At 66.0% G+C, this 57,671-nt stretch carries 40 protein-coding genes (2 of these 40 only partly in view); 13 read left to right on the forward strand and 27 right to left on the reverse strand.

Annotation, left to right across the window (positions count from 1 at the left end; translation table 11 throughout):
• On the forward strand, positions 1-1,348 hold the 3' portion of the coding sequence (locus tag ACLMAJ_RS15310) for a molybdopterin-dependent oxidoreductase (protein WP_412014320.1). 842 nt of this gene lie to the left of the window's left edge; only the last 1,348 of its 2,190 coding nucleotides appear in the window; its start codon lies beyond the left edge, outside the window; its stop codon occupies positions 1,346-1,348.
• A 227-nt stretch (positions 1,349-1,575) separates the two neighbouring features.
• On the forward strand, positions 1,576-2,214 hold the full coding sequence (locus tag ACLMAJ_RS15315) for a pyridoxamine 5'-phosphate oxidase family protein (RefSeq protein ID WP_412014321.1): 639 nt from the start codon (positions 1,576-1,578) through the stop codon (positions 2,212-2,214).
• A 49-nt stretch (positions 2,215-2,263) separates the two neighbouring features.
• Here the strand turns inward: ACLMAJ_RS15315 and ACLMAJ_RS15320 are convergent, their stop codons facing one another.
• Complete coding sequence (locus ACLMAJ_RS15320; protein WP_412014323.1) at positions 2,264-2,719, reverse strand: GtrA family protein; 456 nt, start codon at positions 2,717-2,719, stop codon at positions 2,264-2,266.
• 132 nt (positions 2,720-2,851) lie between these two features.
• Between ACLMAJ_RS15320 and dprE1 the strand changes: the two genes are divergently transcribed.
• From dprE1 to ACLMAJ_RS15345, 5 genes are all read left to right on the forward strand, one after another.
• Positions 2,852-4,309: a decaprenylphosphoryl-beta-D-ribose oxidase gene (dprE1, locus tag ACLMAJ_RS15325; RefSeq protein WP_412014324.1), complete on the forward strand. Its 1,458-nt coding sequence runs from the start codon at positions 2,852-2,854 to the stop codon at positions 4,307-4,309.
• Positions 4,306-5,085 carry a decaprenylphospho-beta-D-erythro-pentofuranosid-2-ulose 2-reductase gene (gene dprE2 / locus ACLMAJ_RS15330; protein WP_412014325.1) on the forward strand — a complete coding sequence of 260 codons (780 nt, stop codon included), beginning with the start codon at positions 4,306-4,308 and terminating at the stop codon, positions 5,083-5,085. Before dprE1 ends, dprE2 begins: the two co-directional genes overlap by 4 nt.
• Positions 5,086-5,494: 409 nt before the next feature.
• Complete coding sequence (locus ACLMAJ_RS15335; protein WP_412014443.1) at positions 5,495-7,471, forward strand: galactan 5-O-arabinofuranosyltransferase; 1,977 nt, start codon at positions 5,495-5,497, stop codon at positions 7,469-7,471.
• Between the two features lie 446 nt (positions 7,472-7,917).
• A complete protein-coding gene (locus tag ACLMAJ_RS15340; RefSeq protein ID WP_412014326.1) occupies positions 7,918-9,693 on the forward strand; it encodes a glycosyl transferase in 1,776 nt (591 codons plus the stop codon).
• A 37-nt stretch (positions 9,694-9,730) separates the two neighbouring features.
• On the forward strand, positions 9,731-13,177 hold the full coding sequence (locus tag ACLMAJ_RS15345; protein WP_412014327.1) for an arabinosyltransferase domain-containing protein: 3,447 nt from the start codon (positions 9,731-9,733) through the stop codon (positions 13,175-13,177).
• 123 nt (positions 13,178-13,300) lie between these two features.
• Here ACLMAJ_RS15345 and ACLMAJ_RS15350 read toward each other — a convergent pair whose 3' ends face one another.
• Complete coding sequence (locus tag ACLMAJ_RS15350; RefSeq protein WP_412014328.1) at positions 13,301-14,233, reverse strand: NADP-dependent oxidoreductase; 933 nt, start codon at positions 14,231-14,233, stop codon at positions 13,301-13,303.
• 98 nt (positions 14,234-14,331) lie between these two features.
• Between ACLMAJ_RS15350 and ACLMAJ_RS15355 the strand changes: the two genes are divergently transcribed.
• Positions 14,332-14,733, forward strand: coding sequence for a winged helix-turn-helix transcriptional regulator (locus ACLMAJ_RS15355; protein ID WP_412014329.1), 402 nt, complete (start codon positions 14,332-14,334; stop codon positions 14,731-14,733).
• A gap of 82 nt (positions 14,734-14,815) precedes the next feature.
• On the forward strand, positions 14,816-14,977 hold the full coding sequence (locus ACLMAJ_RS15360; protein ID WP_412014330.1) for a hypothetical protein: 162 nt from the start codon (positions 14,816-14,818) through the stop codon (positions 14,975-14,977).
• A 61-nt stretch (positions 14,978-15,038) separates the two neighbouring features.
• Here the strand turns inward: ACLMAJ_RS15360 and ACLMAJ_RS15365 are convergent, their stop codons facing one another.
• A complete protein-coding gene (locus ACLMAJ_RS15365; RefSeq protein ID WP_412014331.1) occupies positions 15,039-18,371 on the reverse strand; it encodes an arabinosyltransferase domain-containing protein in 3,333 nt (1,110 codons plus the stop codon).
• A 265-nt stretch (positions 18,372-18,636) separates the two neighbouring features.
• Between ACLMAJ_RS15365 and ACLMAJ_RS15370 the strand changes: the two genes are divergently transcribed.
• Positions 18,637-19,134, forward strand: a complete 498-nt coding sequence (locus ACLMAJ_RS15370; RefSeq protein ID WP_412014332.1) for a peptidylprolyl isomerase — start codon at positions 18,637-18,639, stop codon at positions 19,132-19,134.
• A 63-nt stretch (positions 19,135-19,197) separates the two neighbouring features.
• Here ACLMAJ_RS15370 and ACLMAJ_RS15375 read toward each other — a convergent pair whose 3' ends face one another.
• The 17 genes from ACLMAJ_RS15375 to ACLMAJ_RS15455 form a co-directional block, all read right to left on the reverse strand.
• On the reverse strand, positions 19,198-20,742 hold the full coding sequence (locus ACLMAJ_RS15375; RefSeq protein ID WP_412014333.1) for an acyl-CoA carboxylase subunit beta: 1,545 nt from the start codon (positions 20,740-20,742) through the stop codon (positions 19,198-19,200).
• Positions 20,743-20,768: 26 nt separating this feature from the next.
• Positions 20,769-26,183, reverse strand: coding sequence for a polyketide synthase Pks13 (gene pks13, locus ACLMAJ_RS15380; RefSeq protein ID WP_412014334.1), 5,415 nt, complete (start codon positions 26,181-26,183; stop codon positions 20,769-20,771).
• 196 nt (positions 26,184-26,379) lie between these two features.
• Positions 26,380-28,296 carry a long-chain-fatty-acid--AMP ligase FadD32 gene (gene fadD32 / locus ACLMAJ_RS15385; RefSeq protein ID WP_412014335.1) on the reverse strand — a complete coding sequence of 639 codons (1,917 nt, stop codon included), beginning with the start codon at positions 28,294-28,296 and terminating at the stop codon, positions 26,380-26,382.
• Positions 28,297-28,485: 189 nt separating this feature from the next.
• The gene (locus ACLMAJ_RS15390; protein WP_412014336.1) at positions 28,486-29,505 is read right to left on the reverse strand and encodes an LLM class F420-dependent oxidoreductase; all 1,020 of its coding nucleotides are present in this window, start codon (positions 29,503-29,505) and stop codon (positions 28,486-28,488) included.
• Positions 29,506-29,699: 194 nt separating this feature from the next.
• On the reverse strand, positions 29,700-30,686 hold the full coding sequence (locus tag ACLMAJ_RS15395; protein ID WP_412014337.1) for a cutinase family protein: 987 nt from the start codon (positions 30,684-30,686) through the stop codon (positions 29,700-29,702).
• Positions 30,683-31,216, reverse strand: a complete 534-nt coding sequence (locus ACLMAJ_RS15400) for a DUF732 domain-containing protein (RefSeq protein ID WP_412014338.1) — start codon at positions 31,214-31,216, stop codon at positions 30,683-30,685. The genes ACLMAJ_RS15395 and ACLMAJ_RS15400 overlap by 4 nt, the downstream gene beginning before the upstream one ends.
• 277 nt (positions 31,217-31,493) lie before the next feature.
• Positions 31,494-33,380: an alpha/beta hydrolase-fold protein gene (locus ACLMAJ_RS15405; RefSeq protein WP_412014339.1), complete on the reverse strand. Its 1,887-nt coding sequence runs from the start codon at positions 33,378-33,380 to the stop codon at positions 31,494-31,496.
• Positions 33,381-33,603: 223 nt separating this feature from the next.
• Complete coding sequence (locus tag ACLMAJ_RS15410; RefSeq protein WP_412014340.1) at positions 33,604-34,638, reverse strand: alpha/beta hydrolase; 1,035 nt, start codon at positions 34,636-34,638, stop codon at positions 33,604-33,606.
• Positions 34,639-34,928: 290 nt separating this feature from the next.
• A complete protein-coding gene (locus ACLMAJ_RS15415) occupies positions 34,929-35,885 on the reverse strand; it encodes an alpha/beta hydrolase (protein WP_412014444.1) in 957 nt (318 codons plus the stop codon).
• A gap of 473 nt (positions 35,886-36,358) precedes the next feature.
• On the reverse strand, positions 36,359-37,408 hold the full coding sequence (locus tag ACLMAJ_RS15420; protein WP_412014341.1) for an alpha/beta hydrolase: 1,050 nt from the start codon (positions 37,406-37,408) through the stop codon (positions 36,359-36,361).
• A gap of 324 nt (positions 37,409-37,732) precedes the next feature.
• Complete coding sequence (locus ACLMAJ_RS15425; RefSeq protein ID WP_412014342.1) at positions 37,733-38,824, reverse strand: alpha/beta hydrolase; 1,092 nt, start codon at positions 38,822-38,824, stop codon at positions 37,733-37,735.
• 237 nt (positions 38,825-39,061) lie between these two features.
• Positions 39,062-41,005, reverse strand: a complete 1,944-nt coding sequence (locus tag ACLMAJ_RS15430) for an arabinofuranosyltransferase AftB family protein (protein ID WP_412014445.1) — start codon at positions 41,003-41,005, stop codon at positions 39,062-39,064.
• A gap of 4 nt (positions 41,006-41,009) precedes the next feature.
• The gene (locus ACLMAJ_RS15435) at positions 41,010-41,936 is read right to left on the reverse strand and encodes a decaprenyl-phosphate phosphoribosyltransferase (RefSeq protein ID WP_412014446.1); all 927 of its coding nucleotides are present in this window, start codon (positions 41,934-41,936) and stop codon (positions 41,010-41,012) included.
• A 58-nt stretch (positions 41,937-41,994) separates the two neighbouring features.
• Positions 41,995-42,507, reverse strand: coding sequence for a phosphatase PAP2 family protein (locus ACLMAJ_RS15440; protein ID WP_412014447.1), 513 nt, complete (start codon positions 42,505-42,507; stop codon positions 41,995-41,997).
• Positions 42,508-42,617: 110 nt separating this feature from the next.
• Positions 42,618-44,555 (reverse strand): glycosyltransferase, encoded by a 1,938-nt coding sequence (locus ACLMAJ_RS15445; RefSeq protein ID WP_412014343.1) that lies wholly within the window; start codon positions 44,553-44,555, stop codon positions 42,618-42,620.
• A complete protein-coding gene (gene glf / locus ACLMAJ_RS15450) occupies positions 44,552-45,781 on the reverse strand; it encodes a UDP-galactopyranose mutase (protein ID WP_412014344.1) in 1,230 nt (409 codons plus the stop codon). The genes ACLMAJ_RS15445 and glf overlap by 4 nt, the downstream gene beginning before the upstream one ends.
• Before the next feature lie 162 nt (positions 45,782-45,943).
• Positions 45,944-46,666 carry an SDR family NAD(P)-dependent oxidoreductase gene (locus ACLMAJ_RS15455; RefSeq protein ID WP_412014345.1) on the reverse strand — a complete coding sequence of 241 codons (723 nt, stop codon included), beginning with the start codon at positions 46,664-46,666 and terminating at the stop codon, positions 45,944-45,946.
• Between the two features lie 107 nt (positions 46,667-46,773).
• Here ACLMAJ_RS15455 and ACLMAJ_RS15460 point away from each other — a divergent pair, with 107 nt between their 5' ends.
• The gene (locus ACLMAJ_RS15460; RefSeq protein ID WP_412014346.1) at positions 46,774-47,400 is read left to right on the forward strand and encodes a TetR/AcrR family transcriptional regulator; all 627 of its coding nucleotides are present in this window, start codon (positions 46,774-46,776) and stop codon (positions 47,398-47,400) included.
• A 137-nt stretch (positions 47,401-47,537) separates the two neighbouring features.
• Here the strand turns inward: ACLMAJ_RS15460 and ACLMAJ_RS15465 are convergent, their stop codons facing one another.
• From ACLMAJ_RS15465 to ACLMAJ_RS15480, 4 genes are all read right to left on the reverse strand, one after another.
• The gene (locus tag ACLMAJ_RS15465; RefSeq protein ID WP_412014347.1) at positions 47,538-48,119 is read right to left on the reverse strand and encodes a hypothetical protein; all 582 of its coding nucleotides are present in this window, start codon (positions 48,117-48,119) and stop codon (positions 47,538-47,540) included.
• A gap of 170 nt (positions 48,120-48,289) precedes the next feature.
• On the reverse strand, positions 48,290-48,862 hold the full coding sequence (locus ACLMAJ_RS15470; RefSeq protein WP_412014348.1) for an arabinosyltransferase domain-containing protein: 573 nt from the start codon (positions 48,860-48,862) through the stop codon (positions 48,290-48,292).
• A gap of 344 nt (positions 48,863-49,206) precedes the next feature.
• Positions 49,207-49,980: a MerR family transcriptional regulator gene (locus ACLMAJ_RS15475; RefSeq protein WP_412014349.1), complete on the reverse strand. Its 774-nt coding sequence runs from the start codon at positions 49,978-49,980 to the stop codon at positions 49,207-49,209.
• Between the two features lie 83 nt (positions 49,981-50,063).
• Entirely contained in the window at positions 50,064-51,002 is a 939-nt protein-coding gene (locus tag ACLMAJ_RS15480; RefSeq protein ID WP_412014350.1) for an EamA family transporter, read from the reverse strand.
• Positions 51,003-51,109: 107 nt separating this feature from the next.
• On the opposite strand from ACLMAJ_RS15480, the gene ACLMAJ_RS15485 reads away from it, so the two are divergent.
• Positions 51,110-51,610 (forward strand): MarR family winged helix-turn-helix transcriptional regulator, encoded by a 501-nt coding sequence (locus ACLMAJ_RS15485; RefSeq protein ID WP_412014351.1) that lies wholly within the window; start codon positions 51,110-51,112, stop codon positions 51,608-51,610.
• 134 nt (positions 51,611-51,744) lie between these two features.
• On the opposite strand, the gene ACLMAJ_RS15490 is transcribed toward ACLMAJ_RS15485, so the two are convergent.
• The gene (locus ACLMAJ_RS15490; RefSeq protein ID WP_412014352.1) at positions 51,745-53,109 is read right to left on the reverse strand and encodes a SpoIID/LytB domain-containing protein; all 1,365 of its coding nucleotides are present in this window, start codon (positions 53,107-53,109) and stop codon (positions 51,745-51,747) included.
• A 349-nt stretch (positions 53,110-53,458) separates the two neighbouring features.
• On the opposite strand from ACLMAJ_RS15490, the gene ACLMAJ_RS15495 reads away from it, so the two are divergent.
• Positions 53,459-55,900, forward strand: coding sequence for an N-acetylmuramoyl-L-alanine amidase (locus ACLMAJ_RS15495; protein WP_412014448.1), 2,442 nt, complete (start codon positions 53,459-53,461; stop codon positions 55,898-55,900).
• A 52-nt stretch (positions 55,901-55,952) separates the two neighbouring features.
• On the opposite strand, the gene ACLMAJ_RS15500 is transcribed toward ACLMAJ_RS15495, so the two are convergent.
• Positions 55,953-56,753 carry an HAD family hydrolase gene (locus tag ACLMAJ_RS15500; RefSeq protein WP_412014449.1) on the reverse strand — a complete coding sequence of 267 codons (801 nt, stop codon included), beginning with the start codon at positions 56,751-56,753 and terminating at the stop codon, positions 55,953-55,955.
• A gap of 78 nt (positions 56,754-56,831) precedes the next feature.
• A protein-coding gene (locus ACLMAJ_RS15505; RefSeq protein WP_412014353.1) for a hypothetical protein crosses the window boundary here: on the reverse strand, positions 56,832-57,671 show its 3' portion. 447 nt of this gene lie beyond the right edge of the window; the window shows 840 of its 1,287 coding nt (coding positions 448-1,287); the start codon falls outside the window, past its right edge; its stop codon occupies positions 56,832-56,834.

The raw sequence follows: 57,671 nt of genomic DNA on the forward strand, positions 1-57,671 counted from the left end.
CGCCGAGACCGTTGTCCGGCTGGCCCAGGAGCTCGCGGCGGCGCCGACCGCCGCGGTGTACGCCCGAATAGGAACCTGCACGGCCGAATTCGGCACCCTGACGCAGTGGCTGGTCGAGGTGATCAACGTACTGACCGGCAACCTGGACTCCCCGGGCGGCGCCATGTTCGCCAACGCCGCTGCGGGCGGCATCGCCCGCACCAAGCCATTCCGCACCGGCCGCTGGGCCAGCCGGGTCCGTGAGCTGCCAGAGGCGATGGGTGAGCTGCCGGTGGCCACCCTTGCCGACGAGATCACGACCCAAGGCCAGGGGCAGGTCCGCGCGGTGGTCACGGTCGCGGGTAACCCGGTGCTGTCGGCGCCGAGCGGTGTCCGGCTGGACGCGGCCTTCGCGCAGCTGGACTTCTTGGTGAGCGTCGATAGGTATCTGAACGAAACCACCAGGCACGCCGACGTGATCCTGCCGCCGCCGCGTCCGGTGCAGTCGCCGCACTACGACTTCGCACTGTTGCAGTTCGCGGTCCGTAACTACGCACGCTATTCGCGACCGCTGGTGCCACTCGGCGAGCGTCCCTCGGAGGCGGGTGTCCTCGCACGGCTCGCCGCGGCGCTGACCGGAAGGCCGCACGACGGATCCGACGGACCGGATCCGCTCACCGCGGTGGACGAGCTGGTCATCGCGGGCACGCTGCATAAAGCCGGACTCCAGCAGCGGCGACCGGAGCTGGTCGGCGCGAACAGCACCGAGCAGCGGATCGACATGATGCTCCGCCTCGGACCCTACGGCGAGTGGAATGGTGGCACGCTCAATCTGCAAGCTCTGCTGGACAATCCGCACGGCATCGACCTCGGTCCGCTGGAGCCGAGGCTGCCAGGGGTATTGCGGACGGCATCCGGACGGGTGGAGCTGGCACCGCAGCAGCTGCTCGATGATGTGGCCAGGCTGCGGGGCAGACTCACCGACGCCGCACCGGACGTGGTGTTGATCGGGCGACGCCAGTTGCGGTCCAACAACAGCTGGATGCACAACATCGCGACCCTGGTGAGCGGGTCGAACAAGTGCACGTTGCATATCAATCCCGCCGATGTTGCACGGCTCGGCCTCGGTGAACACGCGATCGTGAAGTCCGCCGCCGGATCGTTGACGGTGCCGCTGGAGCCGACCGACGCGATCATGCCCGGGGTGGTGAGCCTGCCGCACGGGTGGGGCCACACCGACAGCACACAGGCGGTCGCCAGGGACCATGCCGGGGTCAACGCCAATGTGCTGACCGATGATTCGGTCGTCGATGTGCCCTCGGGCAATGCGGTGTTCAACGGTGTCCCCGTCACATTGACACCGGCCTGAACCGCCCGCCGTGGCCACCGATGCCGATCGTCCGGTTGACATTCCGGCCGGTCGGCTTGTGGCTAACATGTGGAAACCCTTGCGCTAACTGAGCATTCGAGACATTCTCGAAATGGATTTTGTAGAACTGGCCGGTGAAACCCATTAAGATGGACTGGATTTCGGTTTAATCGCGGTTCAGCGTCGAACCCCGAGTGGCCGGACTCCGGCTACCAGAGGGGGCGCAGATGCCCGGTACACAGAGTGGCAGTGACGGCGAGCGCGAACTACAAGACAGGTACAACACGCAGGACAGAGCCGGACGTTTCTACGACGACCAGGTGCTGGACCGGCTGACCCCGACAATGATCGAATTCGTCGCGCGAACGGATATGGCGTTCATAGCCACCGCGGATAAACATGGAGAATGCGACGCCAGCTTCCGCGCGGGCGCACCCGGCTTTCTGCACGTCATCGACGAACGCACGATTGTCTACCCCGAATACCGCGGCAACGGCGTTATGGCCAGCCTCGGCAACATCCTGGAGAACCCCCACGTAGGCATCCTGCTAATCGATTTCGTCCGCGATCTGATCGGTCTGCACATCAACGGCGCGGCCCGGATCGTCGACGACAGCACACTGCGCAGATCGGCCACCGATCTGCCGGAGCCCCGGAAAGGCCGGGTTGGCACCTGCTGGGTCGCCGTCGATATCGAAGAGGCCTACATCCACTGCCGCAAGCACATCCCGCACCTGGTGCCCGCCGCCCGAGAAGAACGCGAGTGGGGCACCGACAACGTCCGCGCCAAGGGCGGCGACTACTTCGGCGCCAAATCACAATCCCGCGCCGAGGCAGTCGCGGCGCAGGCTCTCGTCCACCGCTGATACGTACGCGCACGGCGACCTCATCCCGCTGCGCGTCCGGCCGCGACGCTCAGTGAATCTTGAAGATGACGACCCGCTGCACGACGAAATTGATGACCGTCGCGGTGCCCTGGGCGATGACAAACGCCAGCGGCTGGCGCCACCACTCGTCGGACAGAGTGGCGTAGAGCAACGCGTTGATGCCGACTTGGACGGCGAAGGTGACGGCGTAGAGAACAACCACCGCGATGAAGCGGGCGCGGCTCGGGGGCGCCTGGAAGGTCCATCGGCGGTTGATCAGGTATGCGGTGGTGGTGCCCGCGATGAAGCTGATCGACTTGGCGACGCTGACCGGGAGCCCGATCAGGTTCAGCAGCAGGCTGTAGATCCCGTAGTCGACGACGGCCGAGAGGCCGCCGGTGAGGCCGAAACGGATGATCTGGGTCTTCAGGTCGACTTCGGTGCCCCCCGGCTCGTCGACCAGCGGCAGCTCGGCCGGAAGCGGGAGGTGGGGTTCGGCATGCACGCGACGAGCGTAGCGGGAGCCGTCGGCGCGTCCGTAAGGAAGCGCTTTGGGCGGCCGCAGTCGCGGCCTCCCGCACCGGGGAGTTCGGCGAGGCCGACCGGATGTCCGGCCATGCATGTAGCCTCTATCCCGATGTCCACGAAAGCTCCGGCCGCCACCACCACCGGTATCAACCCCGGCACAACCCCCGATGATGCGTTCGCTCTGCCGACACGCACTCGGGCGCTGACCGGGTGGGGTCGCACCGCACCATCCTCTTCCGAAGTTCTCTCGACGAGCGATCCAGAACTGATCGCCAAGGCCGTAGCCATGGTCGCCGAGGACAACGACAGCAAGCCAGCCCACCTGCGCCGAGGTGTCATCGCGCGCGGGCTCGGCCGGTCCTACGGCGATCACGCGCAGAATGCCGGCGGCCTCGTCGTCGACATGACCGCGCTCAACCGCATCCATCGCATCGACGGCGACACCCATATCGTCGATGTGGACGGCGGGGTCAGCCTGGATCAGCTGATGAAGGCCGCGCTGCCGTTCGGGCTGTGGGTCCCGGTGCTACCCGGCACCCGCCAGGTGACGATCGGTGGCGCTATCGCCTCCGATATCCATGGCAAGAACCACCACAGCGAGGGCAGCTTCGGCAACCACGTGCGCTCGATCGATCTGCTCACCGCCGACGGGCAGGTGCAGCACCTCACACCCAAGCGCAACGCCAAGCTGTTCTGGGCGACCGTCGGCGGCAACGGCCTCACCGGCATCATCCTGCGCGCGACCATCGAGATGGTGGTCACCGAGAGCGCGTACTTCCTCAACGACGGCGTCAAGACCACGACCCTCGACGAGACGATCGCGGCGCACAGCGACGGCAGCGAAGCCGACTACACCTACTCGAGCGCGTGGTTCGACGTGATCAGCCCGATGCCGAAGCTGGGGCGCGCCACCATCACCCGCGGTCGGCTCGCGAAGCTCGACGAGCTACCCGCGAAGCTCCAGCGCAAGCCGTTGAAGTTCGACGCACCCCAGCTCATGACGGTTCCGGACATCTTCCCGAACTGGACCATGAACAAGGTGACGCTGATGTCCATCGGCGAGGCGTACTACCGGATGGGCGGCAACTACACCGGCAAGGTGCAGAATCTGACGCAGTTCTACCACCCGCTCGACATGATCGCGGAGTGGAACCGTGGCTACGGATCCAACGGATTCCTCCAGTACCAGTTCGTGGTGCCGACCGAGGCGGTCGAGGAATTCAAGAAGATCATCATCGACATCCAGGCGTCGGGCCAGTACTCGGCATTGAACGTTTTCAAGCTGTTCGGGCCGGGTAACCAGGCGCCGCTGAGCTTCCCGATGCCGGGCTGGAACATCTGCGTCGACTTCCCGATCAAGCCGGGTCTCAACGAGTTGGTCGGCGAGCTCGACAAGCGCGTGATGGAGTTCGGCGGGCGGCTGTACACCGCGAAGGACTCGCGCACCACCGCCGAGGCTTTCCACAAGATGTACCCGCGGATCGACGAATGGATCAAGATCCGCCGAAGTGTCGATCCCACAGGCGTTTTCATGTCCGATATGGCGAGAAGGCTGGAGCTTCAGTGATTAATGCCGTAGGCAACCCGCAGACCATCCTGCTGCTGGGCGGTACCTCGGAAATCGGCTTGGCGATCTGCGCCGAGTACCTGAAGAAGAGTCCAGCGCGGATCATTCTCGCTGTGCTGCCAGGCGATCGTCTGCGCGAGTCGGCGGTGGCCGAGATGCGGTCGGCGGGCGCGAGCAGCGTCGAGGTCATCGACTTCGACGGACTCGACACCGACAGCCACCCCAAGGTGATCGAGGCGGCGTGGGACGGTGGCGACGTGGACGTCGCGATCGTCGCCTTCGGACTGCTCGGCAATGCCGAGGAACTGTGGCAGGACCAGCGCAAGGCCGTGCAGATCGCTCAGATCAATTACACCGCGGCCGTTTCCGTCGGCGTGCTGGTCGGCGAGAAGATGAAGGCGCAGGGCTTCGGGCGGATCATCGCCATGTCCTCGGCCGCGGGTGAGCGGGTGAAGCGCTCGAACTTCGTCTACGGCTCGACCAAGGCCGGACTCGACGGCTTCTACCTCGGCCTCGGCGAGGCACTGCGGCCGTTCGGCCCGCGCGTGCTGGTCATCCGGCCCGGCCAGGTGCGAACCAAGACCACCCTGGCAGCGTGGGAATCCGCGGGTGTCAAAGAGGCGCCGCTCACCGTCGACAAAGAAGAAGTTGCGGTGCTTGCGGTTTCGGCCTCCCAGAAGGGCAAGGACCTCATCTGGGCGCCCGGCGCCTTCCGCTACGTCATGGTGATCCTGCGCCACATCCCGCGCGCGATCTTCCGCAAGCTCCCCATCTGAGCTTGCCTGCCGCACCTCGGCTCCCCCGCACCCGTTCTCGGATCCGCAGCTCGTGCGGATGCCAGGAGCGGGTGCGGATCCGTTGAAAGGGTGCCGCCCGGCCGCGTGCGGTGCGCACATCGGCCAGCCGGACCTGGCAGCATGGGCGCCGATCGCACGGCCGCGCCAGTGCCGAGCAGAGTGAATCTGGAGATGCCATGCGAGTAACCGGACAAGGGTGCGGCGGCCGCTTCGAGGCGCGGCGATCTCGCCGCGGCCCCAGCTGCACGGCGACCGTCGTGGACTCGACCGCGCCATCCGCTCGGCAAGCAGCGCACCGTGAGGCAGCGCATCGAGGCAACGAGGCGGTTCAGTGAGCACGGCAGTGGTGGAACAAGGCACCGGAACGCGACAGAGCCGTGGCGCACGGATCGCCCGGTATGTCGGCTCGGGGCTCGGCGAGGCGGTACTCGCGGCGGTTGTCGCGATTATTGTGGCCGCCGTTGGGCTGGTGGCATTTTCGATGGTGCAGTGGCCCGCGTTCAACTCGTCCAATGTGACTCGGGCGTTGACCACCGTCGGTCAGGTCCTCGCCGCGGCGCTGATCGCGGTGGCGATCGGACTCATTCGCCTTCGGCGCTGGCCGCTGGCCGCGAAACTGCTTTCCTGGGTGGGGATTTCGACATTCGTCACCTTCACCCTCGGCATGCCGCTCGCGGCCACCAAGCTGTATCTGTTCGGCGTCTCGGTGGATCAGGAGTTCCGTACCGAGTACCTGACGCGGCTCACCGACAGTGCGGCGCTGCACGACATGACCTATGCGGACCTGCCGCCGTTCTACCCCGCCGGGTGGTTCTGGATCGGTGGGCGGGTGGCGAACGTGCTCGGGATGGACGGCTGGGAGGTCTTCAAGCCGTACGCGATCGGATCACTCGCCGTCGCCGCGGTGATCTCACTGGTGCTGTGGTCCAAGCTGATTCGCGCGGACTTGGCGATCGGCGTGACGGCCGCGACCACGGCGATCACGGTGGCGTACGGCTCGCCGGAGGCCTACGGTGCTCCGATCTTGGTGCTGCTGCCGCCCGCACTCGTGCTCGCGTGGGGCGCGCTGCACCGGCCGCGCGCGGACACGGACTCGCGCACATCCGACGCCACGACCGCGGGCGGCTGGGGCGCGGTCATCGGCACGGGCCTGTTCCTCGGCCTTGCGGCAACCTTCTACACGCTGTACCTCGCGCTGGCCGCTTTCTCGATCGGCTTGATGGGACTGCTCGCGGCCTGGCTGGCCTTCCGTGCACAGCGAACACCCGAGACCCCGGGCGGCGATCCGTTGCCGTCTGCTGCCGACCGAACCACGACCGCGACTGCCAGCCCGTGGCGAGCGGCGGTCGCGCCGCTGGTCCGGCTCGTCGTTATCGCGGCGATCGCCGGAGTGCTCGCGCTGACCGTGTACCTGCCCTACCTGCTGAAGATGCTCAGCGGAACCACCGCCAGCTCCGGGACCGCCTTCCACTATCTGCCGGTAGCCGGCGCCGAGCTGCCGTTCCCGATGGCGGAGTTCTCGCTGCTCGGCGCATTTTGCCTGGTCGGCACCGTGTGGCTGGTTATGCGGGCCGCGACGTCTCGGCGGGCACAGGGGCTCGGCATCGGCGTGGTGGCGATCTACCTGTGGTCGCTGCTGTCGATGGCGGCCACCGCGGCCGGGACCACGCTGCTCTCGTTCCGCTTGGAGCCCGTGCTGCTCGTGCTGCTCGGCGCGGCGGGCGCGTTCGGCTTCGTGGAGGGCACACGGGCGGTGTACCAGGCGCTCAACGAGCCGGGCCGGTTCCGGCTGATGGCGATCGCCGTTGCCACCGTCGGCGCACTGGCCTTCACACAGAACATTCCGCACATCCTCGCGGCGGAGATCACCACCGCCTACACCGACACCGACGGCAATGGAAAGCGCGCCGACCAACGCAATCCCTCGGCGGTGTCGTACTACCGCGACATCGACGCGGCGCTCACCGCGCAGACCGGGCGGCCACGCTCGGACACCGTACTGCTCACCGCGGATACCAGCTTCCTCGCCTTCTACCCTTACTTCGGCTTCCAGGCCCTCACCTCGCACTACGCAAACCCGCTGGCGGACTTCGCCGGTCGCGCCGCAACCATCGAGGCGTGGAGCAAGCTGAAAACCCCCGGCGAACTGCAAGACGCCCTCGCGGCCGCCCCCTGGCGCGCCCCGGACGCCTTCCTCTTCCGCCGCGACGGCGACAACTACACCCTCCGCCTGGCCAAGGACGTCTACCCCAACGACCCCAACGTCAAGCGCTACACGGTGACCTTCCCCGAGAAGCTCTTCAGCGACCCACACTTCACCACCACCGACATCGGCCCCTTCACCCTCATCACCGTCAACCGTTAGTCGACGCCAGCGGCACACGACGGTGGACGGCACAGCGTCTCGCGATAGCTCCGTGCCGATCACCACGGTCGGCCGCGGCCGAGGCATTCGTCTGGTGATGAGTGACACATCGCCGAGGGCGCTACTCGCTGTTTGCGGGAGGCATGTGCACTCGTGGGTCGGCTGGGCGGGCGGGATGAGTGGGTTGGGGGTGGAATGGGTAAGTGGTCCGGGACGTCCGGAATATTCAGTCAGATGGTCGGCGCGGTGCCGCGTGCGGTCCCAGTGGCATCCGGCAGTGCGCCAGGAGGCCGACTGCCAGGGTGTTCACAGGGCGGCTGGGTATTTTGGACGGCTGGTTCCGACATCCGGAGGAGTAGTTCGTTTTGCTGGTCGAGACACATGACGTTGTAGGAGTCGTTTCAGAGCGACCGACACCGGACGGAGTGTCTCTATCGGATCGGCGGGTGGCCAGGCGTTGGCTACCGTGGGTTCGGGTCGGGCGGAGCGATCTGGTCGTTGCTGTGGGGTATCTCGCGTTGGCGGCCACGGTGCTGTCGGGGCAGTGGCGTAATACGCAGAGTGGGTATCTGATCAAGAGCGGTCAGGACCAGACGATGTGGGAGTGGTTCTTCGCGGTTACCGCGCATTCGGTGGCCCACCTGGAGAATCCGCTCGGTACCGATCTACAGAATTTCCCGGCTGGGGTGAACATGATGGCCAATACGGCCATGTTCGGTGTCGGGGTGCCATTGACGCCGATCACCTTGTTGTTCGGGCCGACCGTCACGTTCGTGCTGGTGCTCACGCTCGGGTTGAGCGGCACTGCCTTCGCTTGGTACTGGCTGTTTTCCCGCGAGCTTGTCGAGTCTCGGCTCGCTGCCGCGATCGGCGGCGTGTTCTGCGGGTTCGCGCCTGCGATGATTTCGCATGCCAACGCGCATCCGAATTTTGTCGCGCTGCTGCTGCTTCCAATAATCGCGGGCCTTTTCATTCGCATCGCGCGACGCGCGATAACCAGCGTCGACGCAGAAGAAGGTAAGCCGCGCAGGCGTATTCGTGATGCCGTAATACTCGGCCTGCTCGTTGCCATGCAGATCGCGCTCGGTGAGGAACCGCTGCTGATCTTCGCGCTCGCCTTCGGCTTGTTCGCGGTCGTGTACTACCTACATGGACCTCGCACCGGGACGCGGGTGTTGCGCACGCTCGTTCCGACAGTCACGCTGGCGGCGGTGATCACGGTGACGCTCACCGCGATTCCGCTGTGGTGGCAATTTTTCGGGCCGCAGAGCTACCGCTCGATCGACCACGGGCCGATGGGCAATGACCTCAAAGCCATAGTGCAGTTCCCGTCCGAATCGCTCGGCGGCATGTTCGCACCCGGCCAGTACGTCGCGATCAACGATACCGAGCAGAATGCCTACTTCGGCTGGCCGCTGCTGCTGTTGCTCGCCGTGACCACCGCACTGCTGTGGCGTGCGCGCGTGGTCCGCGCCGCCGGTGTCGTGATCGCCGTGTTCGGGGTGCTGTCGCTGGGTGCGGTCGCCATGGTCGGCAAGCAGTCCACCGGGCTCGAAATGCCGTGGCGTTGGGCCGAACATATCCCGCTGCTCAGTAGCGTGCTGGAAACACGGCTCACCATGGCTGCCATCCCGGCCATCGCGGCCATCCTCGCGCTGGCCACCGACCGCGCCGTGGCGGCATGGCGGCAGTCCGCGAGCGACTGGAAACCGCTGGCTTGGTTCGCCGCATTGACATTCGCGCTGCTGCCATTGGTACCGACCGTGCTCCCGGTGATCGATCGCGCGCCGACACCGGAATTCTTCGCCGACGGCACGGTACGCGACTACGTCAGCGGCGGTTCCGTGGTCATAGTGCCGCCACCGCGACCGTTCGGCGCGGCGGCGCTGCGCTGGCAGGTCGATGCGAACTTCGACTTCGCACTCGCGGGCGGATACTTCGTCGGCCCGACCGGCACCACGAAGAAGGGCATCTACGGACCGGAGATCAGAGCGACCACCGCACTGCTGGTCAAGGCGCAGGACACCGGAGTCGTACCGGAGATCGATGCCGACGCGCGTGCTTGGGCCCTCGACGACCTGCGGTTCTGGCAGGCGGACGTGGTGGTACTGCCATCGACGAAGAACTCCGATGTGCTGCGCACAACCATGATGCGACTGCTCGGTGCCACACCGACACGGGTCGACGACGTCTGGCTCTGGGACGTTAGGGCGCTGCGGTAGTGAGGATCACAGGCAACGGTAGATAGCATCAACCCCCGTGCGACCGGACCGAGCAACACGAGCGTTCACCCGTAACCGCCTGATCGCCCTCGTCTCCGGGCTTCTCGGATTCGCGCTGGCGCTACTGACACCGCTTTTACCGGTGCGGCAGGACCAGGCGACTCTGGACTGGCCCCAGGCAGGCTCCAGCAGCGTCGAGGCGCCGCTGGTGTCCTATGTGCCACAGCGGCTCAGCGCGACACTGCCGTGCTCGGCCGTGCTGGCCGCCGAGTCGGGCACGCTGCTCTCGACCATTCCCGACGGCTCCGGGCAGGCGACGGCCAAGGGGCTGGTCGTCTCGGTGACCGACGGGGTGCTTGCGGTGGTGCTGCGCGACGTTCCGCTGCTTTCGGCCCCGGTCGAGGAGATCGCGGGCTGTGACGCGGTCACCGTCACTTCGACGGCGACCGCGACGACCGCCGAATTCACCGGCGCGAATCGCAAGGACGGGACGCCGTTCCGCAACACCGTGGCACGGGACATCCGGCCGCAGATGGTCGGCGTGTTCACCGATCTGGACGGCACGCAACTCGACGGCGCACGGTTGCACGCCGATATCGACTCGCGCTTCTCCTCGACACCGTCGCCGCTGAAGCTGACCGCGATGATCGCCGCGGCGGTTCTCACCATCGTCGCGCTTATCGCACTGCATCTGCTGGACAACGCCGACGGCAGGCGAGCACGCCGCTTCCTGCCCGCACACTGGTGGCGGTTCACCGTCGCCGACGGCGCGGTGCTCGGCATCCTGGTGCTGTGGCATTTCATCGGCGCCAATACCTCCGACGACGGCTACATCCTGAATATGGCGCGCGCCTCCGAGCACGCCGGATACATGGCCAATTACTACCGCTGGTTCGCGGTGCCCGAAGCGCCGTTCGGCTGGTCCTACGAGGTGCTCGCATGGATGACCAAGGTCTCCGACGCCAGCCCGTGGATGCGGCTGCCCGCGCTCATCGCAGGAGTGGTGTGCTGGCTGGTGATCAGCCGAGAAGTGCTGCCCCGCTTGGGCGCACGGGTGCGGCGCAACAAGGTCGCGCTGTGGACGGCCGGGCTGGTATTCCTCGCCTTCTGGCTCCCCTATGACAACGGCCTGCGGCCGGAACCGCTTATCGCCGCGGGCGCGCTGCTGACCTGGTGCTCGATCGAACGTGCGATCGCGACAGGGCGATTGCTGCCCGCCGCGATCGCGGTATTGATCGCCGCGTTCTCCCTGGCCGCCGGACCGACCGGGCTCATCTGCATCGCCGCGCTGATCGCCGGTTCCCGGCCGGTGCTGGAGATCATCGTCAGGCGAGCGCGGGATGCGGCGGGGACGCTCGGCGGGGTGCGCAGGGCCGATGCCGACGCAGACCTCGCCGACAGCAAAGCCGACCTCGGCGCGGCCGACGACAACCGCGCGAATTCGACCGGCACGGAGGGCGCCGCGGCTGCCGAGCGGCCAACTACCGCAGTTCCTGCGACCGATCGCCCATCGAGACCGGCGGCGTTCTTCCGTTACGCGGCTCTGCTCGCTCCCGGTCTCGCTGCCGGAACCTTGGTCTTGATAGTGGTTTTCGCCGACCAGACGCTGGCGACCGTCATGGAAGCGACCAGGGTGCGCACCATCGTCGGCCCGAATGTGGCTTGGTTCGATGAGCGCACCCGCTGGGATTCGCTGTTGATGCTCGCGCCCGACGGGTCGCTTTCGCGGCGTTTCGGGGTGCTCGTCATGCTGCTGTGCCTGCTGGTCTGTGTGTTGCAGGTGCTGCGAAAGGGACGGATTCCGGGTACCGCGCGTGGTCCGTCGGTCCGAATCCTCGGCATCGTGTTCGCGTCACTGCTGTTGATGATGTTCACACCGACCAAGTGGACCCACCACTTCGGTGTCTATGCCGGACTGGCCGGATCGCTGGCCGCGCTGGCCGCGGTTGCCGTTGGCAGCGAAGGCATTCGCGCACCGCGCAACAGGGCGCTGTTCGCCTCCGCGGTGCTGTTCCTGCTTGCGATCACCTTCACCGGATCCAACGGCTGGTGGTACGTCTCGAGTTACGGCGTGCCGTGGTGGGACAAGGCGCCGCTTGTCGCGGGCAAGGGCATCTCGACGCTGTTCCTGATACTGAGCGGGGTGGCGCTGGTCGTAGCGGTGTGGCTGCATTATCGCGAGCCCTACCGTCGGGACCGCGACACCGCCCCAACACGTTTCGATCGCTTCGCCTCCGCACCGCTGACCATCGCCGCGGCGCTGCTGGTGCTGTTCGAGGTGGCCTCGCTGGCCAAGGCCGCGGTGACCCAGTACCCCGCGTACTCCATCGCGAAGTCGAATCTGGATTCGCTCTCGGGTAATACCTGCGCGATGGCGAACGAGGTGCTCGTCGAGACGAACACCTCCGACTCGCTGCTGTCGCCTATCACGGGTTCTCCAGGCAGCGTTGTTTCGAGCGACCTGCAAGCAGCCAGCGGCGGCTTATCGGCGGAATCGAAGGGATTCACCCCCAACGGCGTAGCGAGTGACCTCACCGCCGACGCCGACGAAACGGTATCGGGCGGCGCCAATTCGGTGAACACCGATTCGAAGAACAAGACCACCAAGACAACCGGAGCGGGCACCGGCGGTGGCACCACCGAACAGACCGGCATCAACGGCAGCACCGTGGCACTGCCGTTCGGCCTCGATCCCGCCAGGACTCCGGTTATGGGCAGTTATCGGGAGAGCGACCAGCAGCAGGCCACGCTGACCTCCCAGTGGTATCACCTCGACCTGGCCGACAGCATGCGCAACGACCCCGCCTACCGGGTACTGGTCATCACCGCGGCGGGCCGGATCCGCTCGATCGACGCGGATGGCGTCGTCACCTACGGTGCGGACCTGCGCCTCGAGTACGGGGTGCGCGGCGCGGACGGTACGGTCAAGGAGCTCGGTTCGGTGGCACCGCTCGATGTCGGCCCGGCCCCCTCGTGGCGCAATCTCCGTGTCCCACTGGACCAATTGCCGCTGGAGGCGAATACGGTGCGCCTGGTCGCTGTGGACAACGACATCACTCAGAAGCAGTGGCTCGCGCTCACTCCGCCCCGCCTTCCCAAGCTGGCGACCCTGAATTCAGTTGTCGGCTCGAAGGATCCGGTCCTGCTCGACTGGCATGTCGGCCTAGCCTTCCCCTGCCAGCGCCCCTTCGCCCACCACGACGGCGTAGCGGAGGTCCCCGACTGGCGCATCCTGCCCGACCGCGTCGGCTCCGATGCCTCCAACGCCTGGCAGGACGATATCGGCGGCGGCCCCCTCGGCTGGACCGGCCTGCTCCTGAAGTCCCAAACCATCCCCACCTACCTCGACAACGACTGGTCCAGGGACTGGGGCTCCCTCGAGAAGTTCACCCCCTACGACCCGAACGTCCACCCCGCCACCGTCGACGTGACAGTCGAATCCCGCAGCGGCTGGGCCAAATCCGACCCGATTCGGGTGCGCTGATCATCCGCTGACCTACACCGGCCGCACTCTCCGAGTGCGGCCGGTTCGGCTTCGGGGTCGGGGTGGTCATGGAGTCCGCGGCAGCCCCGATTCGAGCTACTGCGATCGTGCCCACTCGCGCGGCTAAGGGATCAGGACCAAGCGGCCGCGTAGCCCGCCTGCGGCAAGACGCTGCTGGGCGGCCACGACAGCGTCCAGCGGGTAGGTATCGGCGACCCGCAGGGTCAGTTTGCCGGTGTCGACCGCCGCGACGAGACGATCGAGCTGCGCACGGTCAGCATGAACAAGGACAGTCGTAACCCTGGTGCCGCGCAGCGGGATCGGGGTGGCCGGGACGCTGATCGAGACGAAGCGGCCGCCCGCGCGGACGGCTGCGAGGGTCTGCGGGCCGAGGGCCGCTGCGTCGAGTGCGGTGTCGACGCCGCCGGGAATCAGTTCGCGAACCGCGTCGGGCAGTGACGATTCTCGGGGGATGAAGTCGGTAGCGCCCAGTGCGCGCACCGCTTGCTCGTCGGCGGCAGCGGCCGATGCGATCACCCGGATGCCCTCCGCGGCAGCGAGTTCGACGGCGAAGCCACCCACCGCGCCGGTCGCGCCCGTGATCAGCAGGGATTGCCCCTGCTGCGTACCGACGGCGGCGAGAGCCTGGAGCGCGGTCAGGCCGTTGAGTGGAATCGTCGCGGCGGCAATCGCATTCACGGTCGTCGGTGCCGGGGCGATATTGCCGGCCTCGAGGACGATGTAGTCGGCCTGCGCGCCGAGCGAAACGTCGAGACGGTCACTGATGCCGATCACCGCCTGGCCCGGTGCGAATTCGGTGACGTCGGCGCCGAGGGCGTCGATGGTGCCCGCGACATCCCAGCCGACGCCCCATTGGTCACGCGACGCGGCGAACGGCGTGCCGCCGACACCATCGCGGACCATCAGATCGACCGGATTGACCGCTGCCGCAGCGACTTTGATCCGCACTGCCCCGCGCCCCGGCTGTGGTGTCGGTACCTCCGCAAGCTCGACAACGGCTTCGCGACCCGGCTTGCGGACGACTGCTGCACGCATGATGTTCCTTTCCTGGTGGACATCGACCAACGTAGGCTCGGCACTATCCATTGGGTAGTAGTTACCTGAGAGTGCGTAACAGGCAGCAAGGGAAGTCGATGGCGACAACAACGGCGAAGCAACACCAGGAGCTGGCCAAACAGCGGTACGACGACTTCGTGGCGGAATGCCCTACCCGCCAACTGCTCGACCGGATCAGCGACAAATGGGTGAGCCTGGTGCTCATCGCCCTCGCGGACGGCCCGAGGCGCTACGCGGAGATCAACAGGGCGATCGCGGGCGTCAGCCCGAAGATGCTCACCCAAACCCTGCGCACCCTCGAACGCGACGGCCTCGTGGAACGCCGGATCACCGCCGAGGTGCCCGTCCGTGTCGACTACGAACTAACCGCCCTGGGTCGCAGCTTGCAACCGGTGCTGTCGGTGATCAAGTCGTGGGCGGAGGCGCGGATGGATGATGTGCTCACCGCACGGGCGCGCTATGACGGCGTGTCGCCCTAACGACTGCCCTTTCGCTGCCTATACCCAGAACTGGCAATTCGAAAACCTCCCGAACCCGAGGTTGAACCGTAATCTGAGCACCATGACCGCGGCCTTCGATGACATGGATCTACGCGACCTGGTCGGAATGCTCACTGCCGACGAGCAACGAGAACTACGACCGGCGGTGCTGCGTGTACTGGCCCGCCACCCCTCGGCGGAATTGCTCCGCCGTGAACTCGGCCTTCGCATGACGAAGGTCTGACCACCCGTCAAAAAAGGCCGTCCACCGGGTAACCGGCGGACGGCCTTTCGTTATGCGTGGATCAGAACACTCGCAGCTTCCCCGGCGACCACAGGCCACCACGGTCGGTCGTGCTGGTCTCCAGCTTTGCCGGGGTGGCATTGCGGTCGTACTGGTCGTAGCGCTCCAAGGAGCCCCAGTCGCGAGCCCAGTCGTCCTTCATATATGTCGGGACGGTCGTCGACTTCGCCAGCATCTGCGCAAAGCCGAGCAGGCCACCGAATTCCTCGGCCTGCCAGGTGTTGGTGGAGCTGACGGCAAGCGGGCGGTCCGGCAGGATGCGGTAGCCGGGCACCTCGGCGACACCGTTCTTGTGGTCGAGCGGGCGCTGGCACGGGAACTGCAAGCCGACCGCCCAGTCCAGCAGGACCGGCTGCTGTGAGCCGATAAAGGTGTTGAGCGACTGCAACTTCGGCATCCGCGGCGGGGTGAAGGCCAGCCACTGATCACCGATCAGGATCGGATCATTGGCGACGACCCGCACCACGTCGGCGTCCGGCGCGATCTTGTCCAGCGGAACCCGCAGGTTGCGCCAGGACGGGAACGGGCCGATGTCGCGCGGCAGGTAGGTGCCGAGCGATTCGACGCTGCCGTCGGGCAGGCGCTTGCCGTAGTCGACGGTCAGCGACTGACCGTACTTGACGTCACCGGTGTCGTCGATCGACAGGATGCGTCCTGCCGCCGAGATCACCACCAGCGGCGTCTCCGGCGAACGGGCGGGCAGCTGATACCAGCTGGACACCACGTGCGATGGCTGCTGCACGCCCTCCTGGTAGCTGCCGAGAATCGGGGTGGTCGCCGGGTCGAGCCCGAACGGCAGCGCCACGGTGCTGCCGTTGACGCCGAGCGCGCCCTCGCCGCCACCGGTGCCCGCGCTCTGGCCCTTCTCGAACGCGGCGCCGACCGACTGGGTGGAGGTGTTGCCGGTACCCGGTTTCACCTCGACGCTGTCGGCGGACAGGTCCTTCGGAACGCCGTTGGCATCGAAGCCGACCGGATCCGCTCCCGCGAGCGGGTCGTTGGGATCCTTCAGCGGAGCGGCCGGGTCGTCGATCGGCGCCAGCCTGCCGCCGTTCGGATCCGATTCCACCAGAATGTCATTGGCCAGACCGCAGGTGTTGCCGCCGAGTGAGTCGAAATTCGAGCGGGCGAGCGAGTAGGCCGGGTACTGCGAGTACGCGCCCTTCACCAGCGAGAGCACCTCGATGGCGACCATAAGCGCGGCGACGACGGTCAGTGGGATGGCCGCGAACTTGCGAATTCGCTTGCCACGCACCGACTTCGCCGACGGCTGCGGTTTGGTGTAGTCCTCCCGCAGCGCGTACCAGGCGACCAGCGCCAGCGACGCGCCGAACAGCACGAGCATCAGCGTGTTCGATTGGTAGCCGTGCAGCGAGATCCGCTTGTCGAACCACGGCACACCGAAGCTCGAGACGTACCAGTAGCCGTTGATACCGGAGAACGAGATCGCCAGTAGGAAGAGCAACCCGGCCAGGAATATCGCGCGATTCTTCCGTGCTCGCAACGCACTCGCCGACACCGCGACCGCGGTGACGGCGGCGAGTGATCCCGCGATGCCCGCATAGGCGCCGAAGTGGTGTGTCCACTTCGTCGGGTTGAACATCATGAAGAAGATGGTTCCCAAGACCACGCCCATCAGCCGCCAGGTCGGGCCGCTCGCGATGCCGGGGACCTGCCTGCGCCGCAACAACACCAGCATGGTGGTGAACAAGCACAGCAGCATCAGCAGGAAGGCGAACCGGCGCGGAAGCGAGCCGTCGACGGTCTCGACGAACAGGTAGTAGTAGCGCAGGTAGTCCTCGTACCAGGCGAGGTTCGGCCCGGTGACCTGACGGACCCGGTTGGCTTCCTGGATACCGGCGAAGGTCTGATCGCTGTAGACCACGATCAACACCAGCAGGCCGCCCGCGGCTATCGGCGCGAGCAACGGCAATGTGCCGAACTGTCGATGTCGTCGCACCACGATCCGAACCAGCGGGCGGATACCGGCAAGCAGGGCCGCCACACACATCAAGCCGGTCGGCGCGGCCGCCAGCGTGAACGCGGCGACCAGAATCGCGATCGCGGCGGGCAGCAATCGACCGGTCGCGATAGCCCGCTCGATCGACACCCAGGTCAGCAGCGCACCGAGCGCGACGACCGGCTCCGAGCGCAGGCCGTTGTCGAACGGCATCCAGAACGTCAGGAAGACCAGCCCACCGGTCCACAGTGCGACCTTGCTCAGGCGCACGCCGCGACCGAGGCGAGGCACCACCTCACGGCTGATCACCATCCAGCAGAGGATGGCGCAGACCAGCGCGGGCAACCGCACCCACGGGCTCGCGGTCGAGATCTCGGAGAAGATCTGGATCACGTAGTAGTACCAGCCGAACGGCGCCTCTGGAACGCCGTACCAGCGGAAGTAGTTCGCCATATACCCCGCGTGCGGCGCAACCCGGACCATGCTCAGGATGTAGCCGTCGTCGGAGGTGTTCGCCCCGACGAAATGCCAGACGAGCAGTGTGCCGATGACAGCGCCGTCCGTCCAGGTCGGCTTCAGCCAGTTCGCGGGCAGGAAGCGGCGGTGGCCGCGGCCGTCGCTGCCGTCGAGCCTGGCAAGCGCGCCGAGCGCGATCAGGGTGCACAGCACCGCCGCGATCATCGCGATCAGTTTGATCGCGGTCGGGCTCGAGGAGAAACGAGTGTCGACGGTCATCTCGAACGACAACCCAGCGGGCACCGCGCCCTGAAGGTCGGAGAAGACACCGACCACCTGCGGCCGCAGATCGCCGGCCAGCTGCCCGGAGACCGGCACCGAGACCAGCTGCTTGGCGCCACCACCCTCGGCCGGCCGCTCGACCATCGCGGTCAGGCCGTCGAAGGTCGCCTTGGTGGCGTCGATGTCGGAGCTGATGGTGATCGACGAACACGCACTCATCTGCGAGCGCTGCGCCGAAGCGACCACCGCGTTGCGGTCGATCACGTCCACCGCGGTGTCGGACACCCGGACGAACATGGCCTCCAGCGCCGCCCGATCGCCCTGCGGCGGCGCGGTGGCGAGCAGCATGCCGCCCTGCTCCGGCAGCTCCGCGATGGCGGAGCACGGAATGGTGGCCTTCAGCTCGATGGGCACCTGGGATATCAGCGGCGCCTGCACGTTGCCGAGCTTGCCGTCCTGCGGCCAGTTCAGCACCGCAGTCGTCTGCGAGACAGGCAGGAACGGACTCGCCAGCGCGAACAGTGCCCCCAGCACACCCGCAACCAGCGCGATTATTCGTGCGGTGCGGAAATCGTTCGGCGTGGCCGCGGGCGCGGCAGGCGGTTTAGTCAAGACAGCGGTAGCGGCGTCGGGCACGGTTGGCAATGCTAGCTTCCCGCGTGTCCGCGCGGGCGCCGCGTACGCATGAGCCGCGCCGTCCGCCGAGCAACTTCTGGGCCGACCGCCGGTAATCGCCGCGTCATCCTGGCGAAAGCCCGGGTCACCGACCGGATATAGGGGCCCACGAAGGCCGAAAGAATGGGGTGGAATCGACTGGAAGGGGGCTTGGCGAAGTCGGCGTGAACAAAAAGTAGACCCCGAATGGCTGACCTGGTGGGGGGTCAGTGGAAAGGTGTGGGTCATGACCAAGGTGAATCTCGAGACGAATTTCGGAAAGATCGTGCTGGAGCTGGACGACGCAAAGGCACCAGGGACCGTGGCGAACTTCGTGGAGTACGTGAACGCCGGCCATTACAACGGCACCATCTTCCACCGAGTTATCCCCGGCTTCATGATTCAGGGCGGCGGCTTCGAGCCCGGCATGGGGCAGAAGTCCGTCAAGGCCCCTATCCAGAATGAAGCCAACAACGGCCTGAAGAACGACAAGTACACCGTCGCGATGGCGCGTACCAATGATCCGCACTCCGCCACCGCGCAGTTCTTCGTGAACGCCTCGGACAACGGCTTCCTCAACCACACCGCTCCGAACCCGCAGGGCTGGGGCTACACGGTGTTCGGCAAGGTCGTCGAGGGCACCGAAGTAGTCGACAAGATCGAGGGTGTCAGTACCGGTTCCAAGGGCGGCCACCAGGACGTGCCGAACGACGACGTTGTCATCGAATCGGCGTCCATCGCCTGACCTGTTGTCGCACAACGCGAATCGGGCCGCGCTCCAACAGGGTGCGGCCCGATCGCGGACCGATCAGAGCGGCAGCAGGTGATGCTTACGCGGGTTGCGGGCAAGGGTCTTGTCACGCAACAGACGTAGCGCGCGACGTAGCTCCAGTCGGGTGGACGACGGCTCGATGACCGCGTCGATATAGCCGCGCTCGGCGGCGACCCACGGTGTCGCGATGGTCGCGTTGTAGAAGTTGATCATCTGCTGGCGCACGGCCGCCCGCTGTTCCTCCGGGGCCGCCGCGATCTGCTTGCGCCCGATCAGGCTGACCGCACTCTCCGCGCCCATCACCGCGATACGTGCGGTCGGCCACGCCAGATTCACATCCGCGCCGAGCTGTTTCGAGCCCATCACCGCGTACCCGCCGCCGTAGGACTTGCGAATCACCACGGTGACCTTCGGAACGCTGGCCTCCACGTAGGAGAACAAGAATCGGCCACCACGCTTGATAACGCCGATCTTCTCCTGCTCGACACCAGGTAGGAAGCCCGGAGTATCCACCACGAACACCAGTGGAATCTCGAACGCGTCGCACATCCGCACGAAGTGGGCGGCCTTGTCGGAGGCCCGCGCGTCGAGGGCGCCGGCGTACACCATCGGCTGATTGGCGACCACGCCGACGCTGCGCCCATCGACACGGGCGAATCCGGTGATGACATTACGCCCTGTCGGCTCGCCCACCTCGTGGAAGTCGCCGTCGTCGAAGATGCGCAACAGGATGTCGTGCATGTCGTAGGCCGCGTTATCCGAGTCGGGGACAATCGAATTCAGTTCTCGATCGCTCTCGGTGATCTCGGGCTCGATGCCGGGATTCACCACCGGCGCCAGCTCCTGGCAGCTCGTCGGCAGGAAACTCAGGTACGTGCGCACCCAGTCGAACGCGGCGACCTCGTCCTTGGCGACGTGATGGATATTGCCGTACTGCGCTTGACTGTTCGCGCCACCGAGCTCCTCGAGACTGACGTCCTCACCGGTCACCTCCCGGATCACCCCGGGACCGGTGACGAACATGTAGGCCTCTTCGGTCGCGACCACCACGTCGGTGTTGATCGGGGCATACACCGCGCCACCCGCGCACTTGCCGAGGATCAGCGAGACCTGCGGCACCATGCCCGACAGCGGCTCGTGGCGTCGGCCGAGCTCGGCATACCAGGCCAGCGATGTCACGGCCTCTTGAACGCGAGCGCCGCCGGAGTCGTTGATGCCGACGACGGGGCAGCCGACCTTCGCCGCGTACTCCATGATGTGGGCGACCTTGCGACCGAACATCTCACCGACCGACCCGCCGTACACGGTCTGGTCGTGCGAGAACACCGCGACCGGTCGACCCTCTACCAAGCCGTGCCCGGTGACGACACCGTCGCCGTAGAGCGCCGTCGGGTCACCCGGCTTACGCACCAGCGCACCGATTTCCACGAAGGTGCCCGGATCGAGCAGCATATAGATCCGATCGCGTGCGCTCGGGATTCCCTTCTTCGCCCGCTTCGCCACCCCCACTTCACCCGCCGGTTCCCGCGCTAAGTCGAGTCTTCGGTGCAGGTCGGCGAGTTTCTCGGCAGTCGTGGTCACTTGGCCCCTCTCCTCAGGTGCACCCCCTACGGGGCAATCACGGCAAGCTTCGCAGTGAGGTCGGCCCCGATCTTCCCGATCCGCGGTTCGTCGACGATCTGCAGATGGTCGCCCGGGATGCGAACGACCTCGAGGTTGGGAATGTACTCGTCCCAACCACCGTTGGGCCGTCGATCGGCGTAGCGGGGCTCGAGCTCGATCATGCCGTCGTGATAGCGATCCGCGAGGTAGAGCACCACGTCACCGTCGTAGTGGGTCGGTCTCGTCTTGGCAAGGTGGCGTCCCTCGATCCACGAGGTGCGCTGATGCTCGAGCACACCGCCGGGAATCTTGGTTCCGCTGATCTTGATCAGATCGCTGATCATCTTGAACTGCTCGTCGTCGGCTGCCGCGGCAAGCTCTTCCAACTGCTCCTGCGGAAGCTCACCCTCGACGCCGTAGGTCTTCTTCGCGAAGGCCTGGTAGCGCTCGACACGGCGCACCCGCTCCTCGGGGCTGTTGTCCTCGCCCTCCGTCGGGATGGCCAGGTCGATAAGACCGACCACGCGCACATCGGCGCCCTCGGCCCGCAGCAGCTGTGCGACCTGCAAGGCGAACACCGCACCGAGCGACCAGCCGTACAGGACATACGGGCCATTGCCCTGGATCTTGCGGAGTTCGGGCAGGTACTTGCGCGCCCGCTCCACGATGTCACCCTCGACGCGCTCGAAGCCGTACATCGGGGTGCCGGACGGCAGTCGCTTCAGCAGCGGCTCATAGACAAGCGTGTTGCCACCGGAGGGATGGAATACGAAGACCGGCACCGCATTCGAGTCCTCGGCGCGCGCTCGCAACGGCCGGACGAATCCATCTACATCGCCACCGCTGTCCTGTAGACCGCGCACGACATCGGCGAGTTGCTCGATGCTCTCGCAGTCGAGCACGTCGTCGACGGTGACCTCGGCCTTGACCCGCTCGGTGAGTCGGGTCGCCATCTTCTCGGCGAGTTCCTCCTCCAGGATCGGCAGGGTGTTGAAAATGCCGCCCGCGGACTTGCCGGTCACGATGGCCCACGTCGCGAAGGTCAACCGCTCGGCGGCATCACGCGGTGGCACGCCGTCCTCGTCGGTGGACTGCTGCGCACCGAAGACCGACTCGGTCTCGGCCGGAGCCGACTGCGCGACGACGGCCTCGGCCGCACCCTGCGCAGTGGTGTCCTCGCGATCGAGCGATCGCTCGATCGCCGCTTCCTTCGCCGCGGCCGCGGCGGCCTGCTCGGTCGAGATCGGGGCCGGTGCCGCCGTACCAGCGGCAGCACCGGTGATGCCAGCGGCCGTCTCGGCCTCGGTGACGATCGCCTCGGCCGCGGACTCCACCGAGGTGTTCTCGGTATCCAGCTGCGAAACCTCTTCGCCGCCGGTCGCTTTCGCTACCGCCGCGGCCGGATCATCGCCGGCCTCCAGTGCGGCACGGGCCGCGGCCACGAACCCGCCGTCGACCGCGATCTCCTCGCCTGCGGCCTGCTTTTCGGCCATCGCCTGCATCTCTTCACGATGATCGATGGCGTAGTGCAGAACCTTGCCGACCTCGTTCAGGTTCGCATCGCGCACAGCCTGGATCTGCAACTGCGGGATATCGAATTCGTACTCGACCCGGTTCTTGATACGCATGGCCATCAGCGAGTCGAGGCCGAGCTCCATCAACGGGATCTCCATCGGCAGATCCTCGACCGCATAGCCCATCGACTCGGCGACGATCAGCGCGAGCCGCTCCTCTAGGGTCTGGGTGCCTTCCGGATCCCAACGGTCACCGAAGGTTTCGACGATCTCGATATCCGCATCACCGGTCGTCGCGAGCGCGTTACCCGCAACAGGTGCGGCGACAACGAGTTCGGGCAGCGGCGCGCCGGAGGCGACGACCGCCTCGAACAGCAGCACGAAACTCGCACCCTCGCGGGCATGCACCTGCACCGAGGCGCCACCGAGATGCGGTGTCAGCGTGGTGGTGAGCGTTCCCGCGGTCGGCAGCGCTGCGTGCGGGATCGACGCACCGAGCGTGACGTCGCTGAGTACCTGTCCCGCAGCGGCTTTCACCAGCGCGGCCAGGTCGGTGACGGCCGAGGCCTGCACCTCCCAGACGTGTCGGCCGTCGGGCAGCGCGACGTGCGCACCGGGCACCCTGGCATTGCCGCCACCCGCCGCGATGCGCGCCTTCGGCCAGTACGGCTTGCGCAGGAAAGCGGTGCGCGGAATATCGGCGTACTCGCCGATGGGCAACAGCGACGGAAGATCGACACGGTGGCCGTGCACGTAAAGCTGCGCCAGCGCGGCGATTACGCCCGCCGACTCGTCTTCCTTGCGCTTGAGCGTCGGGATGAGCTGCGCGTCGTGCAGGCCTGCCGCGAAGGTGGTTCCTAGAACCTGCATCAGCGCAACGGAATTCGGAGCCAGCTCCAGGAAAGTGGTGTGGCCGGTGTCCACCGCCATCCGCACCGCGTTGGTGAAGTACACCGCGTGGCGCATGTTCTTGACCCAGTAGTCCTCGTCATGGACCGGGTCGCTGCCCGCGCGGTAGAACTGCTCCTTGTCGACGGTCGAGTAGAGGCCCGCCGTCAATCTGGTCGGCTCGATACCGGCAAGCTCGGCCGCCAGCTCGCCGAGCAGCGGATCCATCTGCGAGGTGTGCCCCGCGCCTCGGGTTTGCAGCACCCGCGAGAACTTGCCTGCGGCCTCGACCTGCGCGACGATGGCCGCAACCTGGTCTTGTGGTCCGCCGATCACCGTGTTGGTCGGCGCGGCATAGACAGCGCACTCCACCTCCGGGTAGTCGACGAGCATCTTCTCGACATCCTCGGCGCTGAGCTCGACCAGCGCCATATTGCGGACATCCGCGTCGGTGATCATTGCCTCGCCCTCGCCCATCAGGCGCGAGCGGGCGCAGATCACGCGGACCGCGTCCTCGAGCGGCAGACCGCCGGCGATGTAGGCACCGGCCACCTCACCCATCGAATGGCCGACCACCGCATGAGGTTGGGCACCGTGCGCGCGCAACAATGCGGCAAGGCCGATCTGGATGGTGAAGATGCCGACCTGCGAGGTGCCGACGTTGTAGTCCTGCTCGTCGTCCAGGAACATCTCGCGCACCGAGTAACCCGCCTCGTCCTGCACCAGCTCGTCGACCTCGTCGACGGCCGCGCGGAAGATCGAGTTCTCCAGGTAGAGCTGCTTGCCCATCTTGCGGTGCTGAGCGCCGAAACCGGCGAGCACCCAGACGGGTGCGTTGGCGGCGGGAGCGTCCGCGGTGAAGACACCGGCGCCGGGCTTGCTCGCCGCGATGGCACGCAGGCCCGCGACCGCCTCATCGTGCGTCTTGGCGAGCACCACGCCGCGTGAACGGTTGTGGCTGCGCTTGGCAAGCGACCGTGCCACATCCGCGAGCGGTACCTCGCGACCCGCGTCGGACTCCAGCCAATCGGCCAGATCGGCGGCGGCGCGGCGGCGGCGCGAGGGAAGGTAGGCCGATACCGCCAGGATCACCGGTAGCGGCTCTGCCCGCTCGGTCGACCATTCCGGCTCGGACACTGTGGTTTCGGTGCCTGCCACAACCGGCTCGGCGACAACCTCGGTTACCTCATCGGTGTCGGCTCCGGCGACCTGCGAGTCGTCGCTCCCGGCTGCCTCTTCGTCAAGGACATCCTCGACCGTGGCCCGCGCGATCCCCGAGGGCACGTACTCCTGAAGCACCACGTGCGCGTTGGTGCCACCGAAACCGAAGCCGGAGATGCCGACGGTCGCGGTACCGCTGTAGCGCGGGAATTCCGTCGGCTCCGTGACGACCTTCAGGTGCGCCTGGTCGAACGGGATAAACGGGCTCGGGCCCTCGTAGTTGATGCTCGGCGGCAGCACATTGTGCTGGAACGCCATGATCACCTTGGCCAGGCTGGCCGCACCGGCGCCCGACTCCAAGTGACCGAAGTTGGATTTGGCCGAACCGAGCAGCGCGGGCTTGTCGTCATCGCGACCGCGCCCGACCACCCTGGCAAGGGCGTCGGCCTCGATCGGGTCGCCGAGCTGGGTTCCGGTGCCGTGCGCCTCGATGTAGTCGACCGTCGACGGGGCGATGCCCGCGTCCCGGTAAGCCCGGCGCAGCACTTCGGCCTGAGCATCCGGGTTCGGCGCGAGCAGACCGTTGGACCTGCCGTCATTGTTGACCGCGGAACCCTTGATCACCGCGAGGATCCGGTCGCCGTCGCGTTCGGCGTCGGCAAGGCGCTTGAGCACAACCAGACCGGCGCCCTCGGAGCGGACGAAACCGTCCGCGTCGGACGAGAACGCCTTGACCCTGCCGTTCTTGGCGACGGCGCCGTTGTTATCGAAGCCGAGCGTGGCCATCGGTGCGAGGATCATGTTCACGCCACCGGCCAGGGCCACATCGGCGTCACCCTCGCGCAGCGCGCGCACCGCCTGGTGCACCGCGACAACCGTGGACGAGCACGCGGTGTCGACGGTGACCGAGGGACCACGGAAGTCGAAGAAATAGGAGACCCGGTTGGCGATGATGCCGTTGGAGCCGCCCATCAGCGAGTACGCCTCGGCCGAGATCGGCACATTCGGGTCGCGTTCGCCGAGCCCGAGCGCCGAGATCAGCTGGAAGTCGCTGGTAGTGGAGCCGACGAACATGCCGACCTGCTCACCCTTGAGCTCGCTGGCCGGAATCCTGGCATGCTCCAACGCCTCCCAGGTCAGCTCCATCATCAGGCGCTGCTGCGGATCGACCCGCTCGACCTCGATCGGCGACATCGCGAAGAATTCCGCGTCGAAGCCCTTCACCACGTCCTGATCGAGGTAGCCACCGAGGGTGTTGGCGTCCTCGATCGCCTTGGCGAGCAGCGGCTCACCGCGGAACTCGTCCCAGCGCCCCTCGGGTAGCTCCCGGATTCCGTCGCCGCGATTGATCAAGAAATCCCAGGTCGACTCGGGGGTATCGCCCGCACCGGGCAGCCGGGTGGACAGACCGACGATCGCGACGTCGTGCGCCTCGCCCGGCTTGTACCCACCGGTGTAGTACGAGTCATCGGCGGATTCCTGCGGCAACTCCGGCTCGCCGTTGATGACGACATCGGCCAGCGAGGCGATGGTCGGATGCTGGTAGACCACCGTCGCGGTCAGCACAACGCCGGTCAGCTCTTCGATGTCACCGCCGAGTGCGATGGCATCGCGCGAAGCCAGCCCGAATTCCTCCATCGGCCGGTCGACCGTGATGTTCTCCACGGGTTGACCGGTCGCGTCGGAAACCCAGCGCCGCAGCCACTCCCGCAGTTCCGCGACGGACAGATCCGGCGTCGGAGCGGAGGATTGCGCAGCGGACTGCGCCTGCGCTGCCGCGTCGGGAGTATCGATCGCGTCCGCCTCGGCGCGCGCGATACCGGTCGTCTGGGTGGGCGTGCCCTCGTTGTCAGCCATCAATTCCTCAAGCTACCTGTCTGCGTACCGGGCGCGCCGCGAATTGACGCTGGGTGTCGTTCGCGCGACCTACAGCGGTGCCATTTCGAGCGACCTGCGAGCAGTCGCTAGTGGTGTTGTTTCGAGCGGCGGGGCATGGGGACGAGCCGGAAGCCGAACATCGCTGGTCGGCTCGCCGAATCACCCCTTCGGGCAATTACTCTTCTTCCGGAGCATCGGGGAAAGCCTGCTGGGTGTAACCACCACGGAGCGTTCCCTCCAGATAAGCAGTCTTGCAGGCGCGCCTGGCGATCTTGCCGCTGGAGGTACGCGGAATCGAACCCGCGGGTACCAGCAGCACGTCACGCACGGTCACACCGTGGCGCTGCGACACCGCCCCGCGGACCGCGTCGGCGATGGGCAGCGGGTCGGCCTTGCCTGCGCCCGGACCACGCTCGCCGACGATAACGAGCTGCTCGGAGGCATCGTCGGCGTCGAACTGCAGGCCGGAATGGCTACCCTGCTCGAAGACCTCGGCGGGCAGCTGATTCGCGGGCACCGAGAACGCGGCGACGAAGCCGGGTCGCAGTGCCTTGCTCGCCTCCTGCGCGGAGAACTCGAGGTCCTGCGGGTAGTGGTTGCGACCGTCGACGATCACCAGGTCCTTCACGCGACCGGTGATGTAGAGCTCGCCGTCCAGATACACGCCGTAGTCGCCGGTGCGCATCCAGTTGGAGTCGTCGTCGGAACCGTCGGCATGGCTGCCTTCGGGCAGGCGATGGGTGACCTTGTTCTTGAAGGTCGCCGATGTCTCGTCCGGACGACCCCAGTAGCCGATGCCCATGTTGTTGCCGTGCAGCCAGATCTCACCGACCCGGCCATCGGGCAGCTCGCGACCGGCGTCGTCATCGATGGCGTCGGGGTCGACGATCACGGCCCACTGCGAGAGTGCCACGAAACCGCAGCTCACCTGGGCGATGGCCCGCTCGGCACCCTGCTCGACCTTGACCATGCGACCGGCGTTGAGCTCGTCGCGGTCGACGTAGACAACCTTGGCTTCGTCCTCTGCCTTGGTAGCCGAGACGAACAGCGTCGCCTCCGCCATGCCGTAGCAGGGCTTGATCGCGGTCTTCGGCAGCCCGTAGGGCGCGAAAGCGTCGTTGAACTTCTTCATCGACGAGGTCGTCACCGGCTCACTGCCGTTGATAAGGCCGATCACGTTCGACAGGTCGAGAGACTCGCCGTTCTTCGGCAGACCACGCGCGGCGGCGTGCTCGAACGCGAAATTCGGTGCGGCGGCGAAGGTTCCCGCGCCATCGGACTGCGCGGCCAATTCCTTGATCCAGCGGTACGGGCGACGCACGAACGCACTCGGCGACATGATGGTGATGAATTTGCCGCCGACCGCAGGCAGGATCACCGTCAGCAGGCCCATGTCGTGGAACAGCGGCAGCCAGGTGACGCCGCGTGAGTTCCAGTCCAGATTGATCGCGTCGACCATCTGCAGCAGGTTGGTGCCGACCGCCCGGTGGGTGATCTCGACACCGGCGGGGGTCCGGGTGGAACCCGAGGTGTACTGCAGGTAGGCGATGTCATCGATCGCGATATCGGGACGCACCCAGGACTCGCCGACGCTATCGGGGATCGCGTCGACGGCGATGATGCGCGGGCGCTGAGCGGCGGGCAGCGAGCGGAAGAACTGGCGCACTCCGGCCGCGGAGGAGCTCGCGGTCAGGATGGCCGATGGCTCACAGTCGCCGAGCACCGCGTGCAGCCGGTCGGTGTGACCCGGCTCGTCGGGGTCGAACAGCGGCACCGAGATGGTGCCCGCGTAGATCGCGGCGAAGAAGGAGATCACGTAATCGAGGCCCTGCGGCGCGAGGATCGCGACCCGGTCGCCCGGGTTCGTCACCTGTTGCAGTCGAGCGGCCACCGCGCGCAGCCGGACGCCGAATTCACGCCACGTCAGTTCCTGAGCTTCGCCATCACGTTCACGCGAGTAATCGATGTAGCGGTAGGCCAGGGTGTTCGCGTCGTTCCGAGTGTGCTTCTCGACGTGATCGACCAGGGTGTGATCCTCGGGAATACGGATGTTCCCGGTTTCGTCCAGGTAGTCGTCGAAAGTTTCTTCCATTCCTTCTTCTCCTCCGAGGCACACGCAGCAACACGGACATCGCCGCTGTTACCTGTGAGGCCCCGACTCGCTATAGCCCGCGGGTGCTCTATGTATAAGAGCCAGCCTGCAGTTTTTGTGGCGGTCTGCGCGGTGACCGCTATCGGCTAGATGTTCTCAAACCAGAGTCATGTTACAGAGAAGAGCGGCTCACTCATCCCGCAGCAGGGGAATAACGGGCGCGAAAGCGTCCATCTGGGTGGGGAACACACCGACATAAGACATCGATGTGAGCTCCCGCACCCGACGGATCTGCTCGGCGATCTCCTCGAAGGTGCCGATGGCCACATACGGCGATTCGAGAATCTCCTCGACGGAGAGCTTCACGTCGACCTCGAGGTCCGGGTGCAGGCCACGATCGATCGCGGAAAGGGCCATTTCCGCGGTCTTCTCACGGTCGTCGGTGATGACGATCGCGGTGATGGCCCAGTTCAGCTCGATATCGGCGAACCGATCGCCCGCTGCCTCGCGAATCAGGTTCACCTTCTCGATGGTCTTGGACATGGTGATGCCCGAGAGCAGACCCTTGCCGTTCTTGGTGGTGACCGGAACGATCGAGATGATGTCGGCATGCTTGGCGGCCAGGCGCAGCATCTTCGGGCCACCGCCGCCGCTACAGATCGGCGGACGCGGACCCTGCCGAGGACGCGGCGTGCCCTTGACGCCGTCGACCTGGTAGTGCTTGCCCGCGAAGGTGCACTCCTGACCACGCAGCAGCACATCCAGAATGGTCAACGCCTCGTCGAGCTTCTCGATCCGGATGCCCGGCGACTCGTAGGGCAGGCCGGCGGCGGCGAACTCGTCCTGCTTCCAACCCGCGCCGAGACCGACCTCGAGGCGGCCCTTGGACAGCACGTCGATGGTCGCGAGCTCCTTGGCGAGCACGACAGGATGCCGGAAACCATTGGCGAGCACCGACGTTCCGAGCCGGATCTTCTCGGTGGCCTGCGTCAACGCACCGAGTGCGGCGATCGGACCGATCTGGTCACCGAGGTGATCGGGCACGACAAAGCTGTCGAAGCCGTACTCCTCGGCCTGCTGCGCCGTCTGGATGAACTTGCGGGCACCGCCCTCCTGCTTGTTTCCTTCGCCCGCGGCCGCGAAGCGGAAGCCACGCAGCGGCGTACCCAACGCGGTCAACTCACCAGCCGGTGCGGCGGCTTCTGTCATGAACTCATGCTCCTGGCTGTAAGGAAATTTCCTGCGTGCCGGCCAGCCCCCGGGCCTGGGGGCAGCAGTGCCGGTGTCGCGATCATCAGCGCACTTTACAGCCTGCTCCTGTCCGGTTGACGAGGCTTCGGTATGCAAGGGTGCACGGCCCTAAAGGTTGGCCCACGCCGATGTGGTGGTTCACAGGTGACTTCTCACGAGTGTGGCGGGTGCGGCGCCCCTTCGATCAGGCCGTTCGCCCAGTTCACCGTCCACTGAGTGGCGGTGTTTCCGTCGCTGTCGACCACGAAACCGTTATAGAGGCTGTGCACCGGGTTGCCCGCGGCGTGAATCAGCGTCATCGTGCTGCCGATGATGTTCAGGGGGCTCAACGCCTGTCGTGGCGAGTCACAGATCAGGTCGCCGGGTGCGCAGATGGTGAAGGTGCGGTCGGCCAACGAGCCGAAGCCGCCGGGCCGAGGTCCCGTCATGGAAATTCCCGGCACGTTCACACCCTTCAGCGCGACCTCCGCGCCGACACCCGCCGGTGGGGTCCCGATCTGGACGGGTTGCCCGGGTCCGGTGTCGCCGGTCCGGCGCCCATCGGCGATCAGCATCACACCGAGCACCTGCTCGGCGGGGATGGGCCCCTTGCCTGCGGCGATCTGCGAGGCGACATCGCCACCGATGACCGCGCCCTGCGAGAAGCCCGCGATCACATAGTTGGTCAGTGGACATTCCCGATGCTGGGTCGTCATCGCATCGACCATCCGCTGCGCGCCCTCGGAACGGCTGTTGTTGTAGGACTGCTGGCCGTCCGGCGGAAACGCGATGGGGTTCGAGAACTGCGCGACATACGGGACGGTGTACACATCCAGCCTGCCGTCGGGGAATCGACTCTGCACCGGCCCGGAGATGTTGAGCATCAACGAGATCGGGTTGGCCGTCGGATTGTGCGGGTCGTCGTTGCTGTTGGATTCCCAGGTGCCGGGCACCGAGATCATCTGAACATCCGGGCAGCTCGCAGGCTGCGAAGTCGGTCGCTCCGGCGGCTTCGGTTGCGGCCCGGGCGGGCGCAATCGTCCAGCGAGCAGGTACCACAGCAGCAGTACGAGCGCGATGACGACCGCGACGACCGCGAGGAACACCAGACATCCCGCCGGTCGCAGCCGACGGGAATTCCTGCCTCGACGGATACTCACTGGCAGTACGACTGCTTAGCGGTATCGATGTAGATCTTCCCGACCTTCTCGACCGGCATCTTCGCCGGATCGAAGGACGGATCGGATCCGGCCATCGCGTTCACGAAGGTCGTCAGGTCCTGCTCGGAGGCGCCTGCCGCGACCCCCTGACAGACATAGGTGCCGATGCTCAACGCGATATCCGGGCTGGAGGACGTGACGCCCTTCGCCTTCAGCGCCTCGAGGAACTTCTTGTCGTTGTCGGTGAGTTTGGCGGTGTCCCCCTGCGGCACGGCATCGGTCGGTACCGGCTCCGGGCGTTCGGGCGCCACGGTGTCTTCGGGGGCCTGCTGGGTCGACTCAGGGGCTGGCGCCTGCCCGGTGTCGCCGCTCGCACTGCTCGATGTGACAGGCGGCTGCGATGCCGTCGTGGTATGGGTCAGCGTCGGCGTGCTCGATGCCGTCGAATCGTTGTCGCCGCAGGCGGCGAGCAATCCGGTGGCGGCGAGCGCCATAGCCACGCCGAGTGCCTTTCCACGGGTCCGATGCATGAATTCGTGTCCTCGATCTGTTCGCGAGTAGGGCCGGTCGCCTCCCAGGCTAGCCGGGTCGTGTTCAAAGCCGGATTGCAGTCGACCATCACACCCCCCCAAACGCGCCCACTCGCCACGACCCCGTCTTCCGAGCGAAGCGAGACCGAGCACTAGAGTTCGCGGCCCGTCTCGCTTCCGAGCAGTCGAAGCGCATGCGCCGAAGGCGCGAGTCTCGACTGCTCGGAAGCGAGACCAAGGTGGCCGCGAACACGCGACGCCGAAGGCGTCGCCGAAATCACAGCCCGTGAATCTCTGGCTTGCCGTCGCGGACCACGATGAATCCGGTCTGGAAATTCTGCTGGGTGCCGCCGGGAACCGTGAACTCGTCGCTGATCGGATACCCGAGTTTGCCGTTCTCGTATCCGGCGTCCTTCCAGGAATCCATGATCGGGCCCGAACGGACCGCCCACGCCCCCGACAGTGGGCTCCAGTAGACGTTGCCGCCCTCGAACTTGCTGAAACGGCCCAGATCCCTCAGCGGCTGCTCCTCGGCGTCCGGGAAGCCGAGGAAGCTGTTCTCGTACCCCAGCTCGGCGTACTTGCCCATGATCAGCCCCTGCAGCCGGTGCACGCCGGTCTTCGGGCTGTAGTAGAACGGGCCGTTCTCGAAGGCCTGCACCGCGCCGCCCCTGTTCGGCGTCTTGACCTCCGGCGCGGACGGATAGCCCGCGGGACCGAGCTCGAAGCCCTGCTTGCCCCACTCGTCGAGGATCGCGCCGCGCACCACCTGGGCGCCGGTCTGCGGTGTCCAGTAGAGCGAGCCGTTCTGGAAGGCCTGGAACCGGCCGCGGCCGTCGGGTAGCGGGCGCTCATCGCCGATCGGAAGTCCGACCGCGCCGAGTGCGGCCTGATACCCACCGCCGATCATGCCGCCGACCGGATGCGCGCCGGTCGCCTGCGAGTAGAACACCCGCCCGGAACGGAAGTCCTGGGCCACACCACCGTTCACCTGATATTCCGCGGTGACGCAGTCACCGAGCCAACCGTTGGAGGTTGCCACCGCGGCGATCGCACCGTCCGCCTGACACGGTGCCTTGCCCGCGTCGACGCCGAGCGCGGCGGCGGCCTGCGGCCAGGACTGGCGCATCTCGAAATCCCAGTACGGCCACGAATGGATGCCCGAGGGGCGGTAATTGACCTGGGCCGGGATGACCAGCTTGCCCAGCTTGGTGACGAAGTTCTGCGAGGTGAGCCGCGACAGGATCTCGAGACCCATGCCCGCCAAGTTGGTGCTCATCCCTGGGACGCCCGCGGCCATGTCGAACGGCCCTGTCGCGCCGCTGCCGCTCGACACGTACAGGCTGACCCCCTTCAGCTTGTCCGCGAGCGCGTACGGGTCGTGGCCCTCCCACTCCGGGCTGTTCGGCGGACCCCACATCGCGGTGGAATCGAACCCACCCGCGTCGCGCATGGCGAATTGGATCGCCTGCGGCATGCCGAGGGTGGTCGTGGTGAGGAAGCCGGAGTACGACGCGGCGTATTTGACGAAGTTCGGGTTGCGCGCGGCAAGGAACATCGCGGCGGTGCCGCCCATCGAAAGACCTTCCATGCCACGGACATCCGTCGCTCGCCACTGGCTCTCGAGCAGCGGTGGAAGTTCCTTGGTCAGGAAGGTTTCCCACTTGTAGTTGTGGCCGTTGTCGGGCTGCAGCCAGTCGGAGTAGAAGCTGGACTGGCCGCCGATCGGCAGCACAACGGTGACGTTCTTGTCGGCGTAGAACTCGGCGGCGCCAGCGTCCTTGGTCCAGCCGCTCTCGTCCTCGGTGGCGCGTAGGCCATCGAGCATGAACAGCAACGGGAACCTGGCGTCCTGCCGGATGTTCCAGTCCCGCGCGAGCAACAGCTGCACCTGGACGGGTGCGGCCATCGATGGCGAATTGATCCACAGGGCAACGCGACGGTCGCTGAACCACACCACCTTCTGCACTGTCGCACTTACCGGCGCGACGACGGCGGGCTCAGGCTGCGCGGTGGCAGGCGCGGTCAGCGGGGACAGTCCGGCGGTCAGTGGCAGCGCGGTGGCCGTGGCGGTGGCGGTGGCGAGCAGCGCTAGCCGCCAACGAGCCCGGCGAACGCCGGCGCGCTCACCTCTGCCCCACCTGCCGCCTCTAATCCCTGCCACAAGTGTTTTCTACCCCTGTACGGGCGGTCTTCCTGGGAGGACGCGCGGGTAGCAAGCTAATCCGCCGCTCCGCGCCTTTGCCGGGCGCTGGGTGCCTCGAGATTGCCGTTCCGGACCGGCGGGCGACTGCGTGGCAAATTTTTGGCAGTACCCGACGAGAACGCAAACGGCGCTGCCTGCCTCCTCGCGGAGGCTGACAGCGCCGGTTTGTGTTAGAGCTGGATCACCAGCCGCCGGTGGCATCCAGGATGCCGTTGCGGGACTTGAAAAGCTCACCCTCCCAGTACTTCCAGGAGTGCGTGCCCTGGGCGGGGAAGTCGAACTGAGCCGGGATCTTCAGTGTGGCGAGACGAGCCTGGAAGGCACGGGTGTTCACCAGCGACAGCGCCTCGAGCGCCATCGCGTTGCCGGTGTTGAACGCGCCGACCGCCGAGTTCGGCTTGTCGAACTGCCCCGGAAGGCCGCTGGCCGCCGAGATGTACATCGGCAGGCCCTTGAGCTGCGGTGCGAACACGAAGGGGTCCATCCGCAACCATGCGGGGCTCCACGGCGCCGCCATCGAGTCGACGTTGAAGCGTCCCGCGTCCAGCATCGCGACGCGGATCGCCTCACGCATGCCCGGCGCGGAGATGTTCAGGTAGCCGGAGTAGGACGCGGCGTACTTGAACACGTCGCGGTGGTAGGCGGCGAGAGCCAGCGCGCCGCTGCCACCCATCGACAGACCCGCGACCGCATTGTTGGTGCGGGATACGCCGTAGCCCTCGAGGAAGGCCGGGAGTTCCTTGCTGAGGAAGGTCTCCCACTTGTAGGTGGTCTTCTGGCCGTTGGTGTTACTCGGCGAATACCAGTCGGTGTAGAAGCTCGACTGGCCGCCGACCGGCATGACAAGCGTGATGTTGTCATTGCCGAACTGCTGCAACGCGTTCGTCTCGAACGACCACGCATTGCGGTCGTCACGAGCACGAAGGCCGTCGAGCAGGTAGAGCGCCGCGTTGCCGCCGCGCGCCGCCCACTGCACCTGGACCTTGATCGGGCCCATGACCGACGGGACCATCAGATCCTCGAAGCCACCCGCAGGAGCGCGCAGCACGGGGCTGTGCGCTGGTGCAGCGATGGCAACAGTCGGGGCCGCCACTCCGGCGGCAATCGGTAGCGCCAGTGCAGCGGCACCGACAGCCAGAATTCGATTACGCCAACCGCGAGGGGTGACTCGCCGTCCCGTGCTTCTCTTCGGGCCGGCCGCCCTGCCGAAACGCATGAATCCTGCTCTCTTTCTGCTGTGGTGGTGCCGCCCATAGCCCATGAGGGCCGGGCAACACCCGTGCTTCGAACGAGACACACGTCACCTTCGCGTGGAATCCCGACATTCCGACACAAAAGACGGCGCTACAACGATCTGGTCACACGTGCGCTCGGTGGACGATATTCGACGCTGGGAGCCTTAGCAAGGCCGAGGCAACCGAGTGACCGAAATTCGCCCGTACGCAACCTGTGATCGTGCGGTGACCCTATCGCGTTCAGTCGTAGATGTCGTCCCCGACCGGGAATTCATCCCAGATTGGCGCTGAGGTCGGGCAGCATCTTGTACACCTGGTCCGCCCAGTAGTTCCACGTGTGTACACCGACGGGCGTGTAGTCGAAGTGCACGTTGGTCGGGCCGAGCGAATCCAGACGCAGCTGGAAGGCGCGGGTATTGGCGAGCGCAATCGTCTCCAGCGCCATCGCGTTGCCGAGGTGGTAGACGTCGATCGGTTTGTGGATTACGTCACGTGGGCCGTTCTGGCCATTACCGGTGGCGATCCACATCCGAGTTCCGTTCGCCCGCAACAACGGTGCGAACATGAATGGGTCGTTGCGCAGCCAGCGCGGATCCCACGGCGGCCCCCACATCGCGTCGATGTTGTACCCACCCGCGTCGAGCAGCGCCAGCCGCAAGCCCTCCTTCATGCCCGGCGCCGAGATATTCAGGTAGCCCGAGTACGAACCGGCATAGCGGAATTGGTCCGGGTGATACGCGGCGAGTGCGAGTGCGGCACTGCCACCCATCGACAATCCGAACACGCCGTTGCCATTCGGATTGAAGCCGAGCCGATCGCGCAGCGCCCAACGCAGGTTCTCGGTCAGGAACGATTCCCACGCATAAGTGCGCTGCTGGCCGTTGGTATTGCTGGGCGCGATCCAGTCCGAATAGAAGCTGGACATCCCGCCGACCGGCATCACGACGTTGATGTTCCATTGCGGCAGCACCCTGGAGATATCGGTGTCGACCTCCCAGCCGCTGAGGTCGTTGCGGGCGCGCAGACCGTCGAGCGCGTAGACGACGCGGTTGGTGTTGCCGTCCGCGGCGCGGAAGATCCTGTTCTTGATCGGGCCCATGCTCGAGTCGACCCAGAAGTCGAAACCGGCCGGGTTGAAGCTCGCCACCGCCGGTGCCGCGAGGTCGGTCGCCGATATGCCGAATGGCACCGCAAGCGCGAGTGCGATGCCTGCGACGGACCGGCGCATCCGGCCGCGACGCGCGCGCACGGCCGGAGCGAAGGCGGAGGTGCGCCCACCGCGCTCATCGGCTTCGAGCATCCCTCCGCGCCCTTCGGCTACATCGCCGCGTACCACGCCTGATCGCATCAATTCGACCTTTCGCCCGTGCGGTCACCGTTGGCCGCAACTGTCGTGCATGAGGATCGATATTCGGCACCGATGGCTCCCCATAGACTGAAGGTCTCGGCGTTATCGCTCTTCTATAGGGCAGTTATTCGAAGTCGACCCCGGTGAAAACGCACTGCGAGACCGGATCGTGATGAAATCCAGCGATTTTCCAGCACCACAGGTCGGCAGGACCCGTCCAGCTCGTAGCGCCACGAAATTCCCGTCGCAGCAATCAATCAGAGAACAGAGCGGGCAAAGGCAATAATTCGGGCGAAACAAACGGACCGCCCTGCGCCGAAGTGGCGCGGGGCGGTCCTGTTCGGGGTGAAAACTCAGCCGATGTTGGCGGACAGGTCGGGAGCCATCTGGTGCACCTCGTTCTGCCAGGTGTTCCAGGCGTGGATACCGAACTCCGGGAACGAATAGACGACGTTGGAGGCGCCGAGTGTGCTCATCCGCACTTGGAAGGCTCGGGTATTGGTCAACGCCAGGCTCTCCAGACCCATACCTGCCACGGTGTCGAAGCTCGGCTCGTCGCCCGCATCGGGCCTGCCACTGCCCGCGGCGATCCACAGGCGGGTCCCGTTGTCGATCAGTCGCGGCGCGAAGACGAACGGATCCATCCGCAGCCACTGCGGGCCCCACGGCGGCGCCATCGAGTCCACGTTGTATCCGCCCGCGTCGATCATGCCGGTGCGGATGGCTTCACGCATGCCGGGCGCGGAGTTGTTCAGGTAGCCCGAGAACGAGCCCGCGAAGCTGAACTGATCCGGATGGTATGCCGACAGCGTCAGTGCCGCGCCGCCACCGGTCGACAGCCCGAAGACGCCGTTGCGGCTCGGATTGAAGCCGAGTCGGTCGCGCAGCGCCCACCGCAGATTGTCGGTCAGGAAGGTCTCCCACTGATACCGGTAGCTCTTGCCCGGCCCACCGGAGACCAGGTTCAGGCCGCCGACGACGGCACCTGGCGTGATGCCGACGAATTCGCTCGGCGCGTTCCAGTCCGCGTAGAAACTCGACTGGCCGCCGACCGGCATGACCACGTTGATGTTCATGCCCGCCAGCGTCTCGGCGATGTCGGTTTCGATCTCCCAGCCGTTGAGGTCCTCGCGGGCCCGCATGCCGTCGAGCGCGTAGACGACGCGGTTGGTGTTGCCGTCCGCGGCACGCAGGACCCTGGTCTTGATGGGGCCCATGCCCGAGTCGACCCAGAAGTCGAACGCGGCGGGATTGAACGCCGCCGATGCGGTCGCGCCGCCACCCGCGATGGTGATCCCCAGCGGTAACAGCAAGGCGAGCGCCACTCCGAGAGCACTGTCGCGCAACCGAGAGCCGTGAGCCGCCGGCCTATCGGGCCAACGTTTCCAGCGCGGACTTCGCATTTGACTCGACCTTTCGTTCAGACAGCAAGTCGGCAAATCATCAGCAATCTAAACTAGCCCGTCATCTGGCATCCCAGGCAGAAGATCCGCAGAGACGGACATTTCACCTGTGTACATGTTGTTCGCGTATCAATCACCAACGAAGCTTCCATGTTGCTGGAAAGTGGCCCCAGCCACAAGAACTATGGGTTCGTCGCAGCACATTTGTTGTCAACCACCGTTACGGACGGCTGGGTTCGGGTAACGAAAAGGCCGCCCGGTGCATACGCACCAGGCGGCCAGTTCACTGCTTACCCCCGCCCACACGGCGCGAGGCTTACCAAATCAACCGATGTTGGCGGAGAGGTCCGGGATCATGCGGTAGACCTCGGACTCCCAGTTGTGCCAGTTGTGGATACCGACGGACGGGAAACTGTAGGTGACATTGGTCGCACCGAGCGTCGCCATCCTGACCTGGAAGGCCCTGGTATTGACGAGTGCGAGCGCCTCCAGCGGCGTGCCCTGCAGGATGTCCAGCGGCGCTGACGCGTCCGCGGGGCCGGGCAGGGCGCTACCGGCGGCGACCCAGAGCCGGGTGCCGTTGCCGATCAGTCGCGGCGCGAAGACGAACGGATCCATCCGAAGCCACTGCGGGCCCCACGGCGGCGCCATCGCGTCGATGTTGTAGCCACCCGCACTGATCATGGCCACGCGCAACGCCTCACGCATACCCGGCGCGGAGATGTTCAGGTAGCCGGAATACGAACCGGCGTAGCGGAACTGGTCCGGGTGGTACGCGGCGAGTGTCAGCGCGGCACTGCCGCCCATGGACAGGCCGAACACGCCGTTGCCATTCGGGTTGAAGCCGAGTCGATCCCGCAGCGCCGAACGCAGATTGCTGGTGAGGAACGTTTCCCACTTATAGGTGTTGTTCTTCCCGAGCGTCTCGTTCCAGCCGGAGGAACCCGTCATCGCCGACCCGGACGAGGAGCCGTTGACCGATCCCGACGAGCCCGTGTTGAGGCCGAGCCAGTTGCCGGGCGCGTTCCAGTCCGCGTAGAAGCTGGACGGTCCACCGACCGGCATCACGACATTGATATTCCACTTGGTGAGCTCGCGGGCGACCTCGGTCTCGTGCTCCCAGCCGCTGATGTCACCGCGCGCACGCATGCCGTCGAGCGCGTAGACCACGCGACCGGTATTGCCGTCCGCGGCGCGGAAGATCCGCGACTTGATCGGGCCCATCGAGGAGTCGACCCAGAAGTCGAACCCATCCGGGTTGAATGCCGCCGACGCGGTGGCACCGGGTCCTGCCACCGACACCCCGAGCGGCAGCAAAATCGCGAGCGACATCAGTACCGACCGCTTGAGCCACGAACCAGCTTTCCTGGATCTCAGACGTCCACTCTGGGTCTTACGCCCGATAACGCCTCGCATCTATTTGGACCCTTCCTTATTACGGCCGAATTTGACCGCTCTGACGGTGACCACCGATCTTTTCGCCCATCACGAGGCAACGCCACCGGCAGGCGTACCGTCGCAGCCTAGCGCGTCATCGATGCATGGACGTTATCAAAAAGTGACAAAGCGGCGTACACCACTTTGTTTACCTCATCCGATGAAACCACTGAGCCCACGGTGATCCGTGGGCCCGATGTGACTACGAGAATATGATCATCGCGGCGGTTGTGGGAAAGGATCGACCAGATCGCAACGCTGAATCTCGTACCTCGGCACCCGATCCATGCGGTAATCGGCGAACGTCACCGCGTGCAGCAGGTTGTGCTTGAAGCGGTCCCAGGTGAGCGGATCGCGGTAGGAGATCATCAGCGCCTCGGTGGCCGGGCACTTCATCGCGGTGCGGGCCTGTGTGACCCACTTCTCATCCAGGTACCACGGCATCCACGGCTTCTTGTCGACCATGCCGGTGTCGACCACGACCCAGTCCGGGTACAACGCCTTGTCGTGCCCGATGCGGCCGTCTTCCAACCGATCGGTGTGCGCGGCAAGCGGATAGGCCAGGCCCATCTGGTCGATCACCCGCACGTTCAGCGGGACGTTCATGCTCGTCATGCCCAGGTTCAGGAAGTAGACGGTGTGCCCGGAGCCGCCTTCGGGGATCGGCTGCGGCGGTGGCGCGACGTACCAGAACATGAACGACGGCGAGTTCAACAGCAGGCCGCCATCGGGAGTGGCGGTGATGTCGTTGACCATCGGCCGGATGCGCGGATAGTCCAGGTAGTCCTCGGCCAGGATCGGATGGTCGTGGCCGGTGTTGAGGACGTAGTAGACGCGCTCGTCGACGATGCCGGACGAGCTGATCTTGGTCCCGGTCTTGATCGCGGTGGTGTTGGCGGCGAACAGCGCCCAGCCCGCGGTGCCGATCAACGCGAAAAGAACCACCGCGAAGGACCAGTCAGCGGCCGACATCGACCGCAGACCGTCCTCGGGCACCCGGATCGGTATCACCGCGACGGGCAGCAGCAGGCAGAACAGCTGCGGCAGCAGCATCCGGCCGTGCATGAAGTCGCCACCGACGCGCAGCGCGTACACCGTCAGGATGACGCCGCTGCCGAGCATGAGCGCGACCACCGCACTCGGTGAGCGCAGCCATACCCGCGCCCGCTGGACAGTCGAGCCACCCTCCTCGGGAGCCGCGTTCCGACCGGCCGCGGCCGAAGTCGCCGCACGCGCGGCGACCACGCCCGCGACGAGCAGCACGAGCAGCGGCACCCACAGGTAATAGGGACCGACCAGGTCCCACAGGTACTTGAAGCCCTGCCCCCACTTCGCGCCGCCCGCGTCCTTGGCGACGGCGGTGTTCGGGTAGGGCAGGCCGTAGTAGCCCATCCGCCAGACCTGGTAGCCCATCGGGAGGATCCCGGCGGCGGCAACGATCAACGCGCGCAACACAATCGGGCTAAGCCGAGCCTGCGGCATCGGAGCGCAGAAGATCATCGCCAGCGCGAGTCCGCCGACCAGGGTCATCTCGGGACGAATCAGCGGGGCGAGTCCGGCGAGGAACACCAGCCCGAAGAGGCCGGGCAGCCGGACCCGCTCGGCCTGGCTCCACCGGATCATCAGCCACCACAGCAGACCGAGCCAGCAGATGACAAGGCCGCTCTCCAGCCCGGAGGAGGCGTAGTCGCGGGCGGGCGGTATCGCGATGTACACCAGCACGCCCGCGGGCAGCAGCAGCGCGGACTCGGCGCCGCCCCACAGCCGCGCCGTACCGAGCATCGCGAACACGATCGCGGCCATCGAAACCGTTAGCGCGACACCGAGGACGACGTACTCGAGCCTGGCCTGGGTGAGCCAGCTGAAGAACCAGACCAGGTAGGTCCACGCCGTGCTGGTATTGGTTTCGACGCGCTCACCCTCGTTGAAGACAGGCCCGTTGCCCGCCAGCAGGTTTCGCACTGTGCGCAACACGATAAGGCCGTCGTCGGCGATCCAGCGCCGTTGCCAGGCGCCGGTCGCGAACAGGGCAACCGTGAGCGCTATCCCTCCGACGAAGACGGCTCGGGATAGCTTCGCGGACGCCGATGCCGAGCGAGCCGACCCTTGGGCCGGCTCCTCGGTTGCGTATTCCGTTCGCTCCACTTCCTCTACCAACATCTCGTCAGGTGAGATAGACAGCGACACCTACCGCTCCGATCCAGGCGATTGCGAGGAACTGGAGGATGCGATCCCCCAGCGCGATCTCTTCGGGCTCACCGGCCTCGCCGCCATCGACGTCGACCGCATAGCGCAGGATTGCGATGGTAAACGGAACCATCGAGATTGAGAACCAGTTGGTGTCCTTCAGGCTGTCCTGCTGGAAGGCCCAGAGCCCGTAGAACACCACTACCGCCGTCGCGGCGAGCGTCCAGATGAAGCGAAGGTAAGTCGGCGTGTAGTACTCCAGCGACTTGCGGATCTTGGCGCCGGTGCCCAGCGCGATCTGCAGTTCGGCGTAGCGCTTGCCCGCCGCCATGAACAGCGAACCGAACGCCATGATCAGCAGGAACCACTGCGACAGAATAATATCCGCCGCCGCGCCGCCAGCGACCGCGCGCAACAGGAAGCCCGAGGACACGATGCAGATGTCCAGCACGGCCTGATGCTTGAGGCCGAGGCAGTAGGCCAGCTGGATGCCGATGTAGACCGCCATCACGACGGCGAGATGCCACGACGCGAGGAATGATCCGGCCAGCGATGCGACAAGCAGCACCGCGGCAAGCATGTAGGCCAGGTTCACCGGCACCACGCCCGCGGCGATCGGCCGGAACCGCTTGGTCGGGTGCGCCCGGTCTGCTTCCACGTCGAGTGCGTCGTTGACGAGGTAGATGCCGGACGCCGCCATGCAGAACACGACGAAGGCGATCCCGACGGGGGCGAGCACGTCCACCTCGGTCGCCGAGCCCGCCGCCAGCGGAGCGGCGAGGACAAGGACGTTCTTGACCCACTGCCGCGGCCGAATGGCCTTGATCAACCCACCGGCCAGCGACTTGGGCGGGCCCTTGACAACAGCCTCAGCTAGGTCGGCGCCGGTCGGCTCTTCACTCATGACTTCACCTCGCGGGTGCTCGGCTCCGTCATGATTCGCTCGCTGCGCTCCCTCATGGTCAACCAAAGCTCTTTCTTGTGCGTTCACTATCGAGTCTCTTTTCGGCGGCAAGCACAACAGCGGCGGACGCGGCACCGAGCGCCGATCCCGCGAGCACATCGGAGGGATAGTGCACCCCGAGCACCACCCGGGAGAGCAACATCGGTGGAACGAGCACCGCAGGCAAGGGTAGCCCGGTCAATTTCCCGAGCAACACCGCCGCCGCCGTGGTCGAGGTCGCGTGTGAGGACGGAAAGCTCAATTTGCTTGGCGTGGACACGTTGACCTGCACCGATGGGTCGTTCGGGCGTGGCCGACGGACGACCCGCTTGATCACGATCGATGCGGCGTGCGCGCCGACGGCGCCGACGGCGACCCCGGCCCACTGTCTGCGGCGCGGCTTGTCCGCGACCCAACCGACGGCGGCGATGCCGACCCAGCCCAGCGCGTGCTCACCGAAGTGCGACATGCCGCGAGCCGCCTTGATCACCGACGGGTTGCGGCCGATCCTCGACTGCACCGCGTTGAGAATGGCGACCTCGGGCGGTGCCGACGCGGTTTCGGGCTCGACTCCGCCTGCGGAATGCCCGTTCGTGCTGCGCAGCGCCTCGCTCACCGCCGCGCTGTCACTTGCTCCGAGACTCACTGTTGCGCGCCTTTCGCTTTGCCGATGCCGAAGGCGTTCTCCCACGCGGAAATACTCGTCAGCTCTGGATGGGCGGCACGGTAGCGCTTCTGCATCTCCGGGAAGCGCGCGGCCAGTTCCTTGCGCAGGCGGATGGCCTCCTTGAACAGGCCGAGGGCCTGGCGCGGATCGCGCTTGCGGTAGACAACGCCGCGACCGTCGGCGGTGGTGACGGTGACACCGTCGACCTGGGAGAGCAGGAACCACCGTGCGTCCAGCGTCGGCACGTTCAGCTGCGGGCGCTCGTGGTGCTCGGCATGCGCGGGGCGCACGCTGTGCACCAGTCCCTTGGCCAGCCGGACGATCTTGGCGATCGGATTGGCGGGCTCACCGACCGCGCCGACGCCGATGTGGGTGGCGAGCGGCAGATCGGTGGACGAGGGCAGGATCACCGCGTCCGGGTACTGCTTGCGCAACTCGTGCACCGCGCCGAGTGCGCTCGGCAGCAGCTGGAACAGCCGCTCCGGGCCCGCGAGGAAGTCGCGGATCGCCAGGTTCTGGATGGCGACCGTCGAATATTCCAGGCACAGAAGGTGTTTCATGGTCGCCTTGACCGTGTTCACCACCATGCCGCGACCATTACCCGGCATATGCAGCGAGGCGACGACCAGGCGGTTGCGCAGGTGGAAGTACGCCTGCCAGTCGATGGCGTCGTCCTTGTCGCTCCACGCCATATGCCAGACGGCGGCGCCGGGCAGGGTGATCGTCGGGTACCCGGCGGCCCGGGCGCGTAGACCGTATTCGACGTCGTCCCACTTCAAGAACAGCGGCAGCGGCTGACCGATCTCCTCGGCGACCTGGCGCGGGATCACACATGTCCACCAACCGTTGAAGTCGACGTCGATGCGCCGATGCAGCAGCTTGGAGTTGTCGCGGTCCTTGAGCGGGTACTTCGCGAAGTCGTGGTCGTATTCGACATTCGGCGCCGAGGTCCACATGAAGATGCCGCGGTCGACGACCTCACCCATGCTGTGCAGGTGTGAGCGCTCCTGCAGATTGAGCATCTGCCCGCCGACCAGCATGGGCGATTCGGCGAACCTGGCGAAGGCCAGCGCGCGCAGGATCGAATCGGGCTCGATCTCGATATCGTCGTCCATGTAGACGATGTACTGGGCGTCGGTGGTCTTCAGCGCCTCGTACATCACCCGGCTGTAGCCGCCGGAGCCGCCGAGGTTGGGCTGATCGCGGATGGCGAGCCGATCGCCGAGCGGTGCGGCGGCCTCGTCGAATCCCGGCTCGTCGACCACCTTGCGGTTGCCCTGGTCCGCGACGATGACCGCGGCGATCTTCTCCAGCACCAGCGGATCCGAGCCGAGAGCGGCCAGGGTCTTCACCAGATCGGTCGGCCGATTGAAGGTCGGCATGCCGACCGCGATGGTGCCGTCTCCCGGCGCCTCGACCGGGGCGAACCAGCCGCCCGCGAGCAGCGTGACCGCCGTGTCGGAGGTGATGTCGAACCAGATCCAGCCGCCGTCCTCGAACGGGCCGAGATCGGTCTCGAACTCGACATGCACCGACTCGGTGCCGGGTGCGACGGCGAACTCCTTGCCCTGCACATGGATTCGCGAGCCGTCCGCCTTGGAGCGGTAGACGTCGACGCGGCCGTGTCCGGCCAGTTCCAGCCGCAGCACCACCGATTCCAGGATGCTCCAGCGCCGCCAGTAGCTCGCCGGTAGCGCGTTGAAATAGGTGCAGAAGGACACCTCGGACTCCGCGCCGATCGACAGCGAGGTGCGGGTGGCGGCGTGCGCGCGCCTAGCGTTGGTCGCCGACTCCTCGACATACAAGGTGCGTACGTCGAGCGGCTCACCCGGCCGAGGCAGGATGATGCGCTGTAGCAGCGACTTCGCGCGGGTTTCGGTGGTCATATCTTCCAAGATCGACTGGGAGGTCATTCTGCGCTTTCATCCACGAGCAGCTCGCCCGACTCCAGGTGCGGCCGCAGCACGTTGTCGAACATGCTGAGCGCGCTTCCGATGGCCATGTGCATGTCAAGGTACTGATAGGTGCCGAGGCGACCGCCGAAAAGAACCTTCTCCGTTGCGGTTTCCTTCTTGGCGAGCGCGCGGTACGCGGACAGTTTGGCGCGATCCTCCGGCGTGTTGATCGGATAGTACGGTTCGTCGCCGGTCTGTGCCGAGCGCGAGAACTCGCGCATGATGACCGTCTTGTCCTTCGGGTAGTCGCGCTCCGGGTGGAAGTGGCGCGGCTCGATGATGCGGGTGTAGGGCACGTCCGCGTCGTTGTAGTTCATCACCGAGGTGCCCTGGTAGTCACCGGTCTCGAGCACCTCGGTCTCGAAATCGATGGTGCGCCAGCCGAGTTCGCCCTCTTGGTAGTCGAAGTAGCGATCCAGCGGGCCGGTGTAGACGACCGGGGCGTCCGGATTCGCGGCGCGCAGTTCGTCGCGCACCTCGAACCAGTCGGTGTTCACCCTGACCTCGATGAGCTCGGAGGCGGCCATGTTCTCCAGCCACTTCGTGTAGCCCTCTTTGGGCAGGCCCTCGTAGGTGTCGTTGAAGTAGCGGTTGTCGAAGGTGTAGCGCACCGGGAGGCGGGTGATGTTGCCCGCGGGCAGTTCCTTGGGGTCGGTCTGCCACTGCTTGGCGGTGTAATCGCGGACGAACGCCTCATACAGCGGGCGGCCGATCAGCGAGATCGCCTTTTCTTCCAGGTTCTGCGCGTCCTGGGTCTCGACCTCCGCGGCCTGCTCTGCGATCAGCTCGCGCGCTTCGTCGGGCGTGAAGTAGCGACCGAAGAACTGCGAGATCAGGCCAAGGCCCATTGGGAACTGGTAGGCCTGCCCCTTGTGCTTGGCGAAGACCCGGTGCTGGTAGCCGGTGAATTCGGTGAACTGGGTGACGTAGTCCCACACCCGCTTGTTCGAGGTGTGGAACAGATGCGCCCCATACTTGTGCACCTCGATGCCGGTTTCCGGCTCCGGCTCCGAATAGGCGTTGCCACCGAGGTGGTAGCGGCGGTCGATCACCAGCACTCGTTTGCCGAGCAAGTTGGCGGCGCGTTCGGCGACGGTCAGCCCGAAGAATCCGGAGCCGACGACGATCAGATCGAACTGTGAGGCGGTGGGGACGGAGTTACCCGAGGACGATGCGGCGGTCACGGGAGCCCAGCGTATCGGAAGACTCCGCGCTGTCCTGGCGGAGTCACCGAGCGGGCTGAGCGGCCCGGCTCCGGCCTGGTGGTTTCGCATGGATTTCGCCGAACATTCGCGAAACAACCGCCCGGCCGCAACAGAGCCGCTATCAAATATGCGCGGACGCCGTCATTCGGGGAAGCCGACCTCCACCTCCAGGTCGGTGCGCTCGGTGTACATCCGCCAATAGTGTCCGCCGAGTTCGTCGTTGCTCATCCTCGCGATCTCGACGCCGGGTGGGACCAGTTCGGGATGCTCGTCGACGATGCGTTCGGCCTCGCTGTCACCGATCAGTACGCCGATGTCGAGCAGCCCGATATAGACGCCGGTACCGGCGAGTTCCACCTGGAGTTGACGGATGTAGGTGCGCTGCGCGCCGAGGATGACGCCGAAGTTGGACAGGAAGGGCATCGGGTGCCGCTCAGAGGACCCCGAGGAGAACAGCAGCGTTCCGTCACCGCGCTCGATCATCGCGGGCGCGAGCGCGCGGGTCATCCACATCGGTGAGTACAACTTCAATGCGAGCGGGGCACGCAGACCGGCGGCGTCGACGTCCAGCGTGGTCGGGATCCGGTCGGCCATATTGCCCGCCGCACCGTGCAGCGCGACGTCGATCTGCCCGAACCTGCCGGTGATGTCGTCGACGACACCACGCAACTGCGCCTCGTCGGTGAGGTCGGCGGGAAAGGCGGCGGCCTCGATGCCTTCCGCCGCCAGGCTCTCGACGTGCCTCTTCGCCTTGTCCGCGTTCCGGCCGATCACCGCGACACGGAACCCCTCGCGCCCGAAACGCCGCCCGGTCCCCATGCCCAGCCCGGGCCCGAACCCGAATATCGCGATCGTCTTCGTCATGCCACTACCTCACTAAGTTGAGCCATGGTTCAAGTTCTATTCGACGGTAGCATTAAGTTGAACCTATGCTCAAGATAAGTCTGGTGCCAGATTTGTAGGATCGGCGAATGCCCGTCGACAAGCCGTTACGCAGCGACGCCCGCCGCAACAGGGACGCGCTCGTGACCGCCGCCAGGGCAGTCTTCGAAGAACGCGGCCTCGACGCACCACTGAAGGAGATCGCCGCCCGCGCGGGCGTCGCCATCGGCACCCTCTACAACCGCTTCCCCACCCGCGACGACCTCATCGCCGCCGCCGTTGAGGACCGCATCGAAGCGGGCGGACGCATCGCCGAACAAGCCATGGAGATCGAAGACCCCTGGGACGCCTTCGCCTACCTGGTCGAAAAGGTCTGCGAACTCCAAGCAGCCGACCGCCTGCTCAGCGACCTGTCCCTACGCACGGCCCCCAACGCGGCCATCGCACGCGCCCAAGAACACGGTCACGGCCTGATGCGCGAAATTGTCACCCGCGCACAACAATCCGGCGCCCTACGCCCCGACTGGGTGCTGGAAGACATCGCCTTCATCACCTGGTCCCACACCCGCGTCGTCGAAGCCACCGCCCACATAGCCCCCAATGCCTGGCGCCGCAACCTAGCCCTCGTCCTCGACGGCCTACGCACCACCGCCGCCCACCCACTCCCGGTCCCCCCGATCACCGAAGACCAACTGATGCGGTCGATGCGAAGCTGAGCTCACTCGAGTAGCGGACGTAGCGATCCGATTAGCGTCTTATTCCGCCCGAAGCTGTGGAATTCATAGCGCGACAGCCAGATTCCCGTCTAGCTGCTCGACATAAATCGCGTCACCTCGGCACACCGGGCATGGTCTCAGTACGGGTAGGGAGGCGGCGGCTGGTCGTAGCCGGGGGCCTGCTGCGGCTGGCCGTACGGCTGTGCAGGTTGGCCATAAGCCGGGGGCTGACTATTCGACGGTGGTGGTGCGGACTGACCGTACAGCGGAAAAGGCTGACCGTAGACGGGCGGCGGGCCATACGGAGACGCGAGCTGACCGGGAGCGGGCGGCGGGCCGTACGGCTGTGCGGGCAGCTGAGATGGAGGTTGACGAGGAGCGGCGATCCACCGACCGGTAGAGCTGACGGCAGCCAGTGCCATCGTGGCGATCATCAGAACCACGCCCACGGCTGACAGCGGACTGAACACCCTGAACAGCACCGCGCTGATGACCATGTCAACCATGGCCAGGCTGCAACCCAGGATAACCATGACCCGGCCAACCGTCGATCGGCACAGCAAAAGAATGCCGCCAAGGACCAGCAGAAAAGCGATGAATCCAGCTGCGATCGCACTGAATTGAACCTTGCCAGGCGTCACACCGAGGTCCCGGGAATCAACTGCTGCGATCGCCACAGCACCGAGCGCGTTCAAACCTCCGGTAACAAGTGCGAGCACGCCAGCGGTTATCGCGGTCCCGCCTCCGGCGGCAGGCTGCGGTGGCTGGTGCCCGTAAACCGGATATCCCTGTTGGCCATACGGATAGCTCCCCCCTTCACTCGAACGCGAACCCTACCGGTCACCAAGCGGATTTGTGCGACCGCTCGATGAGGAGGCGCCGTCGCCGATTAGTAGGCCGTGTCATCCAGGAGTTGGATGGGGCGGCGGGCCGGGGGTGCTGCGATCCAGCGGGCGGTGTAGCCCGACGCCGCGGTGAGGAAGGTGAGGAGGGGGGTGATCATTGCGGTCAGTCCGGCGAGCCAGTCCTGGTGGACCAGGGCGGTGAGGGATCCGACGAGGCCGAAGGTCGACTTGACGGCGTCGGAGGAGCGGCGGCCTTCCTGGAACCAGTGGATGCCGTAGCTGGATCCGTAGCCGGTGAGCGCACATGCGAGGGCGGCGAGGGCGATGACGATCATCAGGCCCGAGGCGACGATGAGCATGTAGCGACCCGTCTCGTCTCGACGCAACAGCAGGATCGCGCCGTAGATCAGCGCGGCGGCAAGCAGTAGAGCGCCGAGGGTCGCGAAGATGGTGAGGGAGTTGTCGTATTTGCTCGGGGCGCCGCGGAATGCGTTCAGCAGCATGACAGCGCCGACCAGGTTGCTCGCGCCGAGGAGCAGGCCGAGGACCCCGGTCGTCGTCGCAAGCACTCCGCTCGGTTCCGAGTACGGGGCCCCCGAAGTCACATTGGCATCCACAGCTCGACCGTAGTCGGTGATCGGGTTCCAGTCCGTCCTTCGGGGTGGTCTGCGGCCATGACTCCGACCGAGCACCGGGCAGTGATCGAGATCGGTTGGTGCGGATACTGCGGCAGACCTCCCGCGGCGATGCATCGGCGCGCGGCACGATCAACACGAGCAGCAAAGGAGCCGCACCGATCGCAACGACCGGCACCGGTCGAAGTCAGCGAGCGCGGTAACGCCGCTGACGGGCCGCGTGTTACGACACCAGGTCCGCCCTTGCCGGCCGCATCCAGCCGAAGGTGCCCGCAGGCCATGTGGCCTGCGGGCACCTCACTTGTGTTGCGCTCGAACGATTCCCGCTATCGCAGTCGAGTCTCTGCATAGACCTTCATCGCGTCACGCACGAATTCGGCTGTGTGCGGGCCGTGTACGTCGTAGTTCTTCCCGAATCGCGGGTCGGCGACGTACATTTCACCGAGTCCGGCGAAATAGTCGACTCCGGGTCGCGGGCCCTGTGTGCCGATCGTGATCCAGTCGTAGTGCCGCTGCACGATTGCCTGGACCTCGGCACTTTCGGGAGTGAGCCCGGCGGTGCGCGCCTTGCCGTAGTCGGCGGCAATATCCAGATGCGTCTGGAAGTACGCCTTCTTGTCGGCTTCGCTCATCGAACGCCACCAGCGGTCGCCACTTTCGTAGGCGTCCTTACCCCAGCGTTCGATCACCTCATCCTTGTACTGGGTGTGGTCGAAACCGTCGAAAACTTCTGCTGCCATGAGTTGTTCACCTCGTTCCGTCTTGTGCAGCGTGATGGTCACCGATTCGATCTGGCGCCGGATCCGATCCTGTTCCTGCCTCAAAAGGTCCAGGTGCGTACGCAGTGCGGCGGCGGTGTCCTGCTGTCCGGCAAGGACTTCGGCGATGGCGGGGAGGCCGAGGCCGAGTTCTCGCAGCAGCAGGATGCGTTGCAGCCGCACCAGGGAGTCCTGGTCGTAATAGCGGTACCCGTTATTGCCGATTCGACTGGGCGGCAGTAGCCCGAACTGCCCGTAGTGGCGCAGTGTCCGGCTGGTGGTGGCTGTCGCCTTGGCCAGGTCCTGGATGGACCATTCGCCGCTGCGGGTGCCCGCTGTCATGACCCTTATCCCTTCTTTCTCGTCGGTATTACCAGCTTGCAAGTTGACGCTACGTCAAGGTCAACCCTCTTCTTCGCGGATCTCTAACGCGCTAGGGCAGGCACCGGCGTAGTCGGTTCCTCCGACACAACCGCGGGTGCGGGCTTGCCTGGCAGCTGACCGAGCAAGGTGCCGCCCAGGGCGATGCTCATGCCGAGCACCTGAAGCAAGGTGAGCGCCTGACCGAGTGCGACCCAACCGATCACCGCCGCCGAAACCGGGCTGAGCAGCCCGAGGAAGGCGATCGAGGTGGCGGGCACCTTCGAGATGCCACGGAACCACAGCCAGTACGCCACCGCGGTGCCGATAATGCCGAGATACAGGTAGCCGCCGATGGCGCGCCCGTCGAGCGCGGGCGGAGCGCCCTCGATCAGGAATGCCAGCGGGGCGATGAACAATCCGCCCGCGGTGAGCTGCCAGCCGGTGAGCGCGAGTGCGCCGACGCCGTCGGGCCGCCCCCAGCGCTTGGTAAGTACCGTGCCCAATGCCATGGACGCGGCTCCGGCGAGTCCGGCGACCACCCCGAGCGTGTCGAGTTGAGCATTGCCGCGCAGCACCACGAGTGCGACGCCGAAGATACCGATGAGACCGGCGATGATCTTGCGCCCGGTCGGCTTCTCCGCGAGCACCACCGTCGCGAAACCGAGCGCGATCATCGGCGCCACCGCACCGAGCACGCCCGCGATACCGCCGGGCAGCCGGTAGGCGGCCAGGAACAACAGCGGGAAGAACGCTCCGATATTGAGGATGCCGAGGACCGCGGCCCGCCCGATCCAGACGCCGCGCGGCAGCGCCCTGGTGAGCGCGAGCAGCACAAGTCCGGCGGGCAGTGCACGCATGAGCGCGGTGAACAGCGGGCGGTCCGGCGGCAGGAGTTCGGTGGTGACGGCGTAGGTGGAACCCCAGACGATCGGAGTCAGGGCGGTGAGCGCCAGGGTGCCCGGGTACGAACTCGCGGCGCGCGGGGCGGTAGCTGTGATCATTTTGGTCGCTCCTCATTGATAATCTCAACGTTGAAATATCTACCGGATGAGATGTCTCACCGTCAAGTAGATCAATGTTAAGATTCTTAGGATCGAGAGGATCTCGCATGGGAGACGCCGTGGACCTGATCGCCGAACACTGGAGCCGAGAACGGCCCGACGTCGACGTTTCACCGATGCAGGTGATCGCGCGGATCACCCGCCTTTCCCGCGTGGTGGAACACGACCTGAAGAAGTTCTTCGCAGGCCACGGCATGGAGTTCTGGGAGTTCGACGTGCTGGCGACGCTGCGCCGCTCCGGTGGCGAAACCGGGCTCACCGCAGGCGCTTTGAACCGAGCGGCCATGGTGACCTCCGGCGCGATCACCAATCGCATCGACCGGCTCGCGGCCAAGGGTCTGGTGCAACGCGCACCGGATCCGGAAGATCGCCGATCGGTCCGAGTTCAGCTCACCCCCGCAGGCCGCACCCTGATCGACGACCTACTTCCCCTCCATATGGCAAATGAGCAGCGCATGCTGACGACACTGGACGCCCCCGCGCGCGATCGACTGGCGGACCTCCTGCGCAATCTTTCCGAAGCACTGGGCGACACCTCGCTGGATTGACGCGAACGACGCGCAGCCCAGCCACCCGAATAGCCTTCAGAAGAAGCAACAATCGCGCGGCGCGCCGGAGTCAGCGCCGACTCGGCCCGATCGTCAGCTCATAGAGCAATTCTCGGGCAACGTCGACGAGCCGATCAGAACTCACCACCGGTCGAATCACCCGATGGAGTGGCGGGCCCCGAGGTCGGGCGCGGGGTCGGGGTCGACGCGGTGTTCGCTGCGACGGTGTTCCCCGGAGGAAAGGCGCTCGCGGGTGCGAGCCCGTTCCCATGCGGCAACGCATTCGCAGGCACCGTGCTGCCGGGCGGCCGCGCCTCATATGTCGGCGACTCCGGCGCGAGTTCCATCAGCCTGGTGAAGTCGACGACCCGAGCGCCGAGCGTCGCCGTCGAAATGATGACGCCGTTGGTGAACATGCGATAGGTGCCCGCATTTTGCGGAAGCGCCGTCTCGGGCCCCAACGGCGATCCGACCGAACTGTTCGCGCCGCCGATTCGCTGGTACTCGACATCGATCGGTGATCGACCGACAACCGTCCTGGTACGCGGGTCCACGGGCGCGATCCCGCCGGTCTGGGCATCGGGGTCGGGTTCGATCGGCACCGGGCCCAACTCGCTCGGCGTCGGCCCCACGGCGAAGGTGTAGATATCGGCGGGCTCCCCGCCGTCGGGTGCTGCCGAGTATTCCGAACGCAGGATTCGTCCGTCACGCAGCAGGACCGTGCCCGCGGTCGCGGCGACAGCGGCCGATGCACGCGGATCTTCCTTTGTGGTACCGGGATAGACCTGACAGTCGGTGGTATCGCAGGTCTGCGCGTAGGGATAACGCGTCTCGGCAAGGGCATACGAGCGCGCCGCGATCGCTTGGGCGCGAAGGGCTTCCGATGCACCCTTGTCCGCCCAGTTGGCCTGCACCTCGGCCGGGACAACGCCGAGCAGATAGTCCTCGACGTCGACACGGTTGACCGTGCGCGCCTGGCCGTCCTCCGTCGCGACACCGAGCGCGCCCCGGTACGCCGAGCCGCCGCACAACGTCAGATGTTCGGCGGCGGGCCTGCCCGGTTCCTGGTCGAGCGGATAGATCCACGGGTCGTCGGTCGCCGACTGCCACAGCACCTCGCCCTCACAGCCGACGGTGATGACCACGTTCGCGCCACCGTCCGGCAGCGGCGTGAGATGGGCCGCCTGACCGACCGCGAGTTCCCGTCCCGCGACCCGGCCTCCGGCATCGGCATAGGCGTCCAGGGTGGAGTCGTCCTGTTCGGTGAGCCGCACCGAGACGGTTGTCGGCGGTATCCGGCCGAGGTCCGCGCCCGGGTAGTAGTGCTCGAGAATCCGTTCCGCCGCCCACCCCTCGAGTGCGCTGTCGAACGCGCCGACCTGACTCATGCCACGCCCATGGCCTGGCCCGGCCAACGGGCGATATCCCATTTGCCCTTGCCAACCCCAGAATGTGAGGACGCTACCGGCAATCAGCAGCGCACCCCCTGTGAACAGCACCGGACGAACCGATATCGCGGATCGCGACATCGGACCGCGATATCCGCTTATCGCGCGCGGTATGCGCGCACCCCTTCGGGCATGCAAATGCCGATCCCCCCGTGCGCTTTCATTCCGGTGCTGCCTGCGTCGCATCCGCTTACTCCCACGGTTTTCCGGGACCGGATCGGCTCGATACCTGTCGGCATGTCGTGCCGTCCAGTCGCATTCCGAGAGCTACATTCGAGCTATCATATAATGCTCTACCAGAGGTTTAGAGATGTGACATTTGTCAACTAGTGTGATCGTTGATGTATCAAGAAGCAAGCCTGATCTTTTGTGCACATATCGCCGGTTCACGTGAATGGAGATGCTCGTGCCATACCGCAAACCGAAACGTTCCTACGTACTCCCGGTTGTCACCACGCTCGCGGTAGCGGCCCCGCTCGCAGCATTCACGATGAGCGGTTCGACCGATTACCGCTCGACCGCCGATAGCGAGCTGGCTGCTGTACCCGCGCAACTCGCCGAAATGGCCTTGGCCTCGGCCCCCGACATAACACTTCCGCTGAAGGATCTCACCGGCCTCGATCTGCCGGATCTACACCTCTCCGATCTGCGCATGCTGCCTTTACCGTCGTCGCTTCGGATTCCCGATGGCCTGCCGCTGCCACCCGGCATTGAGCTACCGAGGGAAATTCCACTACCGAAGCTCAATTCCGGTCAGAGCCCCTCGACTCCCGGACAGAGCCCGAATTCCGGTCAGACCCGAACTCCTCCCGGTCAGAATCAATTAGCTCCAGGACAGTTTCAAACAGCTCCCGGGCAGATTCCCCCATCCGGCCAATACGCCTCCCCCGCTCAGACCGCTCCCACGCAGCCGATTCCCGGGCGTGCGCCGACCGCGAGCTTCATCGCCGATCCCAGCCTGCTGGAACCTGGAACCGCCCCGGAGACACCAGCATTGGCGCCCGGCGCCGTCCCACCCGACCTGGTCGACCAGGTCGGCGCGCAGGTCAAGGAGCTCAGTCGCGACACACCATTCAGCGTGGTCGCACTCACCGCCAATGACCTGGTGAACACCAGCGCGAAGATCAGGGCCCGCCAATCCGACGGCGCATGGGGACCCTGGTACGACACCGAAGCGGTCGACACCAGGCGCACCGACCGTTCCCCGGCAGGCGGCCCGACCGGCACCGAACCGATCTACGTGGGCAATACGAATTCCGTGCAGGTCCTGGTGACCCGCAAGCCTGCCGCGGCGATCGCGCCGGTACTCGGCGCGCCCGTGCGGCCGACGCCCGCCGCCGCGCGTTCCGACGATCCGGCCCAGATCGACGTCGCCGCAATGACTGCCGTCCTCATCGATCCAGGTCGCGGCGCCATCGACGGTGAACTTTCCAATGTCGCCGCGGCCCTGCCCGGTGGCGGCCCGAACGTGATCACCCGCGCCCAATGGGGCGCCGACGAGTCGATCCGATGCGATGAACCGACCTACGACGAGGACGGGGTCGGCGGGGTCACCGTGCACCACACCGCAGGGCGCAACGACTACAGCCGGTCCGAGTCCGCGGGCATCGTTCGCGCGATCTACGCCTATCACGCAACGACATTGGGCTGGTGCGACATCGGCTACAACGCCCTTGTCGACAAGTACGGACAGATCTTCGAGGGACGCTTCGGCGGATTGGACCGCCCGGTGCAGGGCGCGCACGCAGGCGGATTCAACGAGAACACCTCGGGCGTGTCGCTGATGGGCAACTACGAATCCGAGGAGCCCTCGGACGAGGCGATCGACGCCATCGGCAAGTTCGTCGGCTGGAAGACCAAGATCGCGGGCCTCGACCCGAAGGGGAACACCACCATGTTCTCCGAGGGCACCGAATTCACCCCCTACGCACAGGGCGAAAGCGTCCAACTGCCTGTGGTGTTCGCGCACCGCGATGTCGGCAACACCAGCTGCCCCGGTGACGCCGCCTACGCGATGATGGACCGCATTCGCGATATCGCCGCGAGCGCGGGCGGACGATCCAGCACCCGGCCACAGCCGCAGACGCAGACCGGTAATACACAGCCGCAGAACGGCACTCAGCAGCAGTCGACGCCGCGTAGCCAGACCGACCTCGCCGCACTGGCCGCACTGACGAAAAAGCTGCTCAGCATGGTGAATCAGAACGGGGTCGCCAAGCACTGGTCCGACAAGGGCGGCCCGAGCGGACCGCTCGGCACCGCGCAGTCGGACCTGCTACCCGCCGCCGCCGGCCAGCAATACGCCAAGTTCACCAACGGGTACGTGTACTCCGCGCCCGACGGCCAGGTATACGAGGTGATGGGCGCGATCCTGGACCGCTTCCTGCAACTGGGCGCCGACGCGGGCGTGCTCGGCCTGCCGCTGAGCAATTCCTACCCGGTACCCGATGGCGTTCGTTCGGACTTCCAGTACGGCTCACTGGTTCTCAACCAGCTGACCGGCATCGTCACCACGGTGTGGAAGACCTACAACGAGACCTACCAGCAGGAGATCCGCCGCAAGCCGAACGACCAGATCGCCGCACCGGGACCCGCGCCCGCACCGGCGCAAGATGTCGCTCCGGCTCCCGGCACTGCTCCGGTCCCCGAGACCGCTCCGGCTCCCGAGACCGCTCCGGCTCCCGAGACCGCTCCGGTGCCCGAGACCGCTCCGGTGCCCGGGAATGATCCGGCACCAGCACCTCCGGAGCAGGCAACGCCCGAGGGCGATCCGGCATTTGTCCCCGATATCGCATCCGCGCCGGAAACCGCTGCGCCGGAAACCGGCGAAGCATCGGAGTAAGCACGCAGCCGATGCTTCGAGAGTGATTGCAGCACAGAACGATCGAACGAGCTCAGACCCACCAGCGTTCGAGCACCTGCGCGACCCCGTCCTCGGAGTTCGCCGCGGTTACCTCGTTGGCGGCGGCGAGTACCTCCGGGTGCGCGTTCGCCATCGCGACACCGTGCCCGACCATGGTCAGCATCGGAACATCGTTGGGCATATCGCCGAACGCGATGATCGTCGAATGCTCCACCCCGAGCCGCTGCGCCACCGAGGCCAGCCCCGACGCCTTGGTGACTCCCGGCGCGGACAACTCGATCAGGCCGTGATCGGTCGAGTAGGTGATGTCGGCGCGATCGCCGATCAGCGGTGCGAGCACCGACCGCATGTCCGCGCTGCTGGTTCCGCGTAGTCGGACCAGCATTTTGATCGCGGGCGCATCGATGACTTCGCTGCGGGACACGGCGGTGTCGTCCGGATTCAGCCAGGCGTGCTCGTATTCGGGCGAGCTCACGAATTGCGGCGTCACCGCGTCATGCGCGCGGGCGCCGACCCGCTCGGCGGCGAGACCACAGCCCGGAAGCGCGCGTTCGGCCAGATCGGCGATCCACGCGAGGGTGTCCACATCCAACGTTTTGCTGGCGAGTACCCGGTCGGTCGCGCTGTCGTAGATCACCGCGCCATTGCCGCAGACACACAGTGGCGCGTAGCCGATACCCTCGACCACCGGGTCGATCCAGCGTGGCGGCCGTCCGGTGGCGAGAACAAACGGCACACCGTCGGCGATCAAGGCATCGATCGCCGCCTTCGTGCGCGCGGTGACCCGCTCGTCGTGATCAATGAGGGTGCCATCGACATCGGTGGCGACCATCTTCGGTTTGGGCAGGTCCAGGCGAGTCACCTACGCCATCCTGCCGGAAAACAGTCTCGAGACGATCGCGGTTACTTCTCAGGGGGGCGGTCGCCGCCATGTCACGTCGTCGGCCTCGTCCTCCGCATCGGTCTTCCGCAGCGGATCAGCCGAGGGCTCCACCGGTTCGACCGGCGGATAGACCTGCGGTTGTTCCGGCGAGTAAGTCGAAGGAGCAGCAGGCTGGTCCCCTGACGGTCCAGCCTGTGGATAAGTCGAGGAACCGGCCTGCGGATACCCGGGATCGGCCAACTGCGGGTCCCCCGGCCGGGCAGACTGGCCGGGCTGGCCGGGCTGGCCGAGCTGGCCGAGCTGACCAGGCTGGCCGAGCTGACCAGGCTGGCCGAGCTGACCAGGCTGGCCGAGCTGACCAGGCTGGCCGAGCTGACCAGGCTGGCCGAGCTGACCAGGCTGGCCGAGCTGACCAGGCTGGCCGGGCTGGGCATCCCCGGCCTGGCTGAACTGGGCACACCCCGACGAACCCGCTTGTGAATCGGCCGGTAGTCCAGCCTGTGGATACCCAGGCTGGGCAGCCTGCGAATACCCGACCTGGGCAGCCTGTGTATATCCGAGCTGGACGGCCTGCGGGTCCACGGGCTGCGGGTACCCGAGCTGGTCGGGCTGCGGATATCCGGGCTGGCCGGGTTGTGCAGGCTCGCCGGGCACCCACGAACCCGCCTGTGGATAACTCCCCGATCCTGCCTGTGGATAAATCGACGGACCCTGCGGATATCCCGCGGGCCCCGCCTGTGGATACGGCGCAGAACCCGCCTGATAGCTCGCGGGTGTGGCCTGTGGATACGCGGCGGACTTGTCGTAGTTCAACCACTTGGCCGTCGCGGGCAGCAGCGCGAGTATGGCGGTAATCACGGGGAAGAT

The sequence above is a fragment of the Nocardia arseniciresistens genome (genome assembly GCF_046764875.1).
Taxonomy (GTDB): domain Bacteria; phylum Actinomycetota; class Actinomycetes; order Mycobacteriales; family Mycobacteriaceae; genus Nocardia; species Nocardia arseniciresistens.

What these genes read in the sequence shown, in the direction of transcription:
- ACLMAJ_RS15315 (WP_412014321.1), top strand. Translation starts at nt 1,576, where the DNA reads ATGCCCGGTACACAGAGTGGCAGTGACGGCGAGCGCGAACTACAAGAC.
- dprE1 (WP_412014324.1), top strand. Translation starts at nt 2,852, where the DNA reads ATGTCCACGAAAGCTCCGGCCGCCACCACCACCGGTATCAACCCCGGC.
- ACLMAJ_RS15350 (WP_412014328.1), bottom strand. Translation starts at nt 14,233, where the DNA reads ATGCGTGCAGCAGTCGTCCGCAAGCCGGGTCGCGAAGCCGTTGTCGAG.
- ACLMAJ_RS15355 (WP_412014329.1), top strand. Translation starts at nt 14,332, where the DNA reads ATGGCGACAACAACGGCGAAGCAACACCAGGAGCTGGCCAAACAGCGG.
- ACLMAJ_RS15360 (WP_412014330.1), top strand. Translation starts at nt 14,816, where the DNA reads ATGACCGCGGCCTTCGATGACATGGATCTACGCGACCTGGTCGGAATG.
- ACLMAJ_RS15370 (WP_412014332.1), top strand. Translation starts at nt 18,637, where the DNA reads ATGACCAAGGTGAATCTCGAGACGAATTTCGGAAAGATCGTGCTGGAG.
- pks13 (WP_412014334.1), bottom strand. Translation starts at nt 26,183, where the DNA reads ATGGCTGACAACGAGGGCACGCCCACCCAGACGACCGGTATCGCGCGC.
- fadD32 (WP_412014335.1), bottom strand. Translation starts at nt 28,296, where the DNA reads ATGGAAGAAACTTTCGACGACTACCTGGACGAAACCGGGAACATCCGT.
- ACLMAJ_RS15390 (WP_412014336.1), bottom strand. Translation starts at nt 29,505, where the DNA reads ATGACAGAAGCCGCCGCACCGGCTGGTGAGTTGACCGCGTTGGGTACG.
- ACLMAJ_RS15400 (WP_412014338.1), bottom strand. Translation starts at nt 31,216, where the DNA reads ATGCATCGGACCCGTGGAAAGGCACTCGGCGTGGCTATGGCGCTCGCC.
- ACLMAJ_RS15410 (WP_412014340.1), bottom strand. Translation starts at nt 34,638, where the DNA reads ATGCGTTTCGGCAGGGCGGCCGGCCCGAAGAGAAGCACGGGACGGCGA.
- ACLMAJ_RS15415 (WP_412014444.1), bottom strand. Translation starts at nt 35,885, where the DNA reads ATGCGCCGGTCCGTCGCAGGCATCGCACTCGCGCTTGCGGTGCCATTC.
- ACLMAJ_RS15420 (WP_412014341.1), bottom strand. Translation starts at nt 37,408, where the DNA reads ATGCGAAGTCCGCGCTGGAAACGTTGGCCCGATAGGCCGGCGGCTCAC.
- ACLMAJ_RS15425 (WP_412014342.1), bottom strand. Translation starts at nt 38,824, where the DNA reads ATGCGAGGCGTTATCGGGCGTAAGACCCAGAGTGGACGTCTGAGATCC.
- ACLMAJ_RS15430 (WP_412014445.1), bottom strand. Translation starts at nt 41,005, where the DNA reads ATGTTGGTAGAGGAAGTGGAGCGAACGGAATACGCAACCGAGGAGCCG.
- ACLMAJ_RS15435 (WP_412014446.1), bottom strand. Translation starts at nt 41,936, where the DNA reads ATGAGTGAAGAGCCGACCGGCGCCGACCTAGCTGAGGCTGTTGTCAAG.
- ACLMAJ_RS15445 (WP_412014343.1), bottom strand. Translation starts at nt 44,555, where the DNA reads ATGACCTCCCAGTCGATCTTGGAAGATATGACCACCGAAACCCGCGCG.
- ACLMAJ_RS15455 (WP_412014345.1), bottom strand. Translation starts at nt 46,666, where the DNA reads ATGACGAAGACGATCGCGATATTCGGGTTCGGGCCCGGGCTGGGCATG.
- ACLMAJ_RS15460 (WP_412014346.1), top strand. Translation starts at nt 46,774, where the DNA reads ATGCCCGTCGACAAGCCGTTACGCAGCGACGCCCGCCGCAACAGGGAC.
- ACLMAJ_RS15475 (WP_412014349.1), bottom strand. Translation starts at nt 49,980, where the DNA reads ATGACAGCGGGCACCCGCAGCGGCGAATGGTCCATCCAGGACCTGGCC.
- ACLMAJ_RS15480 (WP_412014350.1), bottom strand. Translation starts at nt 51,002, where the DNA reads ATGATCACAGCTACCGCCCCGCGCGCCGCGAGTTCGTACCCGGGCACC.
- ACLMAJ_RS15485 (WP_412014351.1), top strand. Translation starts at nt 51,110, where the DNA reads ATGGGAGACGCCGTGGACCTGATCGCCGAACACTGGAGCCGAGAACGG.
- ACLMAJ_RS15495 (WP_412014448.1), top strand. Translation starts at nt 53,459, where the DNA reads ATGCTCGTGCCATACCGCAAACCGAAACGTTCCTACGTACTCCCGGTT.
- ACLMAJ_RS15500 (WP_412014449.1), bottom strand. Translation starts at nt 56,753, where the DNA reads ATGGTCGCCACCGATGTCGATGGCACCCTCATTGATCACGACGAGCGG.